At 40.2% G+C, this 57671-nt stretch carries 57 protein-coding genes, 1 other RNA gene and 2 pseudogenes (1 of these 60 running past the window's edge); 16 read left to right on the top strand and 44 right to left on the bottom strand.

The genetic code is table 11. The annotated features are described in order from the left end of the window. From lepA to G6W43_RS06810, 4 genes are all read right to left on the bottom strand, one after another. Window positions 1-857, bottom strand: partial view of a translation elongation factor 4 gene (gene lepA, locus G6W43_RS06825; protein ID WP_103646571.1) — the beginning only. The gene continues 934 nt to the left of window position 1, outside the view; the window shows 857 of its 1791 coding nt (coding positions 1-857); it begins with the start codon at window positions 855-857; its stop codon lies beyond the left edge, outside the window. 89 nt (window positions 858-946) lie between these two features. Next, window positions 947-1342: a transporter gene (locus tag G6W43_RS06820; protein ID WP_194169438.1), complete on the bottom strand. Its 396-nt coding sequence runs from the start codon at window positions 1340-1342 to the stop codon at window positions 947-949. A gap of 26 nt (window positions 1343-1368) precedes the next feature. Further along, window positions 1369-2289, bottom strand: a complete 921-nt coding sequence (locus tag G6W43_RS06815; protein ID WP_009294209.1) for a cation diffusion facilitator family transporter — start codon at window positions 2287-2289, stop codon at window positions 1369-1371. Further along, window positions 2279-3151 (bottom strand): ABC transporter six-transmembrane domain-containing protein, encoded by an 873-nt coding sequence (locus tag G6W43_RS06810; protein WP_194169437.1) that lies wholly within the window; start codon window positions 3149-3151, stop codon window positions 2279-2281. Before G6W43_RS06810 ends, G6W43_RS06815 begins: the two co-directional genes overlap by 11 nt. A gap of 150 nt (window positions 3152-3301) precedes the next feature. On the opposite strand from G6W43_RS06810, the gene G6W43_RS06805 reads away from it, so the two are divergent. The 3 genes from G6W43_RS06805 to G6W43_RS06795 all read left to right on the top strand — a co-directional run bounded on the left by G6W43_RS06805 (window position 3302) and on the right by G6W43_RS06795 (window position 4855). Next, on the top strand, window positions 3302-3676 hold the full coding sequence (locus tag G6W43_RS06805) for a cupin domain-containing protein (protein ID WP_194169436.1): 375 nt from the start codon (window positions 3302-3304) through the stop codon (window positions 3674-3676). Between the two features lie 29 nt (window positions 3677-3705). Beyond that, window positions 3706-4332, top strand: a complete 627-nt coding sequence (locus G6W43_RS06800) for an NAD(P)-dependent oxidoreductase (protein ID WP_194169435.1) — start codon at window positions 3706-3708, stop codon at window positions 4330-4332. 109 nt (window positions 4333-4441) lie between these two features. Continuing rightward, window positions 4442-4855: an Rrf2 family transcriptional regulator gene (locus tag G6W43_RS06795; RefSeq protein ID WP_021090025.1), complete on the top strand. Its 414-nt coding sequence runs from the start codon at window positions 4442-4444 to the stop codon at window positions 4853-4855. Between the two features lie 47 nt (window positions 4856-4902). On the opposite strand, the pseudogene G6W43_RS10635 reads toward G6W43_RS06795, so the two are convergent. Both G6W43_RS10635 and G6W43_RS06790 read right to left on the bottom strand, forming a co-directional pair. Beyond that, window positions 4903-4989 (bottom strand): annotated as a pseudogene (locus G6W43_RS10635) (hypothetical protein); the annotation flags it as partial. Window positions 4990-5195: 206 nt separating this feature from the next. Next, window positions 5196-6125, bottom strand: a complete 930-nt coding sequence (locus tag G6W43_RS06790) for a ribose-phosphate pyrophosphokinase (RefSeq protein WP_004317514.1) — start codon at window positions 6123-6125, stop codon at window positions 5196-5198. A 173-nt stretch (window positions 6126-6298) separates the two neighbouring features. Here G6W43_RS06790 and G6W43_RS06785 point away from each other — a divergent pair, with 173 nt between their 5' ends. Further along, window positions 6299-6661: a DUF488 domain-containing protein gene (locus G6W43_RS06785; protein WP_009294214.1), complete on the top strand. Its 363-nt coding sequence runs from the start codon at window positions 6299-6301 to the stop codon at window positions 6659-6661. On the opposite strand, the gene mnmA is transcribed toward G6W43_RS06785, so the two are convergent. The 11 genes from mnmA to aroQ are packed head-to-tail and all read right to left on the bottom strand — an operon-like array spanning window position 6648 to window position 15489. Continuing rightward, window positions 6648-7700, bottom strand: a complete 1053-nt coding sequence (gene mnmA, locus G6W43_RS06780; protein ID WP_258031031.1) for a tRNA 2-thiouridine(34) synthase MnmA — start codon at window positions 7698-7700, stop codon at window positions 6648-6650. The two genes, G6W43_RS06785 and mnmA, sit on opposite strands and share 14 nt — an antisense overlap. A gap of 16 nt (window positions 7701-7716) precedes the next feature. Further along, entirely contained in the window at window positions 7717-8307 is a 591-nt protein-coding gene (locus G6W43_RS06775) for a TIGR00730 family Rossman fold protein (protein ID WP_103608665.1), read from the bottom strand. Further along, window positions 8307-9161, bottom strand: a complete 855-nt coding sequence (gene fliY, locus G6W43_RS06770; protein WP_021090090.1) for a flagellar motor switch protein FliY — start codon at window positions 9159-9161, stop codon at window positions 8307-8309. The genes G6W43_RS06775 and fliY overlap by 1 nt, the downstream gene beginning before the upstream one ends. Beyond that, the gene (fliM, locus tag G6W43_RS06765) at window positions 9151-10254 is read right to left on the bottom strand and encodes a flagellar motor switch protein FliM (RefSeq protein ID WP_012140115.1); all 1104 of its coding nucleotides are present in this window, start codon (window positions 10252-10254) and stop codon (window positions 9151-9153) included. Before fliM ends, fliY begins: the two co-directional genes overlap by 11 nt. Further along, window positions 10254-10958 (bottom strand): RNA polymerase sigma factor FliA, encoded by a 705-nt coding sequence (locus G6W43_RS06760; RefSeq protein WP_004317527.1) that lies wholly within the window; start codon window positions 10956-10958, stop codon window positions 10254-10256. Before G6W43_RS06760 ends, fliM begins: the two co-directional genes overlap by 1 nt. Then, window positions 10930-11274 (bottom strand): hypothetical protein, encoded by a 345-nt coding sequence (locus tag G6W43_RS06755; RefSeq protein WP_012140116.1) that lies wholly within the window; start codon window positions 11272-11274, stop codon window positions 10930-10932. Before G6W43_RS06755 ends, G6W43_RS06760 begins: the two co-directional genes overlap by 29 nt. Before the next feature lie 13 nt (window positions 11275-11287). Next, window positions 11288-12154 (bottom strand): P-loop NTPase, encoded by an 867-nt coding sequence (locus tag G6W43_RS06750; protein WP_004317632.1) that lies wholly within the window; start codon window positions 12152-12154, stop codon window positions 11288-11290. Further along, window positions 12147-13505: a flagellar biosynthesis protein FlhF gene (flhF, locus tag G6W43_RS06745; RefSeq protein ID WP_194169434.1), complete on the bottom strand. Its 1359-nt coding sequence runs from the start codon at window positions 13503-13505 to the stop codon at window positions 12147-12149. Before flhF ends, G6W43_RS06750 begins: the two co-directional genes overlap by 8 nt. A gap of 9 nt (window positions 13506-13514) precedes the next feature. Further along, window positions 13515-13991: a 2-amino-4-hydroxy-6-hydroxymethyldihydropteridine diphosphokinase gene (gene folK, locus G6W43_RS06740; RefSeq protein ID WP_012140119.1), complete on the bottom strand. Its 477-nt coding sequence runs from the start codon at window positions 13989-13991 to the stop codon at window positions 13515-13517. Then, window positions 13988-15013, bottom strand: a complete 1026-nt coding sequence (locus tag G6W43_RS06735) for an aminopeptidase P family protein (RefSeq protein ID WP_194169433.1) — start codon at window positions 15011-15013, stop codon at window positions 13988-13990. Before G6W43_RS06735 ends, folK begins: the two co-directional genes overlap by 4 nt. Beyond that, window positions 15010-15489 carry a type II 3-dehydroquinate dehydratase gene (gene aroQ, locus G6W43_RS06730; protein ID WP_009294223.1) on the bottom strand — a complete coding sequence of 160 codons (480 nt, stop codon included), beginning with the start codon at window positions 15487-15489 and terminating at the stop codon, window positions 15010-15012. The genes G6W43_RS06735 and aroQ overlap by 4 nt, the downstream gene beginning before the upstream one ends. Window positions 15490-15573: 84 nt before the next feature. Between aroQ and mqnF the strand changes: the two genes are divergently transcribed. Both mqnF and sppA read left to right on the top strand, forming a co-directional pair. Next, window positions 15574-16791 carry an aminofutalosine deaminase family hydrolase gene (mqnF, locus tag G6W43_RS06725; RefSeq protein WP_194169432.1) on the top strand — a complete coding sequence of 406 codons (1218 nt, stop codon included), beginning with the start codon at window positions 15574-15576 and terminating at the stop codon, window positions 16789-16791. Beyond that, complete coding sequence (sppA, locus tag G6W43_RS06720) at window positions 16779-17642, top strand: signal peptide peptidase SppA (protein ID WP_194169431.1); 864 nt, start codon at window positions 16779-16781, stop codon at window positions 17640-17642. The genes mqnF and sppA overlap by 13 nt, the downstream gene beginning before the upstream one ends. Before the next feature lie 54 nt (window positions 17643-17696). Here the strand turns inward: sppA and G6W43_RS06715 are convergent, their stop codons facing one another. From G6W43_RS06715 to G6W43_RS06700, 4 genes are all read right to left on the bottom strand, one after another. After that, window positions 17697-17909 carry a hypothetical protein gene (locus tag G6W43_RS06715; RefSeq protein ID WP_194169430.1) on the bottom strand — a complete coding sequence of 71 codons (213 nt, stop codon included), beginning with the start codon at window positions 17907-17909 and terminating at the stop codon, window positions 17697-17699. Between the two features lie 50 nt (window positions 17910-17959). After that, the gene (locus G6W43_RS06710) at window positions 17960-19060 is read right to left on the bottom strand and encodes a WG repeat-containing protein (RefSeq protein ID WP_194169429.1); all 1101 of its coding nucleotides are present in this window, start codon (window positions 19058-19060) and stop codon (window positions 17960-17962) included. Window positions 19061-19148: 88 nt separating this feature from the next. Then, window positions 19149-19507, bottom strand: a transfer-messenger RNA (tmRNA) gene (gene ssrA / locus G6W43_RS06705). A 30-nt stretch (window positions 19508-19537) separates the two neighbouring features. Further along, a complete protein-coding gene (locus G6W43_RS06700; RefSeq protein ID WP_004317574.1) occupies window positions 19538-19942 on the bottom strand; it encodes a hypothetical protein in 405 nt (134 codons plus the stop codon). An 85-nt stretch (window positions 19943-20027) separates the two neighbouring features. Between G6W43_RS06700 and panB the strand changes: the two genes are divergently transcribed. Then, entirely contained in the window at window positions 20028-20843 is an 816-nt protein-coding gene (gene panB / locus G6W43_RS06695) for a 3-methyl-2-oxobutanoate hydroxymethyltransferase (RefSeq protein WP_194169428.1), read from the top strand. 86 nt (window positions 20844-20929) lie between these two features. Here panB and G6W43_RS06690 read toward each other — a convergent pair whose 3' ends face one another. From G6W43_RS06690 to G6W43_RS06605, 18 genes are all read right to left on the bottom strand, one after another. Next, the gene (locus tag G6W43_RS06690) at window positions 20930-21817 is read right to left on the bottom strand and encodes a cache domain-containing protein (protein WP_103611335.1); all 888 of its coding nucleotides are present in this window, start codon (window positions 21815-21817) and stop codon (window positions 20930-20932) included. Beyond that, window positions 21810-22181 carry an HIT family protein gene (locus G6W43_RS06685; protein ID WP_194169427.1) on the bottom strand — a complete coding sequence of 124 codons (372 nt, stop codon included), beginning with the start codon at window positions 22179-22181 and terminating at the stop codon, window positions 21810-21812. Before G6W43_RS06685 ends, G6W43_RS06690 begins: the two co-directional genes overlap by 8 nt. A gap of 14 nt (window positions 22182-22195) precedes the next feature. Next, complete coding sequence (locus G6W43_RS06680) at window positions 22196-23236, bottom strand: AI-2E family transporter (protein ID WP_194169426.1); 1041 nt, start codon at window positions 23234-23236, stop codon at window positions 22196-22198. Window positions 23237-23438: 202 nt separating this feature from the next. Further along, window positions 23439-24518 (bottom strand): cytochrome C, encoded by a 1080-nt coding sequence (locus G6W43_RS06675; RefSeq protein ID WP_194169425.1) that lies wholly within the window; start codon window positions 24516-24518, stop codon window positions 23439-23441. 23 nt (window positions 24519-24541) lie between these two features. Beyond that, complete coding sequence (gene ruvB, locus G6W43_RS06670) at window positions 24542-25552, bottom strand: Holliday junction branch migration DNA helicase RuvB (RefSeq protein WP_009294236.1); 1011 nt, start codon at window positions 25550-25552, stop codon at window positions 24542-24544. Window positions 25553-25601: 49 nt separating this feature from the next. Further along, window positions 25602-26708 (bottom strand): sensor histidine kinase, encoded by a 1107-nt coding sequence (locus tag G6W43_RS06665; protein WP_194169424.1) that lies wholly within the window; start codon window positions 26706-26708, stop codon window positions 25602-25604. Beyond that, the gene (locus G6W43_RS06660) at window positions 26692-27360 is read right to left on the bottom strand and encodes a response regulator transcription factor (RefSeq protein WP_103611339.1); all 669 of its coding nucleotides are present in this window, start codon (window positions 27358-27360) and stop codon (window positions 26692-26694) included. Before G6W43_RS06660 ends, G6W43_RS06665 begins: the two co-directional genes overlap by 17 nt. 90 nt (window positions 27361-27450) lie before the next feature. Continuing rightward, a complete protein-coding gene (gene nrfD / locus G6W43_RS06655; RefSeq protein ID WP_194169423.1) occupies window positions 27451-28386 on the bottom strand; it encodes an NrfD/PsrC family molybdoenzyme membrane anchor subunit in 936 nt (311 codons plus the stop codon). Next, on the bottom strand, window positions 28379-28942 hold the full coding sequence (locus G6W43_RS06650; protein WP_009294242.1) for a 4Fe-4S dicluster domain-containing protein: 564 nt from the start codon (window positions 28940-28942) through the stop codon (window positions 28379-28381). Before G6W43_RS06650 ends, nrfD begins: the two co-directional genes overlap by 8 nt. Before the next feature lie 9 nt (window positions 28943-28951). Next, window positions 28952-31225 (bottom strand): thiosulfate reductase PhsA, encoded by a 2274-nt coding sequence (gene phsA, locus G6W43_RS06645; RefSeq protein ID WP_194169422.1) that lies wholly within the window; start codon window positions 31223-31225, stop codon window positions 28952-28954. A 301-nt stretch (window positions 31226-31526) separates the two neighbouring features. Continuing rightward, the gene (locus G6W43_RS06640; protein ID WP_194169421.1) at window positions 31527-32870 is read right to left on the bottom strand and encodes an anaerobic C4-dicarboxylate transporter; all 1344 of its coding nucleotides are present in this window, start codon (window positions 32868-32870) and stop codon (window positions 31527-31529) included. A 91-nt stretch (window positions 32871-32961) separates the two neighbouring features. Continuing rightward, window positions 32962-34362 (bottom strand): aspartate ammonia-lyase, encoded by a 1401-nt coding sequence (locus G6W43_RS06635; protein ID WP_103570261.1) that lies wholly within the window; start codon window positions 34360-34362, stop codon window positions 32962-32964. A 585-nt stretch (window positions 34363-34947) separates the two neighbouring features. Then, window positions 34948-35679: an energy transducer TonB gene (locus G6W43_RS06630; protein ID WP_234402685.1), complete on the bottom strand. Its 732-nt coding sequence runs from the start codon at window positions 35677-35679 to the stop codon at window positions 34948-34950. 61 nt (window positions 35680-35740) lie between these two features. Further along, complete coding sequence (gene exbD / locus G6W43_RS06625) at window positions 35741-36124, bottom strand: TonB system transport protein ExbD (RefSeq protein WP_103632138.1); 384 nt, start codon at window positions 36122-36124, stop codon at window positions 35741-35743. Beyond that, window positions 36111-36539 (bottom strand): TonB-system energizer ExbB, encoded by a 429-nt coding sequence (gene exbB, locus G6W43_RS06620; protein ID WP_103573494.1) that lies wholly within the window; start codon window positions 36537-36539, stop codon window positions 36111-36113. Before exbB ends, exbD begins: the two co-directional genes overlap by 14 nt. 219 nt (window positions 36540-36758) lie before the next feature. Then, window positions 36759-37415, bottom strand: a complete 657-nt coding sequence (locus tag G6W43_RS06615) for a cysteine hydrolase family protein (RefSeq protein ID WP_194169420.1) — start codon at window positions 37413-37415, stop codon at window positions 36759-36761. Continuing rightward, entirely contained in the window at window positions 37415-38401 is a 987-nt protein-coding gene (locus G6W43_RS06610; RefSeq protein ID WP_194169419.1) for an ATP-binding protein, read from the bottom strand. Before G6W43_RS06610 ends, G6W43_RS06615 begins: the two co-directional genes overlap by 1 nt. Further along, window positions 38398-39231: a DUF234 domain-containing protein gene (locus G6W43_RS06605; protein ID WP_021088030.1), complete on the bottom strand. Its 834-nt coding sequence runs from the start codon at window positions 39229-39231 to the stop codon at window positions 38398-38400. The genes G6W43_RS06610 and G6W43_RS06605 overlap by 4 nt, the downstream gene beginning before the upstream one ends. Window positions 39232-39341: 110 nt before the next feature. Here G6W43_RS06605 and G6W43_RS06600 point away from each other — a divergent pair, with 110 nt between their 5' ends. The 6 genes from G6W43_RS06600 to G6W43_RS06575 all read left to right on the top strand — a co-directional run bounded on the left by G6W43_RS06600 (window position 39342) and on the right by G6W43_RS06575 (window position 47436). Further along, on the top strand, window positions 39342-40670 hold the full coding sequence (locus G6W43_RS06600; RefSeq protein WP_194169418.1) for an aminotransferase class V-fold PLP-dependent enzyme: 1329 nt from the start codon (window positions 39342-39344) through the stop codon (window positions 40668-40670). Further along, complete coding sequence (gene thiD, locus G6W43_RS06595) at window positions 40663-41415, top strand: bifunctional hydroxymethylpyrimidine kinase/phosphomethylpyrimidine kinase (protein WP_194169417.1); 753 nt, start codon at window positions 40663-40665, stop codon at window positions 41413-41415. Before G6W43_RS06600 ends, thiD begins: the two co-directional genes overlap by 8 nt. Continuing rightward, window positions 41408-42022: a thiamine phosphate synthase gene (gene thiE / locus G6W43_RS06590; protein ID WP_149712587.1), complete on the top strand. Its 615-nt coding sequence runs from the start codon at window positions 41408-41410 to the stop codon at window positions 42020-42022. Before thiD ends, thiE begins: the two co-directional genes overlap by 8 nt. A 496-nt stretch (window positions 42023-42518) precedes the next feature. After that, on the top strand, window positions 42519-43262 hold the full coding sequence (locus G6W43_RS06585) for a hypothetical protein (protein ID WP_103608645.1): 744 nt from the start codon (window positions 42519-42521) through the stop codon (window positions 43260-43262). Between the two features lie 267 nt (window positions 43263-43529). Next, window positions 43530-45611: a dynamin family protein gene (locus G6W43_RS06580; RefSeq protein ID WP_194169416.1), complete on the top strand. Its 2082-nt coding sequence runs from the start codon at window positions 43530-43532 to the stop codon at window positions 45609-45611. After that, window positions 45604-47436: a dynamin family protein gene (locus G6W43_RS06575; RefSeq protein ID WP_194169415.1), complete on the top strand. Its 1833-nt coding sequence runs from the start codon at window positions 45604-45606 to the stop codon at window positions 47434-47436. The genes G6W43_RS06580 and G6W43_RS06575 overlap by 8 nt, the downstream gene beginning before the upstream one ends. A gap of 221 nt (window positions 47437-47657) precedes the next feature. Here the strand turns inward: G6W43_RS06575 and G6W43_RS06570 are convergent, their stop codons facing one another. Further along, complete coding sequence (locus tag G6W43_RS06570) at window positions 47658-48764, bottom strand: D-TA family PLP-dependent enzyme (RefSeq protein ID WP_194169414.1); 1107 nt, start codon at window positions 48762-48764, stop codon at window positions 47658-47660. Between the two features lie 88 nt (window positions 48765-48852). After that, entirely contained in the window at window positions 48853-51306 is a 2454-nt protein-coding gene (locus tag G6W43_RS06565; RefSeq protein WP_194169413.1) for a molybdopterin-dependent oxidoreductase, read from the bottom strand. 160 nt (window positions 51307-51466) lie between these two features. Between G6W43_RS06565 and G6W43_RS06560 the strand changes: the two genes are divergently transcribed. The 3 genes from G6W43_RS06560 to G6W43_RS06550 are packed head-to-tail and all read left to right on the top strand — an operon-like array spanning window position 51467 to window position 52968. Continuing rightward, window positions 51467-51760, top strand: a complete 294-nt coding sequence (locus tag G6W43_RS06560; protein WP_021084216.1) for a putative quinol monooxygenase — start codon at window positions 51467-51469, stop codon at window positions 51758-51760. Between the two features lie 32 nt (window positions 51761-51792). Further along, complete coding sequence (locus G6W43_RS06555) at window positions 51793-52014, top strand: nicotinate phosphoribosyltransferase (protein ID WP_087581498.1); 222 nt, start codon at window positions 51793-51795, stop codon at window positions 52012-52014. Window positions 52015-52065: 51 nt separating this feature from the next. After that, window positions 52066-52968 (top strand): hypothetical protein, encoded by a 903-nt coding sequence (locus G6W43_RS06550; RefSeq protein WP_103617297.1) that lies wholly within the window; start codon window positions 52066-52068, stop codon window positions 52966-52968. A 266-nt stretch (window positions 52969-53234) separates the two neighbouring features. On the opposite strand, the gene G6W43_RS06545 is transcribed toward G6W43_RS06550, so the two are convergent. From G6W43_RS06545 to G6W43_RS06535, 3 genes and pseudogenes are all read right to left on the bottom strand, one after another. Next, window positions 53235-55973, bottom strand: a complete 2739-nt coding sequence (locus tag G6W43_RS06545) for a M16 family metallopeptidase (protein WP_194169412.1) — start codon at window positions 55971-55973, stop codon at window positions 53235-53237. A gap of 100 nt (window positions 55974-56073) precedes the next feature. Continuing rightward, a complete protein-coding gene (locus tag G6W43_RS06540) occupies window positions 56074-56790 on the bottom strand; it encodes a basic amino acid ABC transporter substrate-binding protein (protein ID WP_103602472.1) in 717 nt (238 codons plus the stop codon). Between the two features lie 606 nt (window positions 56791-57396). Beyond that, window positions 57397-57671 (bottom strand): annotated as a pseudogene (locus G6W43_RS06535) (methyl-accepting chemotaxis protein); the annotation flags it as partial.

The following is a 57671-nucleotide window of genomic DNA, read 5'->3' as shown; positions in this document are numbered from 1 at the left end:
CCAACTGGCTCTTTTAGAGGATTTTTTGACTGCGTCACCGTATCGCCAACCTGCACGTCGCTAACATTTTTAAGACCAAGCACGACTATGCCAACCTCGCCAGCGCTAAGCGTTTTGGTCTTGATAGGAGCTATAGGATTTGGATACATGAGGTCTAGCACGATGTGTTTTTTGCCCGTGCCCATGACCAAAATTTCGTCATTTTTTGAAATTTCACCATCATAAACACGCACAAGAGCAAGCGCGCCAAGGTAGTTGTCGAACCAACTATCGTAGATTAGCGCCTTTGTAGGCTTGCTTACGTCGCCATTTGGCGCAGGGATCCTCGTGATGATCGCTTCAAGCAGCTCTTTTATGCCAACGCCTGTTTTTGCGCTCACTTCGATCGCTCCTGAGCAGTCAAGTCCAATGATGTGCTCGATCTCGTCCTTTACTCTAGCAGGATCAGCCGCTGGTAGGTCGATCTTGTTGATGACTGGGATGATCTCTAGGTTGTTTTCAAGTGCGATATAGACGTTTGCGATGGTTTGCGCCTCTACGCCCTGGCTAGCATCCACGACAAGAAGCGCACCCTCGCAGCTAGCTAGGCTACGGCTTACCTCATAGCTAAAATCGACGTGTCCTGGGGTGTCTATCAAATTTAGAACAAAATTTTGCCCATTTAGTGCGTAGTTTAGGCGGACAGACTGGGCTTTGATCGTGATGCCACGCTCTTTTTCGATGTCCATCGTGTCCATGATCTGCGAGCTCATCTCACGGTCACTTACGGCGCCACACTCCTGAATGAGACGGTCAGCAAGCGTGCTTTTGCCGTGGTCGATGTGAGCTATGATGCTAAAGTTTCTAATGTTTTTCATGAAATCCCTAGTTAAATTTTAGGCGATTTTATAAAAAAAATCGTTAAAGTTGAGTAAAAATGAGTTTGCTAGGCTAGCAAGGCTTAAATTTAAAGCTCAAATTTAGCTCTTAAAATTTTACGCAGATCACAGAGCACAACGCAAAGCGAATATAAAAAATAGGCGTAAGCCACAAGCGGCAAAAAAATAAGAAAACCTGAAGCATAAACTAAAGCACTAAGCATGTATGTCGCATTTGCAAGCGCTGGCACGTGATAAGTCCAAAGCTCTGGTTGTTCAAACGGAGCATCTATGGCATTAAAATATAGAGCAAAATTTAACGCCAGCAACAAAACAAATATATAATCCTTTTTCATACAAAATAGAGCGCAGATCAAGGCTACTGCAAAATTTACCGCGATAAGAGAAACTATGACACTGCCCATAAAAACGCAAAACAAACCCATAGCCACGACCATTAGATATTCATTTTTTATGCGAAACATTAAATTTAAGCCTTTTGCGTCAAATTTTAGTGATGATGCCCAAAGTGCTCGTCTTTATGCTCGCTTTTTAGCTCGCAGATGAGATCGTCTTTATGTCCAAGGCTCTCGCTCTCAAACTGAAGCGTGACATGGCCGATGCCAACGTGAGAAAGCTCGTGCTCGATGCGCTTTATCATCTTTGAAATTTCAGCCACGCTTAGCGCATCATCCACCACCACGTGGGCTATTAGCGCGTTTGTGCCAGCATTTATCGCCCAGATATGCAGGTCATGCACGATTTTAACGCCATCTACGCCCTTTATAACGCCTAAAATTTCATCCGTATCAAGCTTAAGCGGCACAGCTTCGATTAGGATATTAAAGCTATCTTTTAGCAAGCTAGCACCGCTTTTTATGATGAGTAGCGATACAAAGATACTTGCGATACTATCGGCCTGCGTGAAGTTAAATTTCATCACAAGAAGCGCCGCGACGATGGCGCCAACCGAGCCAAGCGTGTCGCCAAGCACGTGCAAATAAGCACCTTTCATGTTTAAATTTTCTTTTGTATCAGCACTTTTGTGCATATAAACAGCCACGACTAAATTTACCACAAGCCCCAAAATACTAACAAAAAGCATCGTTTCAGCTTTGATCTCTGGCTCGTTAAAAAGCCTGATGATCGCTTCAACTATGACAAAAACAGCAAGCGCGATAAGAGCGATGGCATTTATAAAAGCAGCGATGATCTCGACCCTTTTGTAGCCAAAGGTCTTTTGCAAATTTGCCCTTTTTTCTGCGATCTTAAAAGCAACCAGCGACAAAAAGAGAGCCGCAGCGTCTGAGAGCATGTGAAATGCGTCGCTAATAAGCGCAAGCGAGTTTGAAACGAAGCCAAAAACGGCCTCAACTATCATAAACGTGAAAATTAGAAAAAACGAATTTCTAAGAACGCTCTTATTGTGCATCATTATCCTTCTTTTCGGCGTCGATCCTCTTGCCGATATCTTTTAAATTTGAAAATTCCTCGATGAGCTTTGGCGAGTCGTCAAGGCTAATGACGAAATTCCATATATAGGTCATCACAGAGTAGATGTGGCCGGCATTTGTCTGCTGCGAGCTTAGCACTATTATCGCCACCAAAAAGAGCAGCGAAGCGCTAATGCCAATGATAAAATAGCTCATCGCCTCCCTATTTGAGATCGCTATACGAAATTTAGAAACGACGTCGTAGTGCCTATTTAGCGTGCTTTTATTAAAAACACCTATCACCTTTGCCTCTTTTTCTAGGCGGTCATTTAAGCGAAGATAAAGGTCGTCATTTTTCTTGATATATCTTGGTAAAAATATAAGAAAAAAGGTCATTACGGCAAAGCACGCCACAGCGACCTTTGGCTCGACAAAGATGAGCATAAACGCTGAGCCGATGATCGAAATAACCGATGTAAAAAACATAGGAAAATGCGTCTCAAAGAAATTTACAAACTCTCGTGAGAGCGCTACTCTAGCGATGATGGCGGAGTCGTCTTTGGCATTTTGTTTTTCATTCATGATGACATTTACAGCAAGCTTTGCGTAGATATTTGCAAAAACTTGCGTATCCACGCGGCGCCTAATGGCTCCTACAAGCCACGCTATGAGCACAAAAAGTGCATAAATGAGGGCATTTAACGTATTTCCTTGCATGATTGCGTTGATCGCAAAGCCCGCAAATATCGGATAAGCAAGAAAAAGTCCGTTCTCTGCTAGCACCAAAGCAAAGGTCAAAATGAGCTTTTTGTTGTGCTCGGTAGCTATGCTCTTTAGCGTTTTAAAGGCGTTATTTTGCAAATTTACTCCTAAAAATTTTGCGAATTTTAGCTCAAATTTATAAATTTTGAAAAATTTTTGTTGTAACTCTTGACATTACAACAAAAAATCACTATACTTCGCTCATCGGTTGTAAGAAAAAAGATTACAACAAAAAACAAGGAGAACAAAATGAAAAATTATCAGGTTGCAAAGATCGCAAATGCGCCAAGAGTCGAGCTAAAAGAGGCTTTAAATTTAACTGGCTGTGAAGTATCTATAAACGAATTTGCGGCAAATGTGAGCGTGCCATTTGTCCATTCGCACAAACAAAACGAGGAGCTTTACATCATCACTGATGGCGATGGCGAGCTCTTCATTGACGGCGAAGTGATAAAAGTAAGCAAAGGCGACGCGGTGCGCATAGATCCAGATGGTAAAAGGTGCTTTAAAGCTGGCAAAAATGGTATCAAAATGATCTGCATCCAGACAAAACGCGGTAGCCTAGAGCAATACACAATGACTGACGGCGTGATAGTTGATGACGTAAAGCCAAGCTGGCTCTAAATTTAAAAACAAAATTTAAAGGAGAAACAATGAAAATAGCAATCATAGGTGCAAACGGCAAAAGCGGTGCAAATTTAGTAAATGAGGCGCTAAAACAAGGTTACGACGTCACAGCGATCGTTAGAAACAAAGAGTATAAAAACGAAAGCGTAAAGGTCATTTATAAAGATATTTTCGAGCTTACAAAGGCTGATTTAGCAGGCTTTGACGCGGTTATCAGCGCATTTGCAGCATGGAGCGAAGAAACCTTCCCGCTTCACAAAAAAGTGGCCGCTCACCTTTTAAATTTACTAGAAGGCACTAGCGCAAGGCTTATCGTAGTTGGTGGCGCTGGTACGTTATTTGTTGATAGCAAAGGCACTATGCTCATGGACACCCCAGACTTTCCAGCAGCATATATGGGCGTGGCAAAGGCTACGGCGGAGTCATATTTTGAGCTAAAAGGTAGCACAAATGTGCTTTGGACGTATGTAAGTCCAGCAGGCGACTACGACGCAAACGGCGCTCGCACGGGCAAATACGTGCTTGGCGGGGATGATCTCATACTAAACTCAAAAAATGAGAGCCACATAAGCTACGCAGACCTTGCTCTTGCGATCATTGATGAGCTAAAAAACAAGAAATTTATCCAAAAGCGCTTTACCGCCGTCGGCTAGAGAGCTTGAGTTTATAAATTTGACAGCTGGCGAAGGTTCGTAAGTCAAATTTAGCTGGCTGTCTTTGGCAGAAAATTTAAGTATAATCACGAAAAATTTAAGGACGATCATGCAAGTTGGCATTAAATTTTCAACTGCGATACACGCGCTTTTGTGTGCTAATTTTTTTGAAAATGAGAAGGTTACAAGCGAATTTATAGCTGGCAGCATAAACACAAACCCAGTCATCGTTAGGCGCCTGCTTGGCACTCTAAAGGCTGCAGGGCTTGTAAATGTCGCAGCTGGAGTTGGTGGGGTGAGCCTTGCAAAAGAGCCAAAAGATATAAATTTACTTGAAATTTTTAACGCAGTAAATGAAAAAGAAAAACTTTTTAAAATTCACTCTGATTCACCAAAAGCCTGCCCAGTTGGCGGCAGGATAGAAGAGCTTTTGTCTGGGCACTTTTTAAGAGCGCAAACTGCCCTAGAAAATGAGCTAAAAAACGTCACTTTGCAAGACTTACTAGACGAGCTTGCAAGATAAATTTAGGCTAGAGCTTGATCCTTTCTAGCCTAAAATAAATTTACAAACTACTCCTGCATCATGGTCCATTTTTGTGCGATCCTCACGGCATTTGTCGCAGCTCCCACACGGATCTGATTAGCACTGCATCTTAATTACGGCTTATTTAAATTTTAGTAGCTAGCATGTAGAAATTTAGCGGCGAGATTTCATTGTGATTTTTGTTTATTTGACTTTAAATTTAGGCTCGTCGCAAGCAGATATTTCAGTCTTTTTGGCTAGAAATTTAACCCAAAAGATAAATATCAATCAGCCAAAACGGATAAATTTAGCAGGCTAACGCTCTAGCCTGCAATGGTTACTAAAATAAGCTATTTACGCTTTCGTTATGATAAACACGTCGTATCACTTCGCCAAAAAGTGAAGCTGTGCTTAGCACTTTTATACAAGGGAGTTCTTCTTTTAATGGGATCGTATCAGTCACCACTAGCTCGTCTAAAAAGCCAAGTTTTAGCCTATCATAGGCTGGTCCGCTAAGCACTGGATGCGTGCAAAACGCCATTACGCTAGTTGCGCCACGCTCTTTGAAAATCTCAGCTGCTTTTACGATGGTGCCAGCGGTGTCGATCATATCATCGACCAAGATCACATCTTTGCCTTTAACATCGCCGATAACGTTCATCACTTCGCTCTCGTTTGCTTTCTCGCGGCGTTTATCAACGATGACCATATCTAATAAATTTAGATTTTTTGCCAAGGCTCTAGCGCGAGCCACGCCGCCTACATCTGGGCTTGCGACGACTGGGTTTGGCAAATTTTTAGCTTTTACGTAGTCGTTAAAGATGATGCTTCCATAGAGGTTATCTACTGGGATGTCGAAAAATCCTTGAATTTGTCCTGCGTGAAGGTCCATAGTAACAACCCTGTCGATGCCTGCTGTTTGCATCATATTTGCCACAAGTTTTGCAGTGATAGGCACTCTAGGAGCTGCTTTTCTGTCTTGTCTAGCGTAGCCAAAATACGGCACGATCGCTGTTATAGAGCTTGCACTGCTGCGTTTTAAAGCGTCAGTTAAGATAAGAAGCTCCATTAAATTTATATTTGCTGGGGCACATGTTGGCTGTATGACAAAAACATCTTTCCCACGCACGCTTTCGCCGATTTGCACGCTGATCTCACCATCGCTAAATCTTTTAATGCTAGCTTCACTCAGTGGAAGCGACAAATATTGCGAAATTTTCTTCGAAAGCTCGATATTTGCGGTGCCTGAGAAAATTTTATAGCCTCTCATAATAGTAACCTTTTTTAGTGATTTTTATGTTGTGATTTTATCAAAATGAGCTTTAAATTTAAATTTATTTACCCACTATTTTTAGTCAAATTTTCTACTCCAAAATCCAAAATTTACACTAAATTTTTATATCATTTTACATTTGTAAATTTATGAGGACTAAGATAACAAACATGTTTAAGATATGTAGAATTTACGACTTTATTAAAAGCGACGACGAGAGTTTTAAAGGTGTCTTTATCGATAGACTTTATCCTAGGGGCGTGAAAAAAGAGATATTTTCTAGCTTTATCTGGCTAAAATCAGTCACTCCGTCAAACGAGCTAAGGTCATGGTTTCATGAAGATAAAGAGGCTAGGTTTGATGAATTTTGCAAAAGATTTAGGCAAGAGCTAAATGGCAAAGAGGAGCAAGAGGGGCTAAAAGAGCTTAAAAAGCTAGAAAAAGAGTATAAAAACGTGGCGCTTCTAACTGCTGTCAAAGAGCCAGAATTTAGCCACGTTAAGGTGATAAAAGAGGCGCTTAGTTCTTTATAAAGCCACTTGCGATGACGCGCTCACCTTCATACATCACGCAAAGCTGACCTTGCGCTACGCCAAGTGCGTTTTGATTTAGCGTTAGCTTTGCGGTTTTGCTAGTTTTATCAACCTCTACAAAAGCCTCAAGTTTAGGACTTCTATACCTTATCTTTGTTTCGCACTCAAATTTAACTTCATCTATAAATAAATTTACGTTTTCAAGCTCGACCACCTTTTGAGCAAGGTCATCTTTCGTGCCGACAACGATCTCGTTTTTATCAGCGTTTATCTTGATGACAAAGTGTGGCTCATGAGCGCCAAAAACCTCAAAGCCACGGCGTTTGCCGATAGTGTAGTGCATGTAGCCTTGATGGCGGCCGATGATATTGCCGTCTTTATCAACCACGTTGCCTGGCAAATTTGTATCGTAGTGCTTGTTTAAAACCTCGATGTAGGTATTTTCCACAAAGCAAATTTCACTGCTTTCTGCCTGCGTAGCAAACTCTTCAAGCACTTTTACGCCTCTTGCTAGCTCTTTTATATCTTTTTTAAATTTATCTCCAAGTGGAAAAATGACATCTTTTAGCACCTCTTTTGGCACCTGAGCTAAAAAGTAGCTCTGATCCTTGCTAGGATCTTTGGCGCAGGTTATAAAACCATCAACCACCTGCACGTAATGCCCAGTAGCAAGCTTCTCGCAGCCATTTGCCTTTGCAAAGTCAAGTAGCGCACCAAGCTTTATAAATTTATTACACAAAGCGCAAGGATTGGGCGTTTTGCCCTCTTTATAAAGCCTGACAAATGGATCATAGACATATTCGTTAAATTTATCCTGCAGATCGAGGATATGCACTTTGATGCCAAGATATTCGCCCACTTTTTTGACTTTTCTGATGTTTTCTTCGTGATATCCTGGCTTTTGATGAAGCATCATGTAGCAGCCTTGCACCTCATGTCCAGCCTCTTGCAGAAATTTAGCCGTCATCGTGCTATCTACGCCGCCGCTCATTGCAACCATTATTTTCATATTTTTACCTTTTTTAAATTTAAAGGCGATATTTTATATCTTATTTTTAAATAGCCAAAATTTCACTTACGATAAGCTCTATATCATCGGTGATTTTATATAAGCTTAGATCTTCTTCATTTATCGTTTTTTGAGGGATCAGCGTCTTTCGTATAAACTCATCAAGCCCTTGCCAAAACTCGCATCCATAAAGAAAAATTTTCACTTTTTTGCTGCCAACATGAACTAACACCAAAATTTCAAATAGCTCATCAAGCGTGCCAAAGCCACCAGGAAAGACGACAAATGCAATGGAACTATCAGTTAGGGCAAATTTTCTTGGGCTTAAATTTGAAAAGAGATATTTTGCGGTGACGTATGGATTTGTATTTTGCTCAAATGGAAGCCTCACGTTTAGTGCGACGCTAGGGGACTTTGCGCTATCAAATGCACCCTTGTTTGCTGCTCTCATTATGCCATCTCCACCGCCAGTTAATATAGCAAAACCTAGCTCATTTAGCTTGTAAGCTAGCTCGTATGCCTTTTTGCAGTAGAAATTTTCTTCATCAAATCTAGCCGAGCCAAAGAAGGTTACATTTTTGTTTTTATACTTTAAAACGCTTGGAAATTTTAAGAGATCATTTACTAATTCATTCATTATTTTAACTGCTGAAGCCTCTCGCGTTTTGAGCCTATCTGAGTGATCTGGATGCCAAAGTTGCCGTCTATTATGACAACTTCGCCAAGTGCTATCACCTTATCTCCTATCAAAATTTCAAGCGGGTCGTTTGCGAGTTGATTTAGCTCGATGACTGAGCCTATATCCATAGTGAGCACATCTTTTAAGAGCATCCTTTTTGAGCCGATACGAACACGCATTGGAAGTCTTACGTCCATAATAAGGCCGATATTTCTCATCTCTTCTGCGCTAAATTCGCCCTTTAGTGCATGAGGAGCGGCTGCGGCTTTTGCTGCATCTGCTGGCTCACTTTTAGCAGGCTCAAAAAATCTCATAAGCGTGTGATCGCAGACAAAAGCCACATGCTCATTTAGATCCTCGATCTTTATGTTAAACAAAAAAAGCTTTTCAAAAACGCTAAAATCAAGCGATGAGTTTTCATCTAAGAAATTTACATTTATCACCTCAAAGCTGATCTTTGGCATGCCCTTTTGCGCTCCAAGAGAGGTGCTAAATGCGCTAAAAAGGTTTGAAAATATCTCTTTTGCAGCGTCAAGCTCGTCGCTACCGAGATTTTCATTTTTTGAAATTTCTTCTTCGCCCATCATCCACTCGCTAACTGCGCTTATGAGCACCGGCGTGCAAGCGATCTCAGCTTTTGCATTGATGTCGCCGCTTAATGTCACACTAGCCATGACAACTGGCGGTTTTATACCATTTTGCGCTGGCGCGTCAAATTCATTTCTCTCGCCGATCTCTGGCGCTCTACCAGTTAGCCCTTCGATGGTCGCTTTTAGTTCATTTGAAAAGATGTTAAAAAATTCATTCGTCATTATCTTCGCTCTCTTCTTCGTTGTTGTGTTCGTTGGCCTCGTCGTATGCCATTAGTTTTGCTTTTCGCTCTTCTTCGTATTTTTCTAGGATGTGTTTGATCTCATCTTTGTCAGAGCGGATTAGCTGCTCGATCTTGATAGACTTTCTAAATCTATGAAGCCCAACTTCAGCCAAAAATACCTCTTTTTTATCGATGCAAACGATCGCCTTATCATCAGCGCCTCTATCAAGCCTTAAGATATCGCCCTCTTTTAAATTTAAAAACTCATTTACGCTAACGATTGATTTGCCAAGGATCGCCTCATAAAGCACCTCAGCACGGCCTATTAGCGTTTTTAGCTCTTTGTTTCTACTCTTTTTAGCGCTAGTTTCGCCAAGCATGATGTCTCTGTTTGCAAGGCGCGATAGGATCGGCTCTAGGTAGATGACTGGATAGCATAAATTTATCATGCCGCTTGAGCCACCAACGATGATCTCCATGACAACCATGATGACAATCTCGTTTTGAGATACGATCTGCACGACGTTTGGACTGCTCTCTTTAGCCTCGACGTTTGGATACATATCAGTTATCATCGACCAGCTCTCTTTTAGGCGCTGCATGATCATCCTAAGCACCGCATCAAGCAAATTTACCTCGATGTCAGTTAGCTCTCTGTTTGCCTCGAAATTTTCACCAGTTCCGCCAAGCAAACGATCTATCATAGGAAATGCTATGCTTGGATTTATCTCTAAAATGCAGTTTCCATCAAGTGGCTTTATCGAAAAGACGTTAAAGCTAGTTGGACTTGGCAAACTCATCAAAAACTCGCCGTATGTCATCTGATCGACGCTGTGAAGTCTAAGCTCGACGATACTTCTCATAACACTTGAAATTTGACTAGCTAAATTTCTAGCAAGCTTGTCGTGGATGCCTTTTATCGCACGGAGCTGCTCTTTACTGACGCGGTTTGGACGCTTGAAGTCATAGATAATGATCTGTTTTTGCTCGCCTTGTGGGCTCTCTTCTATCTCGATATTGCTCGTATCGCCGTCTTCATCGACGACTTCAAGTAGCGCATCTATCTCTTCTTGACTTAAAATATCAGCCATTAAACCCCCAAGCTGCGTCTGATGCGATCAAGCAAACGTTTATGAATTTGTGAAATTCTACTCTCGCTAATGTTCATTATCTCACTGATCTCTTTTAAATTTAGCTCTTCGTAGTAGTAAAGCTGAACGATCATCTGATCGCGCTCATCAAAGTCTTTTAGCGCACTTTCGATCTTTAAGATAAGATCCTCTTTTTCTACGCTTTTTTCAACATCGCTTTGACCGATTAGTTCCATTTGCTCATCGATCGGCAAAATGGTGATGATGCCACTAACGCCCCTTGCCTCTCTTATCTTTTCGATATCTTCATTTAGTTTTTCAGCCAGATACTCGTCGCTTGGCTCTTCTTCGTGCGTGTTAAAGTAGTTATCTATCTCGGTATTTATGCTCTTTACTAGCTTTCTGTCGCTTCTACTAACGACGTCAAGCGCTCTTAGGTAGTCAAGCATCGAGCCATAAATTCTCTTTTTACCATATCCCCAAAATGAGTCGTTTTGCTCTTTGTCGTACTTCCTGCTAAGCTTTATCATCTCCTCAACGCCAACGCTTATAAGGTCGTTTACGTCGATGCTTGAAGGCAAGCGCTCCTTTAGCCTAAACGCCATTGCGCGCAGAGCTGGCATGTATTTTAAGACGATCTCGTCTTGCTCTTTTTTAATGGTGCTTTTATAAGCGTTAAGCTGCTTTTGCTTTAGTTCGTACATTTTGCTTACCAGAGTCTAAATTTTCGGTGGTTACTTTTAGCATGATATTTTCCATCCGTTTTTCCCTAACGTTTAGCTCAGAGATGAGATAGTCTGCGATCTCCTCATGTCTTTGCTTGTCAAAAAATTTCTTCAAAGTCCTTTTTACATCGACATAGTTCATTATCACGATGTGAATTATAAGGTAGAAAAATAAGGTAATAACTAGCGTATAAACGAGCATTTCGATAGGCTCGCTCACCTTTAGCAAGGTAAAAACTATGCCTATGAAAAATCCACAAACCGTAAAAAATGCTATAAAATTTTCTGCACGCAAAGCTCAATCTCCATTAAAATTGTTCTATCAAACGCTTAAAGAAGCCCCCAAAGCTCCTGCTTTGCTCATCTTTAAGCACTTTTCGTTCCAACCTATAAAGCAAATTCGAAGCTATCTGCTTGATCTGCACGCTAGCAGAGCCGTAAGCTTCGTCATCTGTAAAGAGTGTCCTTTGCTTTATGCTCCTTGCCACGCTCTTATCAGAAGCTACGTAGCCAATTAGCTCTAAATTTAAGTTTGGTCCGATATTTGCATTTGCCACTCGCTTTACATTTTCATAAATTCTAGTGGCCTCAGCCTCGTTTTTTACCATATTTAAAAGCAAAAGCTCGTTATTTTTAAATCTTGAGACGATCTTTATGACCGCGTATGCATCGGTTATCGCCGCAGGGTCAGGCACAGTCACCACGACAACCTCATCAGCCGCTTCTAAAAATAGCTGCGTGCTGCCGCCTATGCCAGCACCGGTATCAATGATCAAAAAGTCAAGCTGATCAAGCTCGCTCGCCTCATCTAAAAATCTCTCAAATAAAAATTGATTGTTAAATTTCAAAATTTCATCGCCGCTCTCGCCAGGGATAAGGATGAGATTTTTATTTATAGGTATCAAGATATCTTTTAAGCTGCACTCGCCTTTTAGCACGTGAAGCAAGTTTTTGCCCATTTTGACGTTTAAGATCACATCAAGGTTTGCAAGGCCGATATCAGCGTCAAAAAGCCCTACTTTATAGCCATTTTGCGACAAAACATTTGCTAAATTTGCGCTTATCGTGCTCTTGCCAACGCCGCCTTTGCCGCTTGTTATCGCTATAAAATGCGTATTTTTAGCCTTATTTTGAGACTGGACTAAATTTTGTAGTTTTTGCGCTTGGTTATTCATCGCTAGCCTTTTGCTTTGTAAAGCCGTCAAACACGCACTCTACTAAAAATTCGCTCTTTGCCTCCACAAGATCATCAGGCACCTCTTGACCAACACTAAAGTAGCTAACTGGCGTATTTGTCTCATAGATCAGTGAAAAGACGTTGCCAAAAATTTTGGTCTCGTCAAATTTTGTGATTATTAAAGTGTCGATCTCTAAAAATGAAAATCCATTATAAATTTCTATCAGATCCTCGACCTTTGAGCCAGCTGAGAGGACTAAATTTACATCGATCTTTGCGCCGCTATGCTTTAAAAATTTATCAAGTCTTTCAAGCTTTTCTTTGTCATACTGCGAATTTCCAGTGGTGTCGATTAGTATCACGTCGCAGTAGCTAAGCTGCTTTATGGCGTTTTGAAAGTCCTCGACCTCTATGACATCAAGGATCGGCAGCTTCATCATCTTAGCGTACTGAAATAGCTGCTCAACCGCTCCGATACGGTATGTATCAAGCGTGATGATGCCCGTTTTATAGCGCTTTTCGTTGCCGTAAGCAAAACGAGCCGCGAGCTTTGCAAGAGTCGTCGTCTTGCCAACTCCGGTTGGACCAACAAGCATCATTATGCGCTGTTTTTTATCACTTAGCTCTTTTCTGCAAGGCAGCATATTTCGCAAAAGTGAGTAGAAGTACCTTTTTACCGCGGTTGGGTTGCTTTTCATCGAAACTGGCAAATTTTCAAGCGTCGTTTGCATGATCGCCTCCAAATGCTCCTCTTTCATGCCGCTTTGTTTTGCGAGCTTGTAGATGCTAGCAAACTCTGGCGGGATCGAGAGATTGTTGCGATTTGGGGCTTTTTCGTCCCAGATCATGTCAGTTATCAGCCCTATTTTCTCGCTTAGCACGCTTACTTGCTTTGCTACGTCATCTATTTTTTTATTCATACCATTTGTGCTTGGCTCTTTTATTTCGTTCATATCGACATTTGCGATCGCGCTTATCTCTTTTGCGACATCTGAGATATTTAAAAGCACACTCTCATTTGGGTCGTAAGGCTCAGGTGAGGTTGTCTTTGCCTCAAATTTAGCAGGCTCCTCTTTTATCTCAAATTTTGGCTTTGGTGGCTCGTAGTTTTTACTAAATTTAGAGTAGGCATTTTCATAGTTTATTGCTTTTACATTTGGCTTTGGTGGCTGCTTTACCTCGTCCTCTTCGACGCTTACTAAAATTTCATAAAGCGGCTTTTTGTTTATTGTTTTGGCTTGAATTTGCTTTGTGGTAACGAGTATGGCCTTCTCGCCGCACGCCTCTTGAGCCTTTTTCAAAGCCTCGATGGTGCTCTCGCCTGTAAAAGTATGAAATTTTGTAGCCATTTATATCCTTTAACCTCTCATAAGCCCTAGTGGCACGATCACGCTAAGCCTCTTGCTAGCCCCTGGGTGCGGCACGATAAGGCGCGGCGTCTTATAGACTTTTTTACTAAAATACAAAATATCCAGATCAAGCGTGCGTGGTGCATTTTTAAACGTCCTCACGCGCTTAAATTTACTCTCATAATGCCCTAAAATTTTTAGCAAATTTCTAGGACTCATAGATGTTTGTAAATTTATAACAGCGTTACTAAAATCATCCTGCGCTTCGTAGCCAAACGCCGCATTTATAAGGATCGGCGAGACTTCAACCACGTGAAATCTGCTATCGCTTGTAATCGCTCTTATAAATTTATCAAACCTCTTTGCGCTATCGCCGATGTTGCCACCCATGCCAACTAGCGCCTCATACTTAAACTCATCTCTTTTATGAAAAAAACTAGGGCAAAAACGGCTTTTTACGATCTTTCTTGCTCCAGCTAGCCTCATAAAATTTCGCACCCACCTTCTCTTGCGACCACGACATCTTCGATACGCACGCCAAATTCATTTTCTAGATAAATTCCAGGCTCCACGCTAAAAACCATGCCCTCTTTTATGAGCGTTTCGCTCCTTGCTGAGATGACTGGAAGCTCGTGTATATCGACACCCACGCCGTGTCCTGTCGAGTGAAAAAAGGCCTTTTCATATCCAGCCTTTGCTATCACACTTCTTGCCGCAAGGTCTATCTCGCACGCTCTAACGCCAGCTCTAGCGACCTTTATCGCAGCAGCCTGAGCCTCTTTTACGATCTCGTAAATTTCTTGCATCTTTGCTTTTTTAAATTTTTGCTCCTTTGAGAAGTTAAAATTTTCATCAAAGCAAGCAGTTCTGGTGCGATCAGAGCAGTAGCGATTAAATTTCACTCCAGCATCAAGTAGCAGCAAATCACCCCTTTTTAAAATTTTATCCCCAGGCAGCGCGTGCGCCTTGGCGGCATTTTCATTTATCGCCACGATCGGATCAAAGCTAAGACCTAGCTCATTTTTTTGCCTAAAGATGAGCGAGGCGTTAAAATGAAGCTCTTTTTCGCTCATCCCTTCGCCATTTTCACGCACAAATTTAGCAAATTCATCAAAGCATTTTGCTCCGAATTCGCTAGCCTTTTTTAAAATTTTTATCTCATCTTCGCTCTTGCAAATTCTCTTTAGCCTAGAGAAATTTGCCTTTGGCTTGAAATTTATCTTAAAACCCTTGCTAAGCGCGTTAAACTCGCTTAGACTTAGCTCATCAGGGTTAAAAATGAGGCTGCTTGGCTTCATCTTTCTTAAAAATGCCCTAACCTCGCTTATTAAATTTCTCTGTGCCAAAAGAACGACCACGCCTGCATTTACGCAGCTTTTTGCCTCGAAATAATACCTAGCGTCCGTAAAAAAGTATTTCACGCCATCAACGCATAGCAAAAACTCATTGTCGCAGCTGTAGCCGCACTCGTAAAATACGGCGTTTTCGTCCTTTAAGATGAAATTCATTGCGCGTTTTGATTTGCTCTTACTGCTTTGATTTGCTCAAAAATTTGAAGCATGCCTATCATCGCCAAATGATAGCCAACTGGTCCAAAGCCCACGATCTGGCCTGCTGCAACTGGTGCGATGAGGCTTTTGTGGCGGAACTCTTCTCTTCTATAAACGTTGCTGATATGCACCTCGATAACTGGTAGCGCGACCGCACTTAGCGCGTCACGGATAGCGATAGATGTGTGAGTGTAAGCAGCTGGGTTTATGATGATGCCGTCAGCATCGCCCAAGCACTCTTGTATCTTATCGACTAGCTCGCCCTCAAGGTTGCTTTGAAAAAACTCGATCTCAACGTCATTTTGATCGGCAACGATCTTCATTTGAGAGTGGATATCCTCCATCTTCATAACGCCGTAAATTCCTGGCTCTCTAGCGCCAAGCATGTTGATATTTGGGCCTTGGATAACCATTATTTTTAGCTTCTTATCCATGTCACTCCTTTTTGATTAAATAGCCCAAATTATACATTTTCGTTCCTAAATTTTCGCTACAATAACAAAAATTTAAGGCTAGAAATGGAAATTTTAAAAGCAAAAAAGATCATCACTGGCGGAGAAAATCCAAAAATTTTAAGAAATTCTTGTCTAGTCATCGATGATGATAAAATTTTAGAAATTACAAGCGAAAAAGAGGCTCAAAAGAAATTTAAAGAGGCGAAAATTTGCGACTTTGGTGATAGCGTGATCGCACCAGCGTTTGTAAATACGCACGTTCATTTGGAATTTAGCTCAAACGTTAGCACTCTAAAATATGGTGACTTTATAAAATGGCTTGGCTCTATCGTCGATAAAGGTGGGGAGCTAGCTAAAGTGGACGCTAAAAAGGCGATGAATGAAGCCATAAATTCGCTGTTAAAAAGCGGAGTTTGTACCATTGGCGAGATATCTAGCTTTGGCTTGGAGCTTGAAATTTTAGCCACTAGTCCGCTAAAAGTCGTGCTTTTTAGTGAAATTTTAGGCTCAAATGAGCAGATGGTTCAGCAAAATTTGCAAAATTTCTTAGCTAAATTTGAAAAAACAAAGGGCTATAAAAGCCAAAATTTCACACCAGCTATCTCACTGCACTCGCCCTACTCTGTGCATCCAAAGCTAGCTAAAGCTGCCCTTGAGATAGCTAAAAAGGATGGTCTTCTTGTTAGCACGCACTTTTTAGAGAGCAAGGCTGAAAAGCAGTGGCTAGAGCACGGTAGCGGTGGCTTTAAAAAGCATCTTTTAAGATTTAGCCAAGATCCAAGGCCGATGTATGACGCGCAGAGCTATTTTGCGATGTTTAGTGAGATAAACACGCTCTTTACGCACTGCGTTTATGTGAGCGATTTTGCTAAATTTAAGCCTCACCACAGCGTGACACACTGCGCCGTTTCAAATAGACTACTTGGCAAAAAGGCGCTAAATTTAAAAGAAATTTTCAAAAACAACGTCAGTTTAAATATCGGTACAGACGGCCTTAGCTCAAATATCAGCCTAAATTTTTGGCATGAACTAAGAGCTGCCCTATTTACCCACGCTAGCCTTGATCTAAACGAGCTTGCCACTAGGCTTTTTGTCGCTGCAACGCATGGGGGCGCAAAGGCACTTAGGACAAATAACGGCGAGATAAAGGCTGGACGTGCGGCTGATCTTGCCGTCTATAACGACCTAGAGTGCGATGATAGCGAGCTAATACTTCAGCTCATACTTCATACAAACGAGGCTAAAAAACTATATATCGGAGGCAAAATTTGCAAATTTTAAGGCTTATTTTTAGAGGAATTTTGGGAATTTTTAAATTTATCAATAACTACTTTAAGGCACTCATATTTTTACTCATCTTATTTTTTATTTTCGCGCCAGATGGCAAGATGAATGAGCCAAATTTAGCCCGCATTGACATCACCGGCACGATAGTGGATACTAGCGAAATTTTAGATGCGCTCGAAAAAGCAAGGCTTGATAACAACATCAAAGGCGTGCTGCTCTACATCGACAGCCCAGGCGGCGCACTAAGTCCTAGTGTGGAGCTAGCCATGGCGGTCAAGAGGCTAAAAGAGAGCAAAAAAGTGCTCGCATACGCTGCTGGCAACATGGCAAGTGGTAGCTACTACGCTGGCGTAAATGCCGATACTATCGTAGCAAATCCAGGCGCTTTCATCGGCTCGATCGGCGTCATCATACAAGGGGCAAACATCGAAAATTTAGCCAAAAATTTAGGCGTGAGCGAGCAGGTGGTGAAGGCTGGGGAGTTTAAAGAGGCTGGCACCTTTATGAGAAGCTGGAGCAAGCAGGAGCGTGAGAGCTTGCAAGGGCTCGTAAATGACGCTTACATGCTCTTTGTAAGCGACGTGGCGGAGGCTAGAAATTTAGATATCAAGAAAAAAGACGAGTGGGCAAACGCAAGAGTCTTTTTGGCGCACAATGCCCTAAAAATGGGGCTAATTGACAGCCTTGGTAGCTACATAGACGCTCAAGATGAGCTAGCAAAAATAAGCCTCGTAGATGAGCCCGTCTGGCAAGAAAAACCGCAGATCGAAAAGATAATGGAGAAATTTACAAAGCAAGGCATAAACTCACTTTTTAACGCATTTTTTGAGACAAAGCTTAGATAATGAAAAGCCAGCCAAGTTAAATTTAACTGGCTGGCAAAGCTTTTTATGTCTAGCTTATTTTAAAATACCCTCGCTATCCATAAAGAGTTCTCGCCCTGCTATTTTTATCAAAAAAGTAGTTTCATTTATCCTTTGAAGCACCTCAAATTTACCATAAATGCTATTTTTGATAACGACACTAAAGTTTTCATCCAAAAGTCCAAATTTATCACCTAGCCGTGATAAGTAGAAAGTGTTATTTGACCTGTCTATAACCTTATCAACCACCTCTATCTCATTTTTGCTTTTATCAAAAAAGGCAGGGTATCCTTTGGTGTTTATATATCCACATTTGCCATCTTTTTCAACAGGAGCAAAGCCTTCGTAAAATAACCAACATCATCAAATTTACACTCTATGATCTGCTCGCATTTGGTGTTTATATATCCCCATCTGCCATATTTTTTAACAGCAGCAAAGCCTTCGCTAAAGTCACGAGCATCATCAAATTTACACTCTACGATCTGCTCACCTTTGGTGTTTATATATCCCCATTTGCCATCTTTTTTAACAGCAGCAAAGCCTTCGTTAAAGTTACCAGCACCATCAAATTTACACTCTACGATCTGCTCACCTTTGGTGTTTATATATCCCCATTTGCCATCTTTTTTAACAGCAGCAAAGCCTTCGTTAAAGTAACTAGTATCATCAAATTTACACTCTATGATCTGCTCACCTTTGGTGTTTATATATCCCCATTTGCCATCTTTTTGAACAGGAGCAAAGCCTTCGCTAAAGTAACTAGTATCATCAAATTTACACTCTATGATCTGCTCACCTTTGGTGTTTATATATCCCCCTCTGTCATCTTTTAAAACAGCAGCAAAGCCTTCTTTAAAGTAATTAGTATCATCAAATTCATACTCTATAATCTGCTCAAATTTGGTGTTTATATATCCGTACTTGCCATCTTTTGCAACAGCAGCAAAGCCTTCGTTAAAGCTATCAGCATAATCAAATTTACACTCTACAATCTGCTCACCTTTGGTGTTTATATATCCCAATTTGCCATCTTTTGCAACAGCAGCAAAGCCTTCGTTAAAGTAACAAGCATAATTAAATTTACACTCTACGATCTGCTCACCTTTGGTGTTTATATATCCACATTTGCCATCTTTAAAAACAACAGCAAAGCCTTCACTAAAGTCACCAGCACCATCAAATTTACACTCTACGATCTGCTCACCTTTGGTGTTTATATATCCCCATTTGCCATCTTTTTTAACAGCAGCAAAGCCTTCGTTAAAGTAATTAGTATCATCAAATTTACACTCTATAATCTGCTCACCTTTGGTGTTTATATATCCCCATTTGCCATCTTTTTTAACAGCAGAAAAGCCTTCTTTAAAGTTACCAGCACCATCAAATCCCCAAAACATATCCCTCTCCTTTGTTTATATGAGTTGTGTTATTTTAGTTTATATTATTTTAAAAAGTAAGTAAATTTAAGAGAAATTTAAAGCAAGATGGTGGAAGCGAGGGGGATCGAACCCCTGTCCAAAAACAAAATCCGTACAGCCTCTACACGCTTAGCAAAAGTGAAAATTTCATCTAAAAAGGCTCACTTTCCAAAACCAAAATTTAGACTAAGACTAAAATTTCAGCTAGCAAGCAGTCACTTTGCTGGCCTACTCTAGCTAAATTACTCGCTTACATCCTAGCTAGAATGAGACAAAGCGAGGCTCAACTGAACTTACGCAGCTTTAGCGTAAGCAGGAGCGAAATTAACGTTGTTTGCGTTTAAATTTAGTTTGAGCTTTTTACGCTTTGCTCAAAGCGACGTGCCACCGTACACACCCTGCTCCTGTCGAAGCCAAGTCGCTCCCATAAAAAATGAAATGGTTTAGTTGGATTGTTTAGTCAAGCTTTGCAGGTACGTCAATGATCTTTGGCTCAAGGACGCTAAAATACTCTAGGTCTTTCTCGACGTCGCCTTTGTATTTATGAAACTGATCGCTAATAAGCAGCAACCAATCTATAAATTTATCATTTGCTGGACCTTTTAAGCTTCTAGCCTCTTGAGTGACCTCTTCAGCCAAAGTCGTTAGTTTCAAGATCGGGTCAAGATGCATAAAACCTGCTGCTGATTTGATATTGTGAAAGATCCTAGAAAGCTCTAAAATGCTCTCCTTATACTTATCAGCTCTTCCTAAATTTATTATCAAAGGCTCTAGTAAATCGCACATCAAAGTGTAGTGGGAGAGAAACTCCTCAACTATATCATAAGAATAATCGACTTCAAGCCTTTTTAATATACCCATTTTCATGTCCTTAAGAAATTGGCGTAATTGTAGCAAAATTTTGATAAAATTGTTAGCATTATCACAAAATTTACCGGACTTAGCCATGAAAGATGAAACAATCGCAAAGAAAAAACTCACTATAAATGATATAAAAAACAAAAAAGGCGTCGAGCCTATCGTGATGATAACCGCCTATGATGCGCTATTTGCGAAGATTTTTGATGATTACGCTGATGTTATCCTTGTTGGCGATAGCTTAAATATGAGCTTTAACATGAAAGAGAGCACGCTAAGCGCTGATATGAGCACTATGCTTTATCACACAAAGGCTGTTTGTGCTGGGGCTACAAAGACTTTTATCCTAGCTGATATGCCATTTGGCAGCTACACAAATGAAAAGCAAGCGATCAAAAATGCGATGAAATTTTTTAAGCAGACAAATGCCGATGCGGTGAAGCTTGAAGTTGGCATGCATCAGGTAAATTTAGTAAAACGCCTCTGCGAAGAGGGCATAAACGTGATGGCTCACATCGGACTAAAGCCGCAGTTTTTTAAATTTGAGGGCGGATATAAGATAAAAGGCAGAAGCGAACTTGAGGCAAAAAGGCTAGTTGAAGAGGCTTTGGCGTTTGAGCAAGCTGGTGCGTTTGGCATACTGCTTGAAGGCACGCTTAGCAACGTGGCAAGCGAGATAACAAGGCAGGTTCGTGTGCCAGTTGTGGGCATAGGCTCTGGGTCAGACGTCGATGGGCAGGTGCTTGTCTGGTCTGATATGTTGGGATTTTTCGAGGACTTTAAACCTAAATTTGTCAAGCGCTATCTTGACGGAGCCACTCTTGTGCGAAAAGGCGTGCAAAGCTACGCTAACGAAGTAAAAAACAAAATTTTCCCAAGCGAAGAGTTTTCGTATCAGGGTTAAATTTATACTCCAAATTTAAAAGTAGCCCATAAAAACTCTGCAAAAAGCTCTATCAACACCAAAGCGCTAGAGCATACTTTTTAAATTTAAAAAAGCTCTTCTGATTCAAGATAGTTTTGCGAGATATTTCGCTCTTTTTCGTCGGCATTTACATGAAGGACGTAGTAGCCTATCTGCGTGTTGCTAGCATCAAGTAGCGGCACAACACAAAAATAGTGTGTCTTATATACGTAAAATTCATACTTTTTAAGGTCTATGTCACGCAAAATTCCAACTATATTTAAATTTGCACTGCTTAAATTTTCGATGTAATAATCACTTAAAATTTGATCACTCGGCGCGCTTTTATGTGCTGGCATCTTATCTTTTGATAGGAGCACGAAAAGGTCTATGCCTTGCGTTTTATAAAAATTCCCAAGTGAGTCGTAGTTTAGCAGAACCTCGATGCTACCGATGTTTTTGCCCTCATGCATCACATTTGAAACAGCCCTTATATGCACCCCCGCATACCACGCCTCGATGCCAACCATGGGCTTATTTTGTCGCCTTGACTCTTGGACTAAAAACCTACCACTAGCGATCATATCGCCATATCTGTTTAGATCCCAGCTTCTTACGTAGCTTTTTAGATCTTTATCGTAAAGATGAAGCTTGATGTTGTTATACATCGACGCTGCGCCAAGAGTTTTGGTCAAATTTTCGATATTTTTTACGCATTCGTCGCGGTTTTGTCCTAGCAAGCACATCTGTATAGACTCATTTTGAGCAAGCAAGATCGAGATCGCCATCGATGAAAATTTCTCATCATCGATGCTTTTGTTTAGCTGCTTTACGTGGTAGTCAAAAAAGACGCGCATGTTGTTTTGCTTTTTTTCAGCTATGTATGAGCTATAAAGAAAATAAAAAAGGCTACCAAGCAGCGCAAAAACGACTAGGACGATATAGATATTAAAATATTTTTTGTATTTACTCAAAACTAAGCCTTAGTTTTTTTTCTAAAAATTTAGCAAACTCATCAAATTTAGGCAGCTTAAGCTCGCTTTTTCTTTTGGGGCTAGCCCAAACGCTATCTGGAAAAAACGCGTCCTTTTCAAATCTCGCAATGACGTGAATATGCACGTGTGGTACGTAGTTTCCAAAGCTTGCGATGTTTATCTTAGTTGGTTTATAAAACTCAAGCATCGCCTTTTCAGCCACCAGCATCGCTTCAAAAAGCCTAGCCCTACTCGCCTCATCGCAGTCGCTTAGCTCGCGGTAGGGCTTAGCGGTAAAAATTTTCACCCACGGAAGCTCGTTCTCTTCGCGCTCAACCCTTATAAATTTATCTTCATATATCATATTTTGCCCCTATTTTATACGAAATTTCTCTCTCGCAAAAGCGTGTAAAGCTTGATCGTTGAGATAAAAAATGTCACGATCGCAGGTCCAAGTATGACGCCCCAGAAGCCAAACGTCGTGATGCCAGCGATCATCGCAAAAAAGATGAGTAGCTCGTTTATCTTTGTTGGTATCTTGACTAGTTTTGAGTTTATAAATTTAATGACAAGCGGCTTTAGAAGCGTATCAGCGCCAAATGAGATCACGATGATGGTGTAAAGTGCGATCGTGATAGCGGCTGCTGTGTTGCCATTTGCAAACTCATAAATGCTAATAGGCGCCCACGCCAAAAAGCCACCAACGACTGGGATGAGTGAAGCGAAGCTAAAAAAGATGCCAGTTAGCACGCCGTCATAGCCGTAAAAACTGGTGACAATGGCAAATAAAAAGCCCTGGATGATCATATTTGCGATGGTTGAGTAAAAAACGACGCCCATCACGTTGCCAACCTCGCTTAGTATTGACTCAGTGTCCTCTTTTTTAAGCGGAAGCGCCTCTTTTAGGTAGTTTATAAGCTCGTTGCCGTAAAGATTGCAAAAGAAGAAAAATACTAGGATGATGATCATATCAACGCCAAATTTAAGGCTTAGTTTGCCTAAATTTGCAAGATTGGCAGCGACTTGCGAAAATAGCATCTTGATATCAAGCCCGCCTATAAATTCCTTGATCTTTGGCTCTAAGAAATTTATCGACTCTGGCAGGCTAAAGTCATAGTTTTTGATAAATTCAATCGTCTTTGTGACGTTGTTTATATCAAATCCAGCTGCGTACTTTGCGATCTCGATGACGGCGTAAATAAGTGGCGCGATAAATAAGCAAAGAAGCGCAAATGTCGTAAGTCCTGACGAGAGCGTTTTGCGGTTTTTAGTAAGCGCTAAAAATGCGATCTGCACGTTTGCAACAGCCACAGCAAGCAGCGCTGCGATAAAAATGTCAAGTAAAAATGGTTTAAAAAGATAGACCACCAAAGCCAAAGCACAAAACGCAAAAATTCCAAAAAACAGCCTATTATTCATCTCGCTCCCTTAAAATGGGGTAATTATAGCAGATTTATCAAAGCTACTCATTTGCTTGATAAATTTACTAAAACGCTCTGGTGCCAAATTTGCAAAAAGCAGGCTTTTGGCATTTTAGCGTGGCACTGATGCTTAGCAAATTCAGATAAATTTATGCCTTACGTAAATTTTCTAGCTCAAAAGCTTCTATAAATTCAGCCTTTTACGTGCACTGAAAATTTGCTCCGACGACCTCACACTCATCACAAATTTGCATATAGATCGTGCCCTCGCCGTCTATCAAGCCACCAAAAGGAATTTGCGCTAGATATTTCATCGTTTTACCACATTTTGGGCAGTGCAAGTACTCAGCGTCTTGCTGCCACTGCGGATATCCGCCAAGTAAAATTTCACCATCGATCATAGCCGCATAGTGCATACAGACCTCGTTTGCTAGCTCAAATTTTTGCCCATCAAGCGTTGCCACAGCGTCTCTTACGTAGTCTTCACTCTCACCCTCACCAACGGTGTCAGTTTGCACGCTACTGCCATCATTTTGGCAAAAGTACTGCACAAAACCAACACAGGTCGGACAAAATTTAAGCACAGCGTCATTTTTAAGCTCTAGCCCAAACTGCTTTAGGCTCTCTTTTTTAATGGTGAGTTCTATCATCTCGCCACTGCAAAATTTACATTTTTCATCGCTTAGTGCCTTAAATTTAACGCTTGCCTCTGCGTTTTTGCTTGGCTCACAAACAAAACACTTATCAAAAACTAGGCTTCTTCTCTTGCCACTGCTATCAAAGCTCCAGCCAGCAGTCTGCGAGTATCCATCAGTGTCGGCATAAAGCTTCGTCTTCCAAGGCTTTGGCGCATTATAGAGCTTAAAAAATAGCTCTCTTACCACCTCATCGCCCTGCCACGCAAGCGCGCAAAGGATGTGATTTGTTTTTACGATATTTTCAGCGCCATTTAGGCTATTTATGAGCTCGTCTCTTACGTCACTTGGGGCGTTTTTGTAAATTTCAAATGGATAGTACTCGCCCTGTTTGGTCACTTCTCTTATGATCTGCTCGTCGCAAATGCCATGCAGGTAGAAAATATAGACAAGATCGCTGTAAATTTCACCGTATTTGCCTATCTCATATACGTGGGCTAGGACATTTTTTAGCTTTTGTTTGATCTCGTCTTCATTTAAATTTTCATAAAACTCCAGCTTCTCTTTTTGCCTACACTCATAGCAGATCCCGTCAAAGTAAATCGTCCTTTGCTTGCACTTAGGACAAAGATGTGGCTCGCTCATTTTTGCTCCAAATTTAAATTTCGCTACTCAAAAAGCCCTTTTTCGATATCGATCTTGACGTTAAAGGTCTCAAAGCACTTCGCACTTGCGATCCTGCCCTTTGCCGTGCGCTCGATAAAGCCATTTGCAAGTAGATATGGCTCGATGACGTCCTCAACCGTGCCCTCGTCCTCGCTAAGAGCCGCTGCGATCGTGCTAAGCCCCATAGGACGGCGCCTTGCTTGCATCAAAATTTCTAAATACCTAATATCCATCTCATCAAATCCAAGCGAATTTACCCCAAGCGCGTTAAGCCCCTCTTTTGCACGTTCATGACTGATGATTAGCTCGTCATTTACCTCGGCAAAGTCGCGAATTCGCTTTAATAGTCTAAGAGCGATCCTTGGCGTGGCACGTGAGCGTTTGGCGATCTCAAGCGAGGCATTTTTATCGCACTCTTTGCCAAGCTTAGCTGAGGCTATCTGCACGATACGGCTTAGCTCGCTGCTTGTGTAAAACTGCAGCCTAAAGTCCATCCCAAAGCGGTCTCTAAGTGGCGCTGAGATCATGCCAGCACGCGTCGTTGCGCCTATTAGTGTAAATTTTGGTAGGTCTATCTTGATAGTCTGAGCAGCCGGCCCTGAGCCTATGATGATGTCTAGCCTAAAATCCTCCATCGCAGGGTAAAGCACCTCTTCGATAGCTGGGCTTAAGCGGTGGATCTCGTCGATAAAAAGCACGTCGCCCTCTTGTAAATTTGTAAGGATCGCAGCAAGATCACCACTCTTTTCTATCATGGGAGCCGCGGTCATTTTGATACTTACGCCCATTTCGTTTGCGATGATGTGAGCAAGGGTGGTTTTGCCAAGTCCTGGAGGGCCGTAAAATAGCACATGATCTAGGCATTCGTTTCGCTTTTTGGCTGCTTTTATAAAGACGTCTAAATTTTGTTTTATCTTTTCTTGTCCGATGTAGTCTTCAAATTTTGTCGGTCTAAGCGAGACTTCAAAGTCATTTTCAAAGCTTACTTTTTCGATTTCAACGATTCTATCCAAAGTTTTTCCTTCTAAATTTAAGGCTTCATTTTACGCTTTTATGCTTAATCTAAGCTCGTTTAAATTTATAGTAAAAGGTGCTGCCTTCATTATAAACGCTATCAACGCCGTATAAAATGTCATGTTTTTGGCAAATTTCGCTGACGATATTTAGCCCAAGGCCAAAGCCACCTTGGATTTCATCCTCTCTGACGTAGCGCTTCCAAACCCTTTTGACGTCCTTTATCCCCTTGCCAAAGTCCTGCACGATAAGATTTATGCGCTCTGCTTCAAGCTCTAAATTTACTATTATCTCGCTCTCTTTTGGGCTGTATTTTATGGCGTTTGTGATGGTGTTATCGATGATGCGCTGAGCCTCGACCTTACTTAGCATAGTAAATGCCTCGCTTGCTAAATTTGTCTTTACCACGATGTGCTTGACATCAGCCACGCTTGAGAGAAATTTCACTCGCTCTTTAACGTATTCGCCTAAATTTAGCCTCTCAAGTGGGAATTTGATGTAGCCTCGCTTTATGAAGTACTCTACATCTTCGTAGGTTATCTGCATCTGTTTTAGGGCGTTTTTGATGCGGGTTATATACTTGTTTTCAAGTCCAAGCATCTCAAGGTTCATGCCAGCTACGCCAAGTGGGGTCTTTAGCTCGTGCATAGCGTCGTTAAAAAAGTTGTTCATATACTTTTGAAACTCTTTGTAAGGCTTGACGCTACTTAGATATAAAAAATAGACGATAAAAAGCACCGCCACAAGGATGACAAGCAGCATGATGGCTGTTAAAAAGATGTTCTTTTTGTTGTCAAGCTCCTTTTCTACGACGATGTAGTAAGGGGTCTTGTCTTTTATAAAAAAGCTCTTGTAAAAGAGATATCCGCCCTCTTCTAGGGTTACAAATTTAAAGCTGCTTGGCTCTTTGCTAAGGGTTGAGATGACTGGTTTAAAATTTACGTCATAAATCGCAAATTTATACTTTAATGAGCTAGCTATATTTTCGTTTTTGAGAAATGCATTTTTGATGATGGTTTCATGCTTCATAGCGCCAAAGAGAGCCTTTGAGCTGCTATTTTTCTGACTTAAATTTAAGATCACAAAGCTTTGAAAGCAAAAGAGCGACATTATGACAAATGTCGCTATGATCTGGATTTTAAAGCTCTTGTGCATCTATCTTGTAGCCTATGCGCCTCTTTGAGATGATAAAGTTATTGTTTGTCTTGTTTCTTATCTTTAAAACGTGCATCCTTATATCAGCGCCCTCGATCTCTTTGTCGTTCCAGACAAGATCTCTAAGCTCCTCCATGCTGACGTAAGAATTTAAGTGTGAGACCAAACACTCGACCAAAGCGACCTCTTTTGCGCTAAGATCAACCATCTTGCCATCTTTAAGTAGCACACGTTTATTTAGGTTAAAGCTAAATTCGTTATTTATCTTAACTATGTTCTTATCGTCAGTGCCATAGTACTTTCTCATAAGCTCAGCAACTCTAAATTTAAGCTCAGCTAGCTCAAATGGCTTTTTTAGATACTCGTTACAGCCAAGCTCGTAGCCAATCGCCATATCATCTATATCAACTAAAGATGTCGTTATCATGATAGGAGCGTTTGGATTTAGACTTCTTATATACTTGATGACCTCGTGACCATTTACTCCAGGCACTTTTATGTCAAGTATAAAAAGGTGATAGAAATTTTTTTCTATCAGGTCGCAAGCCTCTTGACCGTCGCTCACCGCTGTAACTTCATAACCAAGCGTCTGCAAAAACTCACAGACGCTCTCTTGAAACCCTAGATCATCTTCTAAAAGCAAAATCTTCAAAATGCTCTCCTAAAAAACAAACTTTAATAAGATTTTTATCTATTGTAATACTTAATAGGTAAATTTCAAATTAAAATTCTTTTTTAAGTATTAAATAAAAATTTGTCCTGCATAGACTATGTAATATCTTAGCAAAAAGACACCACAAATGACTAAAATAGCGTTTAACACGGCAAATTCGCGTTTGAAATCATGCACCTTTAAAACGCTTAAGTCTAAAATGATAGGCACAGCCATACCAAGACCTATGACGCCGATATAAAACATCAGCCCAAGAGAATTTGCGCTAAGTGCGTTTGCTACGCTCTGCGCACCACTTGCACTTGCACCTTTTACGACCATAAAAAGAGCAACTATTAGCAAAAACTCGACTATTATCGCTAAAAAGTCAAATTTTAATAAAAAGTGTGCAGTTTGGTTTTGTGCTCTCTTTTCATCTTTTAGCACGCCAAGAAGCAATGTAAAAGCACCAGCACAGCTTAAGCCAGAAACTAAGAATAATAGTGGCAAAACTGGCGTGTTCCAAAGTGCGATCTTGTGAGCTGCGCTTAGCAAAAAGCCCGTATATGCGCCAACGCCGATACCTAAGATGAAAAGCAAAACTCCAAGCAAACCTGAAAGCTTGCTAGCTAAATTTGCAAGCGCGTCAAAAAGAGAAATTTTAAGCATTGCTATCTCATTTTTAAACGCACCAATCGCGTATATAACGCTAAGAGGCGTATAAACTAGAAGCAGTGCAACGCCTATTGACATAACTGAGTCAAAGTTGTAAAGCAAGAGTATCCAGTAAAAGCTAAGTGGCTTACCAAGATCAAGCACCAAAAGAGCAAGTCCAAGGATGATCGCCACTGGAGCAATAATTGCGGCTGCTTTAAAGTAGTAGTTATCCTTGCCAAATTTATTTGAGATGAGCACAGCAACGATGCTAGCACCTGCACTAAGTCCTGCTAAAAATAGATAAAAAGCTATCGGCCAGCCCCAGTAAATTTCTGTGTATTGAGCTAGGCTTCCTGACATGTTATTCATGGTGTGCTCCTTTTGTATTTGCGATCATCGCAAGTGAAGGTTTTGTGTTTAACTCCGCTTTTGGCAAGTAGTATTTGCTCTCTTTTAGTTTCTTTGAAATTTTAGAGTTTTCATCATTTACGTCGCCAAAAGTTAGTGCATTTGTAGGGCAGACGCTAACACAAGCTGGGTCTTTGCCCTCTTCTAGCCTGCTCTCATAGCAAAATGTGCATTTGCCTATCTCGCCATCTGGCAAGACATAGCGAGCGTCGTATGGACAGGCTAGGATGCAGTACTTGCAGCTAACGCAAATTCTATGATCAAGCAGCGTCACGCCATCAGCCGTTTTAAAGCTAGCTCCAGTTGGGCAAACCTCAACACAAGGTGCATCTTCGCACATAACACAGCTTTGACGTAAAAAGTCAGTCTTTAAATTTGGAAATGTCCCACTCATCTTTGCATGCACCTGCAAGCGGTAAAGTCCCCTTGGCACGTTGTTTGCACTTCTGCAAGCTACCGAGCAGCCTTGACAGCCGATGCATAAATTTTCATCATGTATCATCATATATTTTTTCATTTTCTATCCTTACGCTTTACTTATGCTAACGCCAACGTTTGTGACCATAGTTGCAGCTACTGGGCCCTCTGCTGGGTCAAGAAGCACGCTCGTGTTAAGCCCTACGTGATCTATGCTCTTAAGGCCTGGTGTGATGTGTCCAAAGCCGTGATAAACAAAGAGTGTATCCTCTCTAATGCCTTCAGTTACCATAAGCTTGCCCTTTTGCTCGCCAAATTTGTTTTTGACAAGGACTGTGTCGCCATCTTTTAAATTTTTCTTTTTCGCTGTATTTGGATGTATCCAGATCGGACTATCACTCATAAGGTCATTTAGATAAGGAACGGCTTGTGTGTGTCCGTTAGTATGGATAGGTGTCTTGCCGCAAGTTAGGCATAGATCGTGTCCGTCAAATGTGTCCATATCTTTGTCATTTAGCGCGCCATATCCTGCAAACTGCGCCTCGACATCAGGCAAAAATAGCTCTATCTTGCCGCTTTTTGTTTTAAGCTTAGCCATATCGTCCATTAGTCCATTTTCTCCTGTAAATTTAGCAGCGACTGGATATTTAGCGACAAATTTATCGATCATGCCTTTTTCTCTAAACAAAATTCCCGGCTCATCCCACGTGATAAAGCCATCTTTTTCTAGTGCGGCAAGTAAATTTACATCTCCACCAGCTTGCTGCATCCTAAACTCACGTATGTCGTTCCAAGTGTAAAGCTCATCTATATTCATGCGGCGAGCTAGCTCTCTAAAGATAAACGCCCCATCCTTCGTGTCGCCAACTGGATCAACGACTTTATTTCTTATCATATAAGCTGGTTTTAGACCTGACTTATCCTCGATACCTTCGTCGCGCTCTAGGTAGCTGCTCTCAGGCAAGATAACGTCCGCAAATGTCGCCATATCATTTAGATAAACGTCACTTACTACGATAAGATCAAGCTTTTTCATAGCCTCGATACTCTTCATCGTTCCAGCCACGTTTATAAGGTGGTTAAATCTTATATTGAACCAGCCCTTTATCTCGTATGGTTTAGAGCTTAAGATCGCTTCATTGATATCCATCAAAACGCCATGTTTTCTGCTTACAAATTTATGCACTCCAGCGTCGCCTGCGAAGTCTAGTCTGGTAACTTTTGGCACTTTAAATTTATCATCTGGGTTTTTAAGAACTGGAAATTTATCCTCACCAACTAGCTTGTTAAAGGTTTTAGCATTTTTGCCACCAAAAAGACCACCTTTGACCTCCCAGTTGCCCATCATAGCATTTGCAACCATGATGGCTTTTGTCCTCATGTATTCAGCTCTTGTCGTGGTGTTATTATGTCCAAAATCAAAAATAACTCTTGGAGCAGCCTTGTAAATTTCATCAGCGATGCGTCTGACATCACTTGCTTTTATGCCGGTGATGCTCTCTTGCCACTCAGGCGTTTTGCCCTCTACGCTTTTAACGATCTCATCAAAGCCGGTTGTAAATTTCTCAATAAATTCTTTATCATAAGTGCCATTTTGTATCCAAGTGTTGATAAGTGCTAGCACAAAGGCGAGGTCAGTGCCAGGTTTAACTGGTAGCCACTCATCGGCCTTTGAAGCTACAACGCTAAATCTTGGCTCAAGTACAAGTAGCTTTGTATCCTTGCTGGCTGCAAATTTAGCAAGCTTTTTAGCATCAGCTATGACGATGCCCTCAAAGAGGTTGTGGCCAAAATTTACAACGTATTTTGCATTTGCAAAGTCTCTTTTTAGCTTAGCGATGCCATACATCTGCTCGCAGACCATTTGATAGGTTATCGGGCAGCTTGAAAAGTGTGAAAAGCAATTTGGCGAGCCATAAGCTGAGGCAAAATTTACCATTAACTTATGGGTCTGAGAGCTTTTACAGGTAAATATAAAGCTTTCAGGGCCATATTTTTGCTTGATCTCTTGCATTTTTGAAGCGACATAGTCAAGCGCCTCGTCCCAGCTAACCTCGCGCCATTTATTTTCGCCTCTTTCGCCGGCTCTGATTAAAGGTTTTTTGATCCTATTTTCATCATAGAGCTGACTTAAGCCTGAGCCACCTCTTGCACAAAGAGAGGTTGCTGTGCCGCCAGCTTTTGGATTGCCACTTAAAAAGCGAACTTTGCCATCAACGACTTTTGCTTCGATAGGACACCTTGAAGAGCACATCTCACAAAAGCTATGAACGTGCTTTTCGCCTCCATTTGCAGCACCTTGCAAAGCACCACCTGATAGAGATGATGCAGCCGCGCTAACTCCTGCACTGAATTTTAAAAATTCTCTTCTATTTAAGCTCATCTTTCTCCCTTTAAAAGAAATTTTACTTTTGTTATTTTATTATTTAAAGTTGAAACTAAAATTAAATTTTATTTAATAATTTTTTTTAGTTTTTATTTTTTATGATATGTGAGATTAAATATCAAAATAGAGCAAATTTCAAAAATAATGAATTAAGATGGATTAAATTTTAGTGCGATTTTTGTGTGATTTGTAAAAATAAAAAATTTAAAATTTAAAAAGAGATATTATTTAAGAATTTGATATAAAAATTGAAAATTTAAAGAAGAATAAAAAGCCGAGATCTCTCTCGGCTTAAGTTTTATATAAGAACTGGAGCTACTATAAATCCAAGGATAACTGATAATGCAACCATTATAGTTCCTGGGATGAAGAATGAGTGGTTAAATACAAATTTACCAACTCTTGTAGTTCCTGTATCGTCCATCGCTATCGCACCTAGTGTTGTAGGATATGTTGGCAATACAAATAGACCAGAAACTGCAGCAAATGAAGCTACAAGGATCCAAATTTGACCTGAATTTTCAGGGCTAGTCATACCAAGAGCAGCAGCAACAGCAGGCATCATAACCTTTGTTGTAGCAGCTTGTGAGTATAGCAAGCAGCTTAAGAAATAAAGCGCAACAGCTAGGATAAATGGATACTGAGTAACGAAGTCTTTTGCAACCTCTTTGATAGAGTCAAGGTGACCATTAACAAATGTTGTACCAAGCCATGCGATACCAATAACGCAGATGCACGCATTCATACCACTTTGGAAAGTGCTAGTTGATAGAAGTTTGCCTGTCTCAACTTTGCAAGCTACTGCGATTGTAAAGCCAATTGTTAGCATAAAGCTAATAATAGCAGCATCTCTTGAAAGGATAGGTTTTTCTACAAGACCTAAGCTCTTTGAAATGACTAGCGCATAGCAAACAACGATCAAAACGCCAACAGCAAAGATAGCAACTGATCTTTTTGCGTATGGTTTTGGCTCGTGATACTCAACATCCTTAACCTCTGCAACCAAACCTTTTGCAAGTCTATCTTGGTAGATAGGATCTTTTGAAAGGTCAAGATCGTAAAATTTATTGACGATAAATGCAGTGATAATCATCGCAACAAATGTAGTTGATATACAAATAAATAGCAACACTGGATAGCTAACACCTAGCTTTTCACATAGGCCACTCATAGCAACAAATGCAGCTGAGATAGGGCTTGCAGTGATCGCTACTTGAGAAGAGACAACTGAAAGCGCAAGTGGAGCTGAAGGTTTGATGTTTTGAGTTTTAGCAACCTCAACTATAACGGGGATCATTGAAAACGCAGTATGTCCAGTTCCTGCAAGGATAGTTAAAAAGTAAGTAACTATCGGAGCAAGAAAGTTGATCTGTTTTGGATTCTTGCGTAAAATTTTTGTTGCTACTTGAACTAAATAGTCAAGTCCGCCCGCAACTTGCAAAGCTGTGATCGCTGAGATAACTGAAGCGATGATCAAGATAACATCCATAGGGATGTCTTTCATATCGACTTTCATACCAAGTAAAGCGAGTATCACAACGCCAAGACCACCTGCGTAGCCAACGCCCATACCACCTAGTTTGACACCAAGATAGATGCCGCCAAATAGGACTATAATCTGTAAGATCAGCATTATATCCATCGAAAACTCCTTTATTAAATTTTATTACTAAAATCACCACTTAAGCGTGTCAGAATTCTGGCACGCCTTTAATAATACTTTGCTTAAATTTTTACTTAACCATGCTCGGATTTAGCATATTTTTAGGCTCTAAAATCTTATCGATCTCTTCTTTGCTTAGATAGCCTCTCTCTAGGCAGATATCGCCAACTGCTTTACCTGTTTGAAGAGCCTCTTTTGCGATGCTTGCTGATTTTTCGTAACCGATATATGGGTTAAATGCTGTTACGATACCAACTGAGCCAAGAACTGATTTTAAGCAAGCCTCAGGGTTTGCTGTAAGTTTTTTGATAGCTTTTTCAGCTAGTGTTTTCATAGCATTTTCAAGGATGAATATAGAGTTAAATAGCGCATAAGCGATGCCTGGCTCAAATGCATTTAGCTCAAATTCGCCTCTTTCAGAGCAAAGCATGATAGTTACGTCGTTGCCGATAACCTCATAGCAAGCTTCACCTACAACCTCAGCGATAACTGGATTTACCTTACCTGGCATGATTGAGCTGCCTGGTTGCATTTGAGGTAAATTTATCTCACCAAGACCGCATCTTGGGCCAGAGTTCATTAGCCTTAAGTCATTTGCGATTTTTGAAAGTCTAACAGCTGCAGTTTTAAGCGCACCACTTACATGGACGAAGTCTGCAGTATCTTGCGTAGCTGCGATAAAATCATCAGCCTTTTTAAAATCAACTCCAGTGATCTCTTTTAGTTTTTTAACAACTACATTTTTATAATCTGGGTGGCAGTTAATGCCTGTGCCTATCGCAGTTGCGCCCATGTTTAGATGTGTCATTGACTCACGAGCAGCTGTGATCTTTTCGATGTCACTTTTGATGTAGCTTGCGAATGCGTTAAAAGTGTTGCCAAGTGTTGTAGGGACGGCATCTTCAAGCTCTGTTCTACCCATTTTGATGATATCTTTAAATTCTTTTGCTTTTTTCTCAAGCTCATCTTTTAGTAAATTCATAGCAGCAAGCAAGTCAGTAAGCTTTGCATAAGTTGCTACTTTAATAGAGCTTGGATAAGTGTCATTTGTGCTTTGTCCAAGGTTTGTGTGATCGTTTGGATGGATGTATTGATACTCACCTTTTTTGTGACCAAGGCTCTCAAGCGCGATATTTGTGATAACCTCGTTTGAGTTCATATTTGTACTTGTTCCTGCGCCACCTTGAACCATATCAACAACAAATTGATCTAAAAACTCGCCAGCTATTACTCTATCAGCAGCTTTTGCCAAAGCATCAGCTATCTTTGGATCTAAAACGCCAACCTCTTTATTTGCAAGCGCAGCAGCTTTTTTGATCTGTGCAAATGCCTTTACAAAGTATGGATACTCTTTTAATGTTCTGCCACTCATGTGGAAGTTTTCAGTAGCCCTAAATGTTTGGATGCCATAGTAAAAATTGTCAGAAATTTCCAACTCGCCAATAAAATCATGTTCTCTTCTGGTTGCCATAACAGCTTCTCCTTAGTAAAAAATTGTTACCGAGTGAAATTATATAGGTATTTGAGATTTTAAATATTAATGACTACTTATTTTTTTTAAGTTTTAAGATTTTTGGTTGATAGGACGACATTTGAAGTAAAATTATATTTCATATTTAAGCTAATTTTTAGGAATTTGCTTGTCTAATTTGTTATATTACTAATAATATCACTTTTTTATTATATAAAAAGGGTCAAAATAGCTCGGATTTGTCCTACACTTTAAGTTTAAAAGCCATTTTTGATAAAATTTAATATAAAATAAATATAAATTTACAAAATTTATAACAGCCAAACTAAAATTTCATAGTTAAAAAAATTTTATAATAATATTTTGTTTAGCAGTAAGTAAGGCAAAAAATTAAATTTTATTAAATTTGCTATCACCTTTTAAAGCAGCTCCTAAAAAGGCAACCACAAGAATAATAATTGATTAAATTTTATCATTTGTCCTTATTAATTTTAAATATAACTTAAATTAAGTTTCTATTTAGTAAAAAATTCTTTATTTTATACATTAATATATTATGCAAAAAATAAGTCAAAAAAACCAAAACTATCTTAATGTAAAAGCTATTGGAAAGCGAAGATAGCGATCTTCTTTTGGCTTTGGAAACTCAGAGCTTGCTTTTTTGACATTTTCTAAAGCACCGTTGTCAAGTGATTCAAAGCCTGAACTTTTAGTAACCTTTAGCTCGTCTATGCTGCCGTCTGTTTTAAGCAAAAATCTAACTTCAACAACGCCTTGATGCTTCATCCTTCTAGCGTTGTTTGGGTAGCTTTTATGCTTTTTCACAGCTGCTATGACCTTGCTAAAGTCCTCATCGCTTTGTGCGTTTGATAAATTTAACTCTTGGGCTACTTTTTGAGCTGGAGCTGAGGCGATAGACTTGTTATTTGCTGGTAAATTTGAATTTACAGCAGGTGCTGGCGTCGCGACAGGTGCTGGTGGAGTGATAGCAGGTTTTGGCTCCACCTTTGGCTCGATTTTAGGCTCAGGCTTTGGCAGTGGCTTTTTCTCCATCTTTTTTGGCTCAGGTTTTGGCTTTTCTATCTTTTTAGGTTCTGGTTTTGGTAGTGGCTTTGGCTCTACCTTTGGCTCAGGCTTAGGTTCTGGTTTTGGTGGCTCTGGCGGTGGCGGTGGAGCTGGGGGTGTTGGCTCAGGTATTAACACTTGTTCGCTTATCTGCGGAGCCGTAGTTTGCGGCACCGGAGTAAAAGAATTTATAGCTATTTTTATAGGTTTTTGCTCGCCTATCTTTATCTCACTAAAATTATGTGAAAGCAAGAAATAAGCCGCTGCTACATGCACTATTGCCGATACTGCTAGGCCACTATAGTTTGAAATTTTACTCAGAGATTGTTTGGATTGCAAAGTTTTCGTGACCTTTTTCTTTTAAGATATCAACTACTTTTACAAAGCTGTCAAATTTAGCGTTTTTATCGCTTTTTAGTTCGATTAAGGTTTTTATATCCACAGCATTTAGCTTATCTTTTAGCTCATCTTCTGAAATTTCCACATCGTCTATAAAAAATTTATTATCTTTATCGATAACGACACTCACTTTTTTCTCATCCTCTTTATCCTGCTGTGCGCTTTTGGCGCTTGGTAGATCGACTGCGATCTTGCCCTGGGCGATAAAGGTCGAGATGCTTAGCACGATGGCTAGCAAAACGAGCATGATATCGATAAATGGGACGATATTTAGTCCATCTTTTTTATTTAGACGCATTTTTGGCCTTGTATCTATTTATCATGACATCGACTTTTCTAACAAAGCCGTTGTAGATCATAAGCGTCGGGATCGCCACAAGTAGGCCAAATGCGGTCGCTTTTAGTGCTAAAGATAGGCCAATCATGATACTTTTTGTATCAATGCCGCCAGCCATACCCATGTCGTAAAATGTGATCATTATGCCAGCAACCGTGCCAAGAAGCCCGATATATGGGGCATTTGAGTAGATGATATAAAGTGTGGTTAAATTTTTTGTTAGCGCCTCATCGAGCTCTTCGATGTTTTTGTAGCTATTTATATCGACGCGTGAGTAAAAAATGATACGCTCTATCGTATACCAAAGCACAAAAAAGCTCATAACGCCCAAAATACCGATGATTATATAGTCAATGTTGTGTTTTAAAAGTTCCATAATACCTCTTATTTTTAAAATTTGAGCGTGATTATAACTATATTGATAGTTAATGTCAAATATATTGTAAAAATGTAACCTAAAAATATTTTATAAGAAGAGAAATTTAAAGAGAATAGATCTGAAAATTAGCGCAAATCCGCGTTATTAATTATATAAATACGATAGATAAGCGCTAAATTTTATAACTTGATAATTGTTTTTAATATAAATATATGGCTAAATTTCTAGCTCTTTTACCACACGTGCGTTTAGTGCCATTTGCATGTGGTGTAAAAATACATTTTGATAAAAATCTCCACTATGCCCTGGAGCGTCGTAGGTTTGCACCAAATTTGCAGGCACGATGATCTCCCTTTTTAAATTTTGCTCATTTGCGCTAAGCCTTAGGTGAGAAACAAGCTGGTATACGCACATATCGGTGCAGTCGCCCATCACAACAAAGCTGTCAAATTTACTTATAAATTTATTAAACTCCTGTGAGTAAGCGATGCTAAGTGAGTTTTTATAAAAAGTCTTCATCTCGCTAAAAAAGTCTAAATTTCTTAGCTCATCAACTGCCTGTGCCTCATTTTGCCCTTTTAAAGCATGAGCTGGAAAGCTCGCAAACTCAGCTGAATTTGGCTCATGAGCATCCTGAATGAGGATGTAGTTTTTAAGGTTAAATTTATCCCTTGCCAGCTTAAAAGTCTCTGCTATGTCCTTTGAGAGCTCACCCACACGCTTGCTAGCTAGTGCGCCTTCACAACAAAAGCCATTTATCATATCAACGCTTATAAAGACCACTTTTTCGCTGCCATTTTTAAAAATTTCACTAAATTTAAGCGCTTTTAGGCCATTTTGCCACGCATTTAGCTCATTTAAAATTTCTCTCATTACTTCTCCTTTATAGGTAAATTTATACAAAATGTCTTTGGCTCAAGGGTTATCTCTATGCTGCCCTTGTGCGCTTCTATTATCTGCAGACAAAGGTGCAGTCCTAGGCCATTGCCCTTTAGTTTGCTCGTCTTAAATGGCTCAAAGACGATGTTTTCATTTTTTATAGAAACTCCGCTGTCATAGACTATAAATTTATGTTCATTTGGCGTCTTTTCGTAGCTTAGTCTCACCACGCCTTCGTCGTTTTCGTCCTCTTCGATAGCGTCTATGGCGTTAAATAAAATGTTTTGAAAGACCATCGCAATGAGGTCAAAGTCGCCACAATAAAAGGCGTCAGGGAAATTTAGCTCAAAAGTTATATCTTTTGAATACTCATAAAATTTAAGCGCCTCCTCGCACTCGCTTTTGATATCTAAAAAGTTAAATTCCTTTGGCGTGATGCTAAGCCCTTTTGTAAAAAGAAGTGTGGCTTTGATGATGCGCTCAACCCGCCAGATACCCTTTTGTATCTGCTCGACGATGGGCAAAATTTTTGGCTCAGCCCTTTTTAAAAGTGTGGAGTTTAGAAGCGAAATAGAGCCTATGGGGTTTCTTATCTCGTGAGCTAGGTGCGCTGCTACTTGACCCATCGAGGCTAGGCGCTCGGTGCGTTTTTCCTGCGTTATGTCGGTAGCTGAGATGATCTTTTTATCATCTTTGATCACCTTTTTTACTAGATAAATTTGCGAGCCAAAGTTTAGCTCGCCCTCATCTTTTGGGATGAAATTTAGCGCTTTACCAAGCTTTTGCGCCTCTGAGTTTTGCAAGAAAATTTCATCATTTTCATCAAGCACCCAAATGGCATTTGGCAAAATTTCTACGATATCTTTTATAAAACCTTGCAAGCTCATATAAGAAGCGGTCAAATTTTTATACTCACGCTCTATCAGATAGGTCTGCTCTATTAGGCTTTTTAGGCCATTTTGTATATCGATATCACTCACAGCAACTCCTCATAATCTTTTATCTCATAAAGCCTAAGTCGCTCATCTTTTAAGCCCAAAAGCTCGTTGCTAAAGCCACTTTTTGAAAAAAGTGCCACGATATCAGGCTTTATGCCTAGCCTTTCGCACTTGTGAAGGACTAAATTTAAGACATTTTTGCAAATTTTTCGCTCTTTGTACTTTGCTTCGCCGACTATTATCTTGCCATTTATGCTAAAAAGCATGTCTAGCTCTATATTTTTACTCCAAAATGAGCTTAGCAAAATGCCATCAAGCCCAAGCTTTTTAGCCATTAGCTCGCCGCTTAAAAGCTCAAAGCCAAGGCTTGCGTACTCGTCAAATTCTCTTCTTATAAGCTCTAAAATTTCCTCACTCCTGCCCTCTTTTAAAAGGCTTAAATTTGGCTCGATAAATCTAAACCAAAACCTTGAAAAATGGCTGTTAAAATGAATTTTATCCTCTATTTTGTAAGCTCGCTCGCTCTTTTTTAAAATTTGGCGTTTATTTTTTACTCGTGGCTTTTCTTGGCTCTTTTCAAGCACTAAAAAATCCTTGCTAAAAAGCTTTGCATAGACCCTATTTGTCATGCTTTGGGGCAAAATTTTATTTACGCTAAATTTCTTTCTGTCGCTTCTAGCAAGCTTAATGAGAGCCATTTTGATGGCCTCGTCGCTATCCTCGTCAAAGTAAAACCTAGCCATCAAATTTTTATAATCATCTAAAATTTCAGCCCTAATCGCCTCAAAAACATCGTAGTATGAGCCCTTTAATAAAAAGTCATCAAAAACAAGATGAAATTTTATAACTTCAGCAATACCAAGGTGCTTCATCCGCTCAAATGTCGATTTTATGGCTAAAATTTCGTATCCTTTGTGTGGCGGATTGTAGCATATTTTTAGAAAATTTTAATTATAATCACGCAAAAACTAAAAGGCTAAAGTTGGTAAATTTAGAGCACATTAGAAGAGATATTATTTTAAAAAAAGGGATACATTACTTCGACTACACCGCCTCAGGGCTTGCTTATAAGCCTATCGAGGACGAGGTCGCTGATATCTTAAAAACCTACGCCAACACCCACTCGCTAACATCCTCAAACGCCTATAAAACACAGCTTTTGTATGATAGCGCTAGAAGCGAGCTAAAGCGATTTTTAGGGCTTGATGATAGCTTTTATCTCATAGCCACAGGATATGGCGCCACTGGTGCGATCAAGAAATTTCAAGAGCTTTTGGGACTTTATGTGCCTCCAGCTGCCAAAAGAAGGTTTGATCTAAAGCCAAACAACGACTCGCCGCTAGTAATACTTGGCCCTTATGAGCACCACTCTAACGAGATCAGCTTTAAAGAGGCGCTTTGTGAGGTTGAGCGCATCAGGCTTGCAAAAGACGGCAGCATCGACCTATCTCACTTGGAGCAAATTTTAAAGATAAACGCAGGACGCGAGATCATCGCTAGCTTTAGCGCAGCCTCAAACGTCACAGGCGTCATAAGTGACTACAAGCAAATTTACACGCTCGTTAAGAAATTTGGCGGCATCGTGGCATTTGACGTGGCGAGCCTTAGTGCCTATGCAAATTTAGACTGCGACTACTTTGACGCTCTTTTTATCTCGCCGCATAAGCTTCTTGGCGGAGTTGGTAGCTGTGGGCTACTGGCAATCAAAAAAGTGCTAGCAAATGACGATGTGCCAAGCTTTGCAGGTGGTGGCACGGTAAGCTATGTGAGCAAAAACTACCATATATTTTTAAAGGATCAAGAGGCACTTGAAGAGGCTGGCACACCGCCTATTTTGGGGCTTATAAGGGCAAATTTAGCTTACAAGCTAAGAGAAGAGATAGGACTTGCGACTATCTACGAAAACGAGAGCGAGCTTAGCGAATACTTTTGCCAAAGGCTAAGGGAAATCCCAGAGCTTATAAGCTACTGCCCACCAAATTTAAAGCGCCTTGCGATATTTTCATTTAATGTAAAAAATGTAGCTCCATACGAGCTTTCAAAAATTTTAAGCAAAGAGTATGGCATACAAACACGTGCTGGCTGTTCGTGCGCAGGCTCATACGGACACGACCTTTTAGGGCTAAAAGAGGATCCAAATTTCACCCACAAGCCAGGCTGGGTGAGGGTTAGCCTGCACTATACGCATACCTTTGAGGATATTGATTATTTGGTAAGTGCGATCAAGAAAAGTATCGAGAAATACGCACTTTCATGGCAGGTCAAAGACCCTTTTGACATAAAAGAGATAAGTGGGTGTGTAGGTGAATAAAAAAAATGTTTTGATAGTTGCTGGAAGCGACAGCGTCGGCGGTGCAGGAGTGCAGGCGGATATAAAAAGTTGCGAGGCATTTGGCTGCTTTAGCGCAAGCGTCATCACAGCCGTGACCGCGCAAAATACAAATGGCGTTAGCAGCGTGCTTGCGATGCCAGCAAAGATGGTGAAAGCTCAGTTTGAGATGGTGCTAGCTGAGCTTGACATAGACGCTGTGAAGGTTGGCATGCTCTTTAATGAGGAGATAATAGCCGTTGTAAGCGCGTTTTTAAAGGAGTTAAGAGCTAAAAATGTGCCAGTTGTCATAGACCCAGTTTGTGTGGCAAAGTCAGGGGCAAAACTGCTAGAAGATGGGGCGATCGAAGCGCTAAAAGAGCTTTTAAACCTAGCAAGCGTCGCCACGCCAAATGTAGATGAGGCTAGGATTTTGGGTATTAATTTTACAAATTTGCCTTGCGATATGGTGCTAAAGCGAACGAAGGTTGATGAAATTTGCGAGGATACGCTCTATCTAAAAAATGGTGACGCTATGAAATTTAGCGAGGAGCTTTTTGAGCCTAGAGTGATGCACGGGGCTGGTTGTAGCTTTTCAAGCTCGCTAGCGGCCATTTTAGCGCAGCAAAGTGATCTAGTAAGCGCCATAAAAATGGCTAAAAAATTTGTGGCAAATGGGATAAAAAATGCTCATAAAAGTAAATTTGGCACAAGACTTATAGATCATAAAGCAGGGCTTAATGGCTGAAATTTACGCTATTAGTGATGATATTTTAATGCCTGAAAATTTGGCTTTGGAGTATGCAAGAGAGATTTTGGAGTGCGGGGTTAAATTTTTTCAGTTTAGATCAAAAAAAGCGGTCAAAAACGAGAAGCTTGCAAGTGAAATTTTAAATTTATGTGAGAAATTTGGTGCGAAATTTATCGTAAATGACGATGTCAAATTTGCTAAAAAGATAGGCGCAAAGGCCGTTCATCTAGGCAAAGACGATGAAAATATAAAAGAGGCGTTTGAGATTTTAGGCAAGGACGCATACGTGGGCGTTAGCTGTTATAACGATATAAGCTTAGCCATCAATGCCGCTAAAAACGGCGCTAGCTACGTTGCTTTTGGCTCTATTTTTACAAGCCCCACAAAGCCAAATGCCCCAAAATGTGGGTTTGAAGTAGTTAAAGAGGCAAAGCAAATTTTAAACCTACCTGTTTGCGTGATAGGTGGCATAAATGAGACAAATATCGGCTCACTTCCCCACGTAAAACCCGATCTCATCGCCGTCATCTCAGCAATCTATAAAGACGGTAACATCAAAGAAAACATCAAAAATTTACAAAGAATAATTGAGCTAAATTTCTGAAACTAAGCTGGTTTTAGCAAAAATTTGTTTTTGAATTTTAGTGAAAAGTATATATTTTCAGCAAATTTTAAAACTTTCATTCACCCCTAAGAGTTGACTACTAAAATTTGACTTCGCTTACCGCTTAGCTCAAATTTTAGAGCCGAAATTACTCGTTCATGAAATTTTAAAATTTACTGGAATTTCAATAAAATGCATGCATTGCAAAGCACTAAAGCATGCACTTCTAACGTGCGAGTGGGGGATTTTACTCGGGCTTTGCCTCGTAACTGCAAGCAAACCGTAATTCAAGTCCCCTTGTCTCCTTTTTTTTGATAAAAACTTTAAATTTCTAAAAAAACTATTTTTACAAAATTTTAAAACTTTCACTATTGGTAAGAATCGACCGCTAAAACTATTTTAATAAATTATATTTATGTAATTTATTTCAATAAAATCATAATAATTTAAACTTTAGTTTGGTACTATTTTGTCAAATTTACAAAAAGGTAAAATGATGAAAAAGGCTCTATTTCTAGGATTTAGCGCACTTTTATTATTAGTGGGCTGCAAGGAAAGCAACATAGGCATTGTTAAAAACTACATTTTAAAAGGTAATAAATCAATAACAATAGGCTCAGCGATAGATAGCTTTAAAGGCTGTACAAGCACACAGTGGCAAGACATCAGTAGCGACGATAAAAAAGTGGTTAAAGTAAGCTGCGTGGTGGGGAAAAATGTACTTGAAGATGAGTTTGAAAGAAAAAATAGCGGCTACATAAAAGCTCTAAATAATGCCAAAGCTGCTCAGCAAAAAAGAGTTGATAACAGCCTTGAGCTAGCACTTGATAGCGCAAATAGCATATTAAAGGACGGCAAAAGCATAGACAAAGAGACTATTTTATCCACCGCAAACAAGCACTGTAAATTTGATCCGACAAAAGAAAGTGCTGGCTACCTAGCCTCTGTTAGCTGTGACCTTGAGTTTAAAAACGAGCTTGCTCAAATTTTAGATATCAAACAAAAATGGGTCTTTGACAACGTCGTAGCCCAAAGCAAATATGCCGCCTACTACTCGCAAAAAGAGCCAGAAGTGATCTATTTTGGTGAAAATACTAAAAAGATAAATGAGAGAGTTATTGAGCTCACTTTCACAATAAATAACGATAAAAGTGTGAGCATCTCAAAGGTTACAAAGATAGATGACGGTGATACAAAAGATATAAACCGCGGTTTGGTTGCGATGTTTTATGCAAGATAAATTTTGCTACTAAAACAAATATCTTTAAGTTTAAAAGTATTACATTTTAAAAGCAATGCTCTCACTTATTTGCAAGAGCAAATTAGCTATTTTAGAAATTAAAGTTGTATTTTACTTGTAACTAAAACTCGGTGCTTTTTTGATACTATTTTTTGTATCTGTGTGAAGTTTTCTTATATCTTTTTGCTTGAGCGCCATCCTCATTTTTTGATAGCTTCATAAGTAAAAATTTAATAAAATCCCAAAATATCAACAAAAAGAGTCTTTATGGATGAGTTTTTAAAACAGGCTTGGCGTGCAAATAAAATTTATACAAATGCTGCTGCTAGCGTGCCATTTTACCCAGATCTGCTAGCTCTTCTTCTAGTTTGTGACGAGAGAAATTTAGATCAGTTTATGGCGCTTGATGAGTTTAGAGCGGTGCTAAAAAGGCTTAAAATCGAGCTTGATATATTTAGCATACAAAGTGCGCAGCTTGCGACTCTTAAGGCACTAAACGAGGCTAAAATTTCAAGCGATGAGATAGTAAAATATCTAGAAATATTGCGTGATGAAAAGATCATAGATGATGAGAAATTTACCTTTTTAGAAAAGATCATAAGCAAAAACAAGGGCGCTAATGAGGCTAAAATTTCTCATACAAAGCCAAAAGATCACTTCCATAAAAACCTAGACTTTTTAAACGAGATAAACGAAAAAGCCAGCTTGCTTGATAACGAAAAAACATTTTTAGAGGCGCTTGTAGCAGCCAAAAAAAGATCAAACGAAACGCTTTTTAACATAGCTGCAAGTGGCGTCATAAACTCTGGCAAATCAACCCTTTTAAATGCCCTTTTAAACAAATCCGTCCTTGGCGCTTCAAACGTGCCAGAAACGATAAATTTAACCATTTTAAAATACTCCAAAGATAGCTTTGCGAGGGTAAATTTTTACACCTTAGATGAGCTTTTAGCACTTGGCGTACCAAGCGAAAATTTACCAAGCAAAAGTGTAGATATCGGCATAGACGAGATAAAAAACTATACATCTTCAAGCTCAAAAACAGCAAATCTTGTAAAAAGTGTCGAGCTTTATGACGAATTGGAGCTTTTAAAGGACAATGTCTGCATCATAGACACGCCAGGCATCGATGATGCGGTGGTTTTAAGAGAGCAGATCACTACAAATTTTATGAGAGAGTGCGACCTTTTAGCTCACCTGATGAACGCCTCACAAAGTGCCACGCAAAAGGACGCACTATTTTTGAAAAAATGCCTTGAAAACTCGCATATCGTAAGGCTTGCCGTGGTACTAACTCACGCTGATGAGCTAAGTGCCAAAGAGCTAAACGAGACGCTAAACTACACTAAAAAAGCGATCGGCGAGCAGATAAATGGCGTGGAGATTGATTACTTTGCACTTAGTGCAAAAAGCTACTTAGAAGGCGCTGCAAATAGCGGTGTAGAGGAGTTTAAGGACTATCTTTACGAGGTGCTCTTTGGTAAAAATTCTAAAAAATCAGCCCTTATCTTAAGCTCGTATCAAAAGGAGCTAAAAAATATTCTAAATAGCAAGCTTGAAGCTACTAAGGCTGAAATTTTGTCGCTCAAAGCTTATGAAGTAGAGCTTAAAAAGCTTCAAAATGAGCAGGCAAACGTCAAAAACGCACTTAGTGAAAATTTCTCTAAACTTGAAAGTCTAACTCAAAATGAGCTTGCAAAACTTGAAAGTAGCAACACCAAAAATATCTATAAAATGGGGCTTGAGACACTTTTACAAAATCTAAACGACAAGGTAAAAAGTGAGATAGCTTACTGCAAAAGTAAAAAGCAAAGCTTAAATTTTGAGCGTCTAGAGCAAATCGCAAAAACGACGCTTCGAGACGGTGTGATGGCACTTATGAGAGAGGCTAGAAACGAAACTTTGGTGCAAACAAGATCATGCGAGCAAAATATCGCTTTAAATTTTGATGATTATGTGATGAGTAAAGATGAGGTTTTTAACATCAATGACTTTTTAGAACAAATGGGCGTAAAGCTTGAATTTAAGGAGCTTTTAGCTACATTTAGAGCTAAAATTTCAAGTGACGCAAGTGAAGCACTTTTAAGCTTAAAAGAGGGTTTGCTAAAAGATAAAAATATCTCTCAATTTTGTGAAATTTTAACTGACCACGAAAAAAACCGCCTTTTAAACCTCATAAAAACCTATGAAAGCGCTCAAAAAGCCACGCTTGATAAGAGGCTAAAAGAGCTAGATCGTGAGCTAGAAAAGCTTAGCTCGCAAAATCAAAACTCACTTTTAAAACTAAAAGAGCAAAACGCCTTGCAAGATGAAATTTGCTCGCTTTTAGGGGAGCTAGAAAATGTTTAATGAGTTCATAAATGCCTATAAGGCGAGATATTTTAAGGTTTTTACAAGCGACTTTAAGGGTGAGCTAGCAAGGCTGGTAAATGAGCTAAATGATCCAAGCCTGCACGCAAGTGATGAGATAAAAGAGAGCCTAAATTTACTAATCGACACTCTAAATGAGCCGCCTCTTATCGCTGTTATAGGGCAGTTTTCAAGCGGCAAATCAACATTTTTAAACGCTTTGCTTGGACAAAACATCTTGCCATCAGGTCTAACGCCTGTCACGGCAAAGGCTGTACGGCTAAAATTTGCAAAGATGCCGCTTCTTAGCGTGAAATTTACAAATGGCAGCGAGAGCTTGCTAGCTAGCAGCGAACTTGCAGAGCTAAACGCCATGAGCGAGCAGATAAAAAGCATGACACTTTATGCGCCAAGTGAAATTTTAAAAGAGGTAAATTTCATCGACACGCCTGGGCTAAACTCACTACGAGATGCCGATACAAAAGAGACCAAAAACACGCTAAAAAAGGTCTGTGGCGCGATCTGGCTAAGCCTCGCAAATAACGCTGCAAAGGCTAGCGAGCTTGAAAGCGTAGAAGAAATTTTAAAGACAAACGATCTAAAGGCTCTTTGCTTCATCAACCAAAAGGACAAGCTAAGTCTTGACGAGCTTGAAAGCTTGCTAAAGCACGCTAGGCAAACTTATGGCGAGCTTTTTGAAGATATCATCGCCATCTCGTCAAAGCAAGCACTCCTTGGCATCACAAATGAAAACAAGAGCGAGCTAGAAAGCTCAAATTTCGCTAAAGCACTAAGTGCGGTAAAAGAGGCGTTTTTAAGCGCGAGCTTTAAAGAAAATTTCATAAAAGCAAGGGCGAAAAAGATAGTAAATTTTTTAATTAGCGAGCAAGAAAATCGCCTAAAAGTTTATGGCGCAGCTGATGAAATTTTGGATAAATTTAATGCCACACTTGAAGAAAAGCTAGAGGCGATAAAAGAGGAGTTTAAGCCTAAAATCGCCCTGCGATACAGCGATATGAGCGAGGCTATCAAACTTGCAAGCGATGAAGTTTTTAAGCTGCTTAAGCCATTTTCTAGGACAAAATTTAACCCAGCAAAGACGCTTTTAAACAAAGAAATTTATAAGCGTGAAAATTTTGAAATGATAAACCTTGACACGGACGAGGTCTTTTCAAAGCTCATATATGAAGACGTCGTTTTTTCTAAATTTTTTAAACGCTACAAAAGGGATCTAAAAGAGCTTGAAAATGAGATCATATCGGCTTTTGATGAGCTTTATAAAAGCTTAGAATATGAGCTTTTCGTTTACAAATCTCGCTACGAGAGCTTTAATCCATTTGATGAGTTTGCCTCAAACTACGAGACAAAATCGATAAATACCTACGCTGGCAGGACCTATGAGAATTTCTTAAGAGAGTATGAAAATGCCAAATTTAAGGCGACGCAAAAGATTTCGCTCTTTTTTGAAAAGCTTGACGTAAAGGTTGCGTCAAACTACGAAAACGCGCTTAAACTTGCGGTTTATTTTCTAAAGCAAAAGATCGAAAACTCGCTAAATTCGCACCTGCAAATGGGCACGCCACTTTACATCCCAAGCGCAAAAGAGGTTTTTGAGCGCATGCTAAATGCCTTTAGCCTTTATGAATTTGACGATCTTATGTGCTCAAATAACTCTTTTTTAAATAAAAATTTGCTTGATATAAAGACCGAATTTGATGAAATTTACGCCCAAAAAATAGCGATGCTTGAGCACCTAAAAGCAAAACCAAAAGAGCAAATTTTAAAGCTAGAAAAACTGCAAGAGAGTTCGGTGATATTAAAGTAAAATTTGAACTCAAACTGCGCGTGCAAGTGTCTTGCAAATTTTAAATTTTATGAGCGAGTAATTTCGGCTCTAAAATTTGAGCTAAGCTGCAAGCGAAGCCAAATTGTAGTAGTCAATTCTTGCGAGTGAATGAAGTTTTAAAATTTGCCCAAAAGCATAAATTTACTACGATCCATACAGTGTTTTAAATTTGTTTAATACAGGTTTTATCTGCCAAATCCCTACTCTATCTTACCTCTTGCCAAAACTGGTACTTTTTCGCAGACCTCATCGCCACTTACGAGATAGGCGTAGTCATATAAATTTACCACCGGACAGATGTGATTTGGATAGATGTACACGAGATCACCCACGCGCACGCTTTTTGCAAATTTCTCGTTTAAGATGATCGCATGCTCGTCAAATAGGCTATCTATCCACACCTCATGCCCCGCGATGAGCCCCATGCCAGGCGTCGTGCAAAAGCCCTCGCTGCGCCTCTCTTTGGTTAGCGCCTTTGCCCCAGCATCAAGGATCGTGCGGGTCGCAGTCGGCCTTGAGATCACTACGCTAAGCACGCTAGCAGCGTTCATATCAAAGCTACCATAAGCATTTGCCTGCGACGCATCCATAAATATATATGTGCCAGGGCGAAGCTCCGTAACACCTTTTGGTATCTCAAAATCATTTATCAGCGAGGGCGTCGAGCCGATGCTAACGGTGAAATTTTCATATCCAAACTCTCGCGCGATTTCAGCAAATTTTAGCGTTCTCTTGGTAGCAACATTAAAAATTTGCTCGCACTCGCGCTTATCTTTTGCCTTGTATGAGTGGCCATCATGCGAGAAAACACCGCAAAATTCCACGTTTTTGCACTCTTTAAAAGCGCTCATCAAAGCTCTAAAGTCGCCCTCATCTATGACGCCTGAGCGGTTTTCGCCAACCTCTATCTCGACAAGTAGCCTAGCTATCTCGCCAGCCTCGCCAAATACCTCATCAATGAGCCTTAAAATGCCCACACTATCGACACCAAAGCTCACTTTTACGCCAGATCTTACAAGGGCTATGATGCGAGCAAATTTCTGCCTTGTGACGATCTCATTTGCGATGAAGATGTCATTTAGCCCCTCTTTTGCCATCACTTCAGCCTCGCCCACCTTTGCCACCGTGATGCCCTTTGCGCCGCACTCTACTTGCAGTTTTGCAAAATATGGCATCTTGTGCGTTTTGGTATGTGGTCTTAAGCTTACGTTAAATTTATCAGCATATTTTTGCATTTTGTCTAAGTTTTTTAGCACTATATCTTTGTCTATGAGCAGTGCTGGAGTGTCTATTTCGGCTATTTTCATGAGCTATCCTTTCTTTTTTCTTAGATTTTAACTCTAATTATTTAAAAAAGGATAGCTTTTGGCACTTTAAATTTTCAAAGTGTTACTTTTAGGCCTTTCTTGCGCCGATCTTTGGTGCGTCAAACGCCCTGACACGTTTTGAAGTGCCCTTAAATTTCTCGACCTCGACAAGGCTCGTGTGGGCGGTGTTGCTCTGGCTCATCTTGCTTGATGGCACGTCTTTTGTGAGCACGTTTAAATTTCCGTGCAAGCAAAGGCTCTTCTCGCCTGGCACATCTGGGTCGTACCAAGCGCCCTCGCTCACGATGACGACGTTTTGTGGCACGTCCTCGGTCACAAATGCACCGCACAAAATTTCGCCCCTGTCGTTGTAAATTTTCACCACGTCGCCCATTTTTATCCCTCTAGCCTCGGCTGTTTTTGGGTTTATGAGCACTGGCTCGCGCTCTGCGATCTCGTTAAAATGGCGAAGCACGGAGTTATTTAGCTGCGAGTGAAGTCTAAATTTAGAGTGCGCGCCGCTGATGGCGATAGGGTATTTTTTATTTTTTGCGCCCAGCCACTCAAATGGCTCAAGCCAAGTCGCATGCGGTGGGCAGTCATCATAGCCAAAGCCAGCGACCGTTTCAGAGTAAATTTCTATCTTGCCAGATGGCGTTTTTAGCGGATTTGCCACTGGGTCGTCGCGGAATTTCTTGTAGTTTGTAAAGTAGCGTTTTTTCTCATCAACCTTGTCAAATCTAAAATATCCCTTCTGCCAAAACTCATCAAAGCTTGGCATGCTCTCATACCCAAGCCCAGCAGCCTTTTTAACGGCATCTTCGTAAATTTCTTTGACCCACTCTAGCTCGCTTTTGCCCTCGCTAAATGCCTCTTCCCTGCCCCACTCTTTTGCAATGAGCCTTGCGATCTCGAAGTCACTTTTACTCTCGCCAAATGGCGCGACAAGCGGCTTAATAGCAAAGAGATATTCGCTAGTCGAGTTTGCCATCTCGATGTCCGTTCGCTCGCACTCAAGCGCAGCTGGTAGGACGATGTCGCTTAGTTTTGCCGTGCTCGTCCAAAATGGCTCGCAAGTAATGATCGCACTAACTTTTTGCATAGCTTTTATCGCTCTGTTTGCGTCAGGATGCCTTGTAAATGTCGAGCCATTGGCGTTAAACATCACTCTTATCTTTGGCAGTTTGTAGCTCTTGCCATTTCTTGTTATCTCTTTGCCAGGGCTTAAAAGCGCGTCTATGAGCCTTGAGTTTGGCAGCTCATAGCCCTTAGTCTTTGGCACTAGCCCGCTATCAATGAATTTTTGTGGCACCTTCGTCTCAAAAGCCGCTAGTTTAGGCGCTATGAAGCTTTCGTCAGCGTTTTTGTGCATGCCGTCATTTGTGACAAAGCCACAACCCTCTTTGCCGATGTGTCCAAGCATCGCATTTAGCGTCACAAGCGCCCAGTAGGCCATCTCGCCGTGATCTTGCCTTTGGATGGCGTAGCCACTAACTATGACTGAGTCGTTTTTAGCTAGATCCTCGCTAAATTTCGCCAGCTCTTGCTCGCTCACGCCACAAATTTTGCTTGCCCAAGCTAGGTTTTTATTGACCCCGTCTTTTGTGCCGAGCATATACTCTTTAAATTTATCAAAGCCAACGGTGTATTTTTCTATAAATTCTTTGCTGTAAAGCCCCTTTTCAAAAAGGTAGTTACACATACCTATCATCATCGCCGTATCGGTGCAAGGCACGACTTCAAGGTACTTTGCGCCAAAATATTTTGCGCTTTCGTTGTGATAAACGTCTACGCTATAAATTTTCATCTCGCCGCTCTCGCCTTTTTTTCTGATCTCGTCGTAGTATTTATATGAGTTGTGAAGCGGCACACCAATGGCGATCTTGTTTGAAACGACTGGGTTTGTGCCCCAAAATACGATAGTCTTGGCATTTTTTAAGATAGCCTCCCACTTTGTTGGTGCTAGTGTTGGGTCGATCGAGCCAGTGATGTGCGGCATGATGACAGTCGCTGCGCCGTATGAGTAGCCACCAAGCTCATTTACATATCCGCCAAGCACGTTAAGTAGCCTCTTTGCGGTCTTTTGGCTGTGACCAACTTTGCCAAGGCTACCCCACTGATAAACCTGTCCGTAGATCGCTTCAGCGCCGTATTTATCAAAATTTTCTTTTAAAATTTTTGCACTTAGTTTTATCGCTTCGTCCCAGCTAACGCGCACAAACTCCTCTTTGCCACGAAGCTCTGGCTTTGGGTTGTTTGGGTCAGCCAAAAAGCTCTTTCTAACAAATGGATATTTTACACGGCTTTCATTTTGGATATGATCAAGAAGTGCGTTGTTTAGCTCATTTGGGCACGCATCGCCCTCAAATGGCTCAGTCTCTACAACGCGCCCTGCGATAGTTCTTACATAAAATGGGCCAAATTTGTTCGCACTTAGCCCGCTTTGCTTGTCAAAAAGCGCCTGAGCTGCTCCGTCAAGCTCTTTTGCCTGAAGGCTTGCTGCACTTAAGGCACCAAGCTTTAAAAAGTCTCGTCTTTTCATTTTTTCTCCGATTTTGGTTAAATTTACTGTTTTTGGTTGGTTTTATGAGTTATAAATTTAGTATTTTGTATCATCTTGTCATGAAAAGGCCTTGTAATGTGATACGCAAACTTGCGTCTAAATTGCGTTATTTTAGCCAAAAAATATTAAAGGATAAGAAATGGTAGGATTTTATGTAAATGTAAAGTTAAAAGCTGGATGCGAGGCGAAATTTGAAGAGATTTTAAAAGAGATCGTGCCAGCTTCAAGAAAAGACAAAGGCTGCATAAGCTACGAGTGTGGCGTAGTTGCAGGCTCTAAAAGCGAATACTGCTTTATGGAGAGCTGGGAAAATTTAGAGAGCCAAAAAGAGCACATGAAGAGCGCTCACATGGTGAAAAATGCGGCTGCGCTGGAGGCTTGCAAAGAGAGCCAAGAGGTGAAAATAATAAATTTTGTAAGCGTAAAGGAATAATATTTGCTTAAAAAAGGACAAAATTTAAAAAAATGAGCGAAGAAAAGATGCTTGAGATGATAAACGCGACTGCCGATGTTATATTTATGGCTATACTTAGAGGACGTGTGAGCCTTGAAGCCTGCAAAAAAGACAAGGAGTTCATCGACGCTTTAAGAGAAGAGCTGCTTAGCAAAAACCCAAACAAGCTCAAAGTCGCGCAAGATTCGCACCAGATGATCGCCATTTTCGAAAAATACCGCAATAAAAAATAATTCAACTTAAAATTTAAATCCATTTGCCGATATAGTGTTAAAGGATTTGACATGATAAACGCACTAAATGGATTTAATCAAAGCTTTAACTATCAAGACGCTTTTAGTAAGCAGCCAACGACTATCGCAAATTTAAGCAAAGTAAAAATTTCTCCCAATGCCCTAGACATCAAGCATCTATCGCTCTCTGGCTACTCGTCAAATTATAAAATTTCTATCTGGGGCAAGATAAACGGGCTTGATAGCTCTATGGGTAAAGACGAGGTTGCTAGCCTTAAAAATTTCGTTGATAGCACGAAGCTTTGGAGGTTAAATTCCATCCTTACTAGCGAGAAAAACGGATTTAGTGTAGATGAGTTTAACAAAACCTATCACATATCCGCTAATGCCACCAAAGCTCTTGGCGCTCTAATCAATCACGACATTGGCGTACTTCATCTAAGTCGTGAGGCTAGAAATTTGCTAGACTCTGATCTAAGTATCGACGATTTTAAAGACAAATGGCTGGAATTTACCGCCGAAAGGATACTTGGTGAGCATGCAAATGTGAAAATTTCTTTTAAAGACGGCGCTCTCTCTTATGAGCAAACATCGGCTAAGAAGCGCATAGAAATCCTAGGTCAAGCGATGCTACAGCGTGTAAGCTACGCTGATAAAAATAGCAAAGATGAGTTTTTGAAATTTCTAAAAACAAGCTATGAAAAGGGCGAAAATATCGCTGATGTGCTGCAAAATATCGCTCTTACGCCAGTTAGAGAAGATGGCGACGAAGATATAGAAGAAGAGAAATTTAAGCCTATGCAAGTTACCAAAAAGAGCGTGACCTATACCAATAAAGACATAAAGCGCGAGTTTTTTGAGGAATTTATCAGGCGCGAGGTCGAAAATGGAGCGAGCTTTGATGATCTAGTGCAAAAGCTAAACAAGCTAAAGCCAAAGGATATACTGGCTTAGCTTTAGGGTTTAAATTTTGGGGCTGGCTTGGCGCGCTAAATTTATTTTGCTTAAATTTTTGAGGCTGGCCTTGCCCTCTAAATTTATTTATATTTAAATTTAAAGAGCCAGCTTCACTTCTCAAATGTCTATTTATATTTAAATTTAAAAAACCGGCTTAGATAACTAAAATTTTATTTAGATATAAATTTCTGGAGGCTAGCTTAGCTACTCAAATTTCTGCTTAGTCTTAAATTTAAAGAGCTAGCCAGCTGTCCCCCAAATTTCTACTTCGGATTATTTATACTTATCACCATATTTTTCTCATCAAGATATAGCCTAGCAGCCTCTTTGATATCGTCATTTGTGAGCGCTTTGATCGCATCTATATACTCATCAGCCGTATAAAGTGGCGTGTTAAAAAATTTATTTGAGATGATGAGATTTTGCCAAAACTCAGGCTTTTCGTAATCTTTTTTTATAGAAATTTCACTCTGCGCCTTAAAATCCTCCAAATGTTTTGGCAAAAGTGCGCCATCACGCTTGATGCTAGCTATTATCTCCTTTATCTCGGCGATGATCTTGTCCGTGTTTGCAGGGTCGCAAGTAAAGCCGATCACCGCCTTTGAGTGCTCATACGGATAGCGAGCGAGCCTAGCGTTTAGGCTAAAGCCGTATGTTTGCCCCTTATCCTCTCTGATCTTTTCTCGAAGCACCGTTTTTAAGACTGAGCTTAACGCTCTTAACTTGATCACCTCTTTGAAGCTGTATTTTGTATCTAAATTTACGATATCCACGCTCACATCGCTTCTTTTTGTGCTTTGATACTCTCTTTTAAAGGTGTGCTGACCCTTGATGCTTCGCACGCCATCATCCTTAAAATTTTCAGCCTCACCAAGCTTTGGCAAGGTAGCGATATACTTTTTAACAAGTGGCAAAAGCCTCTCCTCGTCGGTGTCGCCGATGATTACGAAGGTGTATGAGGCAGCGTTTGTAAATTTATCTTTGATGATCTCTTTTAGCTCATTTAGCTTTAGCGCGTCGATCTGCGCCATCTCGATGGGCGCTACACGCTTGTTGTTTTCGTAAAAAAACTTGCTAAATTCGGTGCTAAATTTATATTCAGGTAAATTTTGCTCTTTAGCTAGCTCATCTTTTGCCCTTTTTTTTATCCTCTCAAGCACGTTTGCATCGGCTCTTGGGGAGTTAAACTCTAAATTTATAACAGCTAGCAACGAGCCAAGATCGCCACTGCTTGAAGAGCCGTAAATGCCCTGTGTAAGCGCCTCTATGCTCTTTTCGTAGCTTACTATCTTGTCGTTTAGCACCTTTGAAAGCTCGTAGTTGTTAAATTTGCCAACGCCACTTTCATTTGTAAGCGCAACCGCAAAGCCACCAAGCTTAGGATCAGCTAAATCTGAAGTGCCACCTTTGCTAATGGCCGCAAACAAGATGCTATCTTTTTTGGTGGCTAGTGGCTTAAAGATGACTTGCGAGCCATTTGGCAGCTTATAAGTATAGATGCCATGCTTTTGGTCAAATTCGCTAGAAAGGATATCTTTTGGCTCTAAATTTTCATTGCCAAGGCTCTTATTTAGGCTCTGGCTAACTAAATTTGTATCGTAAGGGCTAGCCTCATCTTTTAGCTTCAAAAAGGCATCTTTGCTAAGTTTAAAGCCATCTTTGCTAAAGACCCTCACGCGCTCATCAGGTATGGCTAAAATTTGCTTAAATCTAGCATTAACATCCTCTAGCGTGATCTCGTTTAAGAGCTTTAGACTAAGGTTTTTGCTATCTTCATCGCTTAGCACAAAGCCGCCATTTTCGATCATATTTAAAATTTCACTTGCATAAACGCTTGATTTTTTAGTTTTTGAGCGTTTAAATTTAGCCTCTACATTTGCCAAAAACGCCTTTTTCACATCGGTAAAATCGCCTTTATTAAAGCCAAATTTCTCGATACCATTTAAAACGCTTAACATATCTTTAATGCTAGCGTTAAAATCATCTCCGATCACATTTGCCTCAAAGCTATAAATTTTTTGCTTTGCTTGAAGTGTTTGCGCCATAAAATCAACGCTTAAATTTGATGAATTATTTGCATTTTTTTGCTCATAAAGCATATTTATAAGGCTAGCTATTAGCGCATCTTTTAAATTTCGCTTCACGTCAGCCTCGTCTGAAACTGGCTTAAATTTATCAAAAAAGCTAAGCCTTACAAACTGAGCTGCCGTCTCGTTTGCGTCGTAGTTAAAGACGTTTAGCCCATCTTTAAAAGCGATACTTTTGTCTGGATGAGCGTAAGAGTTGCTATTTTTTGCTGCGCTAAAGCTTTCATCTATCAGAGCTTTTATCTCGTTTTTATCAAAGTCACCAACCGCTACAAAGCTCATAAACCTTGGCTGATAGAGCCTCTCGTAAAACTCTTGCATGTGCTTAGCATCTACGCTTTTTATCACGTTCATGTCGCCTATTGGCACTCTTTTTTGATAGATGCTACCTGCAAAGATGTCCTTGCTTTGGGCAAGATAGAGCCTATATGCTGGCGTGTTTCGCTGGCGCTCCTCCTCCATTATGACGCCGCGCTCCTTATCAAGCTCGCCTGCATCGATCTTTACGCCATCGATCCAGTTTGAAAAGACCTTGAAAACGTCCTTTAAATTTTTCTCATTTACATTTATGCTTAGCGTGTAGCTCGTCTGATCGTAGCTAGTTTGCGCGTTTAGATCAGCGCCAAATTTAACCCCAAGGCTCTCAAGCTGTTTAATGAGCTCATTTTTGCTAAAGTCACGGCTGCCATTAAACGCCATGTGCTCCAAAAAGTGCGCAAGCCCCTGCTCGCCGTCTCTCTCATCAGTCGAGCCTGAGTTTACGACTAGGTAAAAGATGGCTGTATTTTGCGGGAGTTTATTCTCTTTTATATAGTATTTAAGCCCGTTTTTTAGCTCGCCGCTTAGCATATCTTTGTCATTTTGCAAGGCAAAGAGACTAAGCGCTAGGCACAAAAGTAGCAGAATTTTTCTCATAATCCGTCCTTTAAATTTCTATGTAAAAGCGGATTTTAGTATAAATTTTAAAATGCAAGATAAAGCTAGCCTGCTAAATTTGCAGGCTAGTTGGGAGGTGTTATTTTAGTTCGTATTTTTTAAGCAGTGCGTCGTAGCTGCCGTCTTTTTTCATCTCATCTAAAATTTGATTTATCTTAGCGATAAGCTCGCTCTCTTTGTTTTTGTCAAAAGCTATTGAAAAGCCCTCGCTACCATCAACCTCTTTGAAAAACGCCTCTACTTCAGGGTTTTTCTTGATAAAGCCATAGCCGATCGAGCTATCAAGGATGACTGCGTCAAATTTGCCAACTTTTAGCCCCATTATAAGTGGCACAGTATCTTCTGAAGGCACTACTTTTGCGCCATTTATCGCATTTGCAGCTAGCTCTTGGATGGTGCCTTGTTGCACGCCTACTTTTTTGCCAGCTAGCTCTTCTTTAGCTTTTAAAGCGTCGTTGCCTTTTTTCTTTAGATAGATGTTTTCAGTTAGATAGTATGGCTTTGTGAAATCAATCGACTTTAGTCTATCAGGAGTCGCACTCATCGCACTTATGATGCCATTTATCTTGCCAGCTTTAAGCGCTGGGATGAGGCCATCAAAGCTCATATTTATGATCTTGTATGAAAAGCCAGCACGCTTCGAAATTTCATCTATCAAATCGATGTCAAAGCCTGTTATTTTGTTGTTTTCATCGATGTATTCAAATGGCGGGTAGTTTGCCGCTGTACCAAATTTTAGCTCGTTTGCACAAAGAGCAACAAAAGCTGTCAGTAAAAGAGCAAAGATCTTTTTCATGTCTATCCTTTAAGGTGATTTAAAGCCCTAATTATCGGCATTTATCTATTAAAATTTGTTTAAATTTAGCGCAATGACAGAAATTTCATAAGCTTGTAAAGTGTATAGGTACGTGCTCTAGAAAGATTTTGATCAAATTTTAAAATTTCATGAACGAGCGTATCTAAAATTTATCAGAGCTTTTGAAACGCATGCAGTGCGTTAGCACTATTGCATGCACCTTGAACGTGCGAGGGGATTGGGGTATCTAAATGGAGATAAGGGGACGGCTTCGTAATTTAAGTCCCCTTGTCTCCCTTTAGAATAAAAAGAAATTTACAAATTTAACAAAGCTGTCTTTGCAAATTTTAAAATTCCATTCACTCGCAAGAATTGACTACTAAAATTTGGCTTCGCTTATCGCTTAGCTCAAATTTTAGAGCCGAAATTACTCGTTCATGAAATTTTAAAATTTGGTAGATATTTTTGTAAGTTGAATTTAGATTTTATAAACGACACCAAAGATTAAATTTAAAAGATCACCCCCCAACCCAGCCTAAACCAGGTTGGAGTTTATTAAATTCAGTAGTTTTTCATTAAACAAATTTAAGTTTGTTTATTAAGAAGCTAAAACCTCTTCTTCCTAACCTCTTCAACTATAGCTTTAGCCATCTCATCTACTTCTGATGTTACTTCGTTTGCTTGGTTTGCAATTACAACATTTTCTTTTGTTAGATTATCTATTTGAGCAACTGATTGATTTATCATATTTATTCCTTCACTTTGCTCTTTTATTGATTCACTCATCTCATTTATTGATTGAGCTAGGACATTTGTATTTGCTTCTATCTCACCTAGAGATTTTTGAGTTCTCTCAGCTAGTTTTCTAACTTCATCAGCCA

This window comes from Campylobacter concisus, from assembly GCF_015229965.1.
GTDB classification, from domain to species: domain Bacteria; phylum Campylobacterota; class Campylobacteria; order Campylobacterales; family Campylobacteraceae; genus Campylobacter_A; species Campylobacter_A concisus_BD.
This window is presented reverse-complemented; position numbering and strand designations above follow the sequence as displayed.

Bases quoted from the DNA above. Each gene is read 5' to 3' on its own strand.
- G6W43_RS06615 (WP_194169420.1), bottom strand. From the start codon at position 37,415: ATGAGAGAAATTTTAAATGAGCTAAATGCGTGGCAAAATGGCCTAAAA.
- G6W43_RS06545 (WP_194169412.1), bottom strand. From the start codon at position 55,973: ATGAGAAAAATTCTGCTACTTTTGTGCCTAGCGCTTAGTCTCTTTGCC.
- G6W43_RS06675 (WP_194169425.1), bottom strand. From the start codon at position 24,518: ATGAGCGAGCCACATCTTTGTCCTAAGTGCAAGCAAAGGACGATTTAC.
- G6W43_RS06700 (WP_004317574.1), bottom strand. From the start codon at position 19,942: ATGGGTATATTAAAAAGGCTTGAAGTCGATTATTCTTATGATATAGTT.
- exbB (WP_103573494.1), bottom strand. From the start codon at position 36,539: ATGGAACTTTTAAAACACAACATTGACTATATAATCATCGGTATTTTG.
- G6W43_RS06550 (WP_103617297.1), top strand. From the start codon at position 52,066: ATGATAAACGCACTAAATGGATTTAATCAAAGCTTTAACTATCAAGAC.
- G6W43_RS06580 (WP_194169416.1), top strand. From the start codon at position 43,530: ATGGATGAGTTTTTAAAACAGGCTTGGCGTGCAAATAAAATTTATACA.
- G6W43_RS06560 (WP_021084216.1), top strand. From the start codon at position 51,467: ATGGTAGGATTTTATGTAAATGTAAAGTTAAAAGCTGGATGCGAGGCG.
- G6W43_RS06800 (WP_194169435.1), top strand. From the start codon at position 3,706: ATGAAAATAGCAATCATAGGTGCAAACGGCAAAAGCGGTGCAAATTTA.
- nrfD (WP_194169423.1), bottom strand. From the start codon at position 28,386: ATGAATAACATGTCAGGAAGCCTAGCTCAATACACAGAAATTTACTGG.
- fliM (WP_012140115.1), bottom strand. From the start codon at position 10,254: ATGGCTGATATTTTAAGTCAAGAAGAGATAGATGCGCTACTTGAAGTC.
- G6W43_RS06570 (WP_194169414.1), bottom strand. From the start codon at position 48,764: ATGAAAATAGCCGAAATAGACACTCCAGCACTGCTCATAGACAAAGAT.
- G6W43_RS06815 (WP_009294209.1), bottom strand. From the start codon at position 2,289: ATGCACAATAAGAGCGTTCTTAGAAATTCGTTTTTTCTAATTTTCACG.
- mqnF (WP_194169432.1), top strand. From the start codon at position 15,574: ATGGAAATTTTAAAAGCAAAAAAGATCATCACTGGCGGAGAAAATCCA.
- G6W43_RS06775 (WP_103608665.1), bottom strand. From the start codon at position 8,307: ATGAATGAATTAGTAAATGATCTCTTAAAATTTCCAAGCGTTTTAAAG.
- G6W43_RS06785 (WP_009294214.1), top strand. From the start codon at position 6,299: ATGTTTAAGATATGTAGAATTTACGACTTTATTAAAAGCGACGACGAG.
- flhF (WP_194169434.1), bottom strand. From the start codon at position 13,505: ATGGCTACAAAATTTCATACTTTTACAGGCGAGAGCACCATCGAGGCT.
- G6W43_RS06735 (WP_194169433.1), bottom strand. From the start codon at position 15,013: ATGAATTTCATCTTAAAGGACGAAAACGCCGTATTTTACGAGTGCGGC.
- G6W43_RS06795 (WP_021090025.1), top strand. From the start codon at position 4,442: ATGCAAGTTGGCATTAAATTTTCAACTGCGATACACGCGCTTTTGTGT.
- G6W43_RS06790 (WP_004317514.1), bottom strand. From the start codon at position 6,125: ATGAGAGGCTATAAAATTTTCTCAGGCACCGCAAATATCGAGCTTTCG.
- exbD (WP_103632138.1), bottom strand. From the start codon at position 36,124: ATGCGTCTAAATAAAAAAGATGGACTAAATATCGTCCCATTTATCGAT.
- G6W43_RS06710 (WP_194169429.1), bottom strand. From the start codon at position 19,060: ATGTTTTGGGGATTTGATGGTGCTGGTAACTTTAAAGAAGGCTTTTCT.
- fliY (WP_021090090.1), bottom strand. From the start codon at position 9,161: ATGACGAATGAATTTTTTAACATCTTTTCAAATGAACTAAAAGCGACC.
- G6W43_RS06685 (WP_194169427.1), bottom strand. From the start codon at position 22,181: ATGATATATGAAGATAAATTTATAAGGGTTGAGCGCGAAGAGAACGAG.
- G6W43_RS06565 (WP_194169413.1), bottom strand. From the start codon at position 51,306: ATGAAAAGACGAGACTTTTTAAAGCTTGGTGCCTTAAGTGCAGCAAGC.
- panB (WP_194169428.1), top strand. From the start codon at position 20,028: ATGAAAGATGAAACAATCGCAAAGAAAAAACTCACTATAAATGATATA.
- G6W43_RS06555 (WP_087581498.1), top strand. From the start codon at position 51,793: ATGAGCGAAGAAAAGATGCTTGAGATGATAAACGCGACTGCCGATGTT.
- folK (WP_012140119.1), bottom strand. From the start codon at position 13,991: ATGAGGCTAGCTGGAGCAAGAAAGATCGTAAAAAGCCGTTTTTGCCCT.
- thiE (WP_149712587.1), top strand. From the start codon at position 41,408: ATGGCTGAAATTTACGCTATTAGTGATGATATTTTAATGCCTGAAAAT.
- G6W43_RS06665 (WP_194169424.1), bottom strand. From the start codon at position 26,708: ATGCACAAGAGCTTTAAAATCCAGATCATAGCGACATTTGTCATAATG.
- G6W43_RS06650 (WP_009294242.1), bottom strand. From the start codon at position 28,942: ATGAAAAAATATATGATGATACATGATGAAAATTTATGCATCGGCTGT.
- G6W43_RS06760 (WP_004317527.1), bottom strand. From the start codon at position 10,958: ATGTACGAACTAAAGCAAAAGCAGCTTAACGCTTATAAAAGCACCATT.
- G6W43_RS06605 (WP_021088030.1), bottom strand. From the start codon at position 39,231: ATGAAGCACCTTGGTATTGCTGAAGTTATAAAATTTCATCTTGTTTTT.
- G6W43_RS06640 (WP_194169421.1), bottom strand. From the start codon at position 32,870: ATGGATATAATGCTGATCTTACAGATTATAGTCCTATTTGGCGGCATC.
- G6W43_RS06575 (WP_194169415.1), top strand. From the start codon at position 45,604: ATGTTTAATGAGTTCATAAATGCCTATAAGGCGAGATATTTTAAGGTT.
- G6W43_RS06635 (WP_103570261.1), bottom strand. From the start codon at position 34,362: ATGGCAACCAGAAGAGAACATGATTTTATTGGCGAGTTGGAAATTTCT.
- G6W43_RS06805 (WP_194169436.1), top strand. From the start codon at position 3,302: ATGAAAAATTATCAGGTTGCAAAGATCGCAAATGCGCCAAGAGTCGAG.
- G6W43_RS06540 (WP_103602472.1), bottom strand. From the start codon at position 56,790: ATGAAAAAGATCTTTGCTCTTTTACTGACAGCTTTTGTTGCTCTTTGT.
- aroQ (WP_009294223.1), bottom strand. From the start codon at position 15,489: ATGGATAAGAAGCTAAAAATAATGGTTATCCAAGGCCCAAATATCAAC.
- G6W43_RS06750 (WP_004317632.1), bottom strand. From the start codon at position 12,154: ATGAATAACCAAGCGCAAAAACTACAAAATTTAGTCCAGTCTCAAAAT.
- G6W43_RS06585 (WP_103608645.1), top strand. From the start codon at position 42,519: ATGAAAAAGGCTCTATTTCTAGGATTTAGCGCACTTTTATTATTAGTG.
- G6W43_RS06820 (WP_194169438.1), bottom strand. From the start codon at position 1,342: ATGTTTCGCATAAAAAATGAATATCTAATGGTCGTGGCTATGGGTTTG.
- phsA (WP_194169422.1), bottom strand. From the start codon at position 31,225: ATGAGCTTAAATAGAAGAGAATTTTTAAAATTCAGTGCAGGAGTTAGC.
- G6W43_RS06680 (WP_194169426.1), bottom strand. From the start codon at position 23,236: ATGAATAATAGGCTGTTTTTTGGAATTTTTGCGTTTTGTGCTTTGGCT.